The sequence below is a fragment of the Amycolatopsis sp. NPDC057786 genome (assembly GCF_042797905.1).
GTDB lineage: Bacteria > Actinomycetota > Actinomycetes > Mycobacteriales > Pseudonocardiaceae > Amycolatopsis.
This window is the reverse complement of record NZ_JBHVKW010000080.1, coordinates 1-41,285: the sequence shown is the minus strand read 5'-3', so window position 1 is coordinate 41,285 and position 41,285 is coordinate 1. Positions and strand designations below refer to the sequence as shown.

Below are 41,285 nucleotides of genomic sequence, written 5' to 3'. Positions count from 1 at the left end.
TCCTTGCGTCTAGCGCAAGGAAGGGGGCCTTCATGTACTTCAGCGACCGCTCAGCCCGGGTAGAACGGGTCCGCGGCGGTGACGGTGTGCGCGTGCGGCCGCCAGACTTCCCCCAGCTCGGAGGCGACCCACAGCCCGCCCGCGTCCGCGACCAGGTTCTGCCTGCTCGGCGCCGCGGTGACGCCGTGCACCGGCGGGGTGAGGTTCGAGCTGTTGAACGCGTCCATCCGCTGCCCGTCCAGCGGCACCTTCACCACCGGCAGCGAGGTCGACGACGTCGCGGCGATCAGGTGGTCCTGGGTCGCCCAGTCGACGTCAACGACGTCCTTGAGGTCGCGTTCCTGCAGTTTCCGCGGTGCCCGCAGGGCCACCGAGTCCGCCGTCCGCACGATCGAGGCGACCACCAGCTGCCCGTTGACCACGGCGGCCAGCCGCGATCCGTCGCGCGAAAGGCGCAGTTCGGTGATCTGGCCGAGGCCGGTGAGCATGGTCGCGTCGACGCCGGCCTTCACCCAGCGGCCGTCCGCGGCCAGGGTGACCCTGGCGACGGTGTTGTGGTCGACGACCGTCCAGACCTCGCCGGAGACCCCGCCGCCGCGGGCGACCGGCCGCCAGGTGGGACGGCTCAGGCTGCCGCCGAACAGGTCCACCGAGGCGAGGTCGTGCCCGAGATCGCCCACCCGGAGCCACTGCCTGCCGTCGCGTTCTTCGACCACCGCGAGCCGTTTCCCGTCGACGGACTGCGCGGCGCTGACCACCTTGTACCCGCCGTTGCCCGCGGGCCCGCCGACCGGCTGTCCGTCGCCGAGCGACCGGACCCGCCCGTTCACGGTCATCAGTCCCAGCAGTTCCGAGTTGGGCGCGATGTCCACGTTGTAGTTGGGCAGCTCGCTGGCACGCCAGTATTCGCGGTCCGGCACCAGCGCGGTGCCGTCGGCCAGCAGCCGGATCCGGCTCAGCGTCACCGTCTGCAGCGAGAGGACGATCTGCGCGGCGATCAGGTTCCGGTCCGCGGGACTGGCCCCGCCGAGACCCGTCAGGTTGATGTCCAGCGTCCCGTCGTCCGTGCTGCGTACGTTGCTTTCGGTCATGACCTGGTCGCCGAGCAGGTCCTTGACCGCGCCCTTCAGCCCTTCGGACGGTCCCTGCAGCACCAGGTCCATCACCCGGCCGGGCAATCCGGCCTGCGGTTTCGCCGCTACGTAGCGGAGGTCGGGGACGAAGGCGCCGGAGTCGGGCGAGTAGAAGCTGATCGGCACCCGGAAGTAGTTGGTCGCGAAATCCTCGTCGGTGACGGCCAGCTCCTGCGGCGGGTCCACGATCCGCCACTGCCCGTTCGGCTGCTTCCGCAGTTTGAACTGCTGCGAGTACTCCGCCTTCACCGGGATGAACGCGCTGTCGGGGCCCAGGTTGCCGAGTTTGAACCCGCGGACGTTCACCACGGTCTCGTCCGGATTCCCCGAAGACGACGCGGTGTCGTAAACGGTGCCGAAGGTGTCGTCGATGATCGTCAGCCCCTGCGAGGGCTTCCAGTTTCGCCGGGCCTCCTCGTCGAGGTACACCCGCGCGTCGGCGTTCGCCGTGCCCGGTTTCGCGGAGTTGCGGATGAACTGGCGGGTGACGGTCAGCGGGTCGATCCCGGCCGCGGGCTCGGCGACGTCCGCCGGCGCCTGCCCGGATTTGTCCCCGGAGACGACGACGGGCTGGGATTCGAGCGGGATGTTCGCGCAGCCCGCGAGCAGCAGCAACACCGCGAGCAGGGGCAGGAGCCGTTTCACCGGCCGACCTCCTCTGGCTCGGCGAGGATCGCGTCGGGGGCGGGGCGGACTTCGAGCAGCCCGGACGACCCGTGCGTCTCCACCGGAGTGTGATCGGGCGGGGGCAGGACCAGCGGGCTCTCCCCCATCGGAGTGTCCTGTCGCCGCGGCAGCACGAGCCGGAAACAGGCGCCGTGACCGGTCTCGCCCCACGCGTCGAGCACGCCGCCGTGCAACCGGGCGTCCTCCTGGCTGATCGCGAGGCCGAGCCCGGTGCCGCCGGTCCGGCGGTTACGGGACGGGTCGGCTCGCCAGAACCGGTTGAACACCAGTTCGGCTTCGCCCGGCCGCAGGCCGACACCGTGGTCCCGCACGGTGATGGCGACCGCGGTCTCGTTGACCGCGAGGGTCAGCACCACCGGGTTCCCTTCACTGTGGTCCACCGCGTTGGCCAGCAGGTTGCGCAGGATCCGCTCGACGCGGCGCGCGTCGACCTCGGCGTGCGCCTCCTCTTCCGGCAGGACCAGTTCGACCGAGCTGCCCGCGTTGCCCGCGATCACCCGGACCTGCTCGACGGCCCTGGTCGCGATCGGCCGGACGTCGATCAGCTCGGCGGAAAGCTCTTCGACACCCGCGTCGAGCCTGCTGATCTCCAGCAGGTCGCCGAGTAGGGCCTCGAACCGGTCGAGCTCGTCGACCAGCAGTTCGGTGGAGCGCGCGAGCCCGGCCGGGAACTGTTCGCGCGACGCGTGCAGCACGTCGGCGGCCATCCGGACGGTGGTCAGCGGGGTGCGCAGCTCGTGGGAGACGTCGGAGGTGAACCGGCGCTGCAGGCCGCCGAACTCCTCCAGCTGGCGGATCTGCCGCTGGATGCTCGCGGCCATCTCGTTGTAGGACACGGCGAGTTTGGCCAGATCGTCCTCGCCGAGCACGGCGAGGCGCTGGTCGAGGTCCCCGCCCGCGAACTGTTCGGCCGCGGCGGCGGCCTGCCGGACCGGCCGGACCACCTGCCTGGTGACCAGGTTCGTGATCCCGGCCAGCAGGAGCAGCAGCACGAGACCGCCGACGAGCAGCGTGTTCTGCACGGTCGAGACGGTGTTCTGCTCGCTGGTGAGCGGGTACAGCAGGTAGAGCTGGAGCGGGTTGATCATCGTGCTCACCGGCGCGCCGACGATCAGGTACGTCGTCTTGCCGCCGTCGGCCTCGGTGACCGTGTGGATCAGGTGGCTGACCTGCTCGGTCTCCACGAACTGGCGCAGCCGCTCCGGCACCCGGTCGTAGGGACCGGCGAACACCGGCTTGTTCGACTGGTCGCGGCCGCCCGCGGCCAGCACCGGCTCGAAGGTGCCCGCGGCCGATCCGGCGCTGTCCTGCGAAGTCGTCGTGCTGGTGATCTTCTTCAGCGCGTTCTTCATCCGCGCGGTCAGCGCTTCGGGGCTTTCGGTGCCGACGCCGACCAGTTCACCGGCCGCGGTCTCGACGACCGCCCTCGTCTGCGCGATCGCCGCGTTCTGCTTGGTCTCCAGCAGCCGTTCGGTGATCTGGTTCTGCAGCACCATGCCCAGCACGAACACCACGGCCGACGACAGCGCCAGCGTGGACACCGTGACCCGGAACTGCAGCGAATGCCGCCACAGTTCGTTGAACGAGACGGCCTTGCGGCGCACGAAAACCACGATGCGCCGGAAGTGGCGCATCGTGGTCTGGGCAAGCCTGCGAAAGCGTCCGCTCATGGGGTGATCACGGCGGGCCGGCCTTGTACCCGACACCGCGAACGGTCAACACCACCTCGGGGTGTTCCGGATCCTTCTCCACCTTCGAACGCAGCCGCTGGACGTGCACGTTCACCAGCCGGGTGTCGGCGGCGTGGCGATATCCCCACACCTGCTCGAGGAGCACCTCGCGGGTGAACACCTGACGCGGTTTACGCGCGAGCGCGACCAGCAGGTCGAACTCGAGCGGGGTCAGCGGGATGGCCTTGCCCTCGCGCGTCACCTCGTGGCCGGGGACGTCGATCGCGAGGTCGCCGATCGTCAGCGACTCGGCGGGCTCGGCCTCGGTGCGGCGCATCCTGGCGCGGACGCGGGCCACGAGCTCCTTCGGTTTGAAGGGCTTGACCACGTAGTCGTCGGCCCCCGACTCGAGCCCGAGGACGATGTCCACGGTGTCGCTCTTGGCGGTGAGCATCACGATCGGCACGCCGGACTCGGCCCGGATCGCCTTGCAGACGTCGATGCCGTTCATCCCGGGCAGCATGAGGTCGAGGAGGACCAGATCCGGTTTCAGCTCACGAAGGGCGGGCAGCGCCCGTGAGCCGTCGGCCACGACGGCTGTGTCGAACCCCTCCCCACGCAGCACGATGGTGAGCATCTCCGCGAGAGCAGGGTCGTCGTCGACGACCAGAACACGTGCCTTCATAAACCTATGTTCGCACTAGTTTCCCCGCGCGAGCGCGCGACCCGGCGATGTGACCACCAGAAAGATCATCGAATCGGGCAAATTGCTCCATCCGAGTAGGGTCTTCGGGCTCTAGAGCGCACGTCGCGGAGCTGAAGTCGCACCTCCCAAAGCGATCACACGCGTGAACCCGCCCTGGCCGAAGGCCCCGCTGTCGCGGTGACAGGGCGCCTTACCCGTCACCGCGACAGGGATTACCGGACAGCGCCCTGTCGACGTCGATCACGGACGCGGGTTCACCGAAAGAACTCAGCGCACGTCTAAGCCTGGTGAACGGCCTCGGGGAGTCGATCGCGAACACACCGGCCAGGACGTCGCCGCGGTGATAGGTCGCGACGAACCGCTTCGAAGCGACGTCACCTTCGGCGATCCGCACGTCTTCCGTGGCCACTCCCGCGAATTGGAGCCGCCGTCCGTACTGATCGGACCAAAAGTAACCGTGTCGTGCGAAATGCGTGACGGTCGAGCCGGCGAGCAGGTTCGCGACCGCGACGCCCGGCTGGTCCGAGGCCGCCGTCCAATGCTCGGCGCGGACCCGCTCGCCGCGCAGCGGACAGCGGTACCGCGCGACGTCACCCACCGCGATCACTCGGGGATTCACTGTGACACAGCCGGAATCGACCAGCACCCCGTCGTCGACGGCGAGCCCGGAGCCGGTCAGCCATCCGGTGGCCGGCCGCGACCCCACCCCGGCGACGACGAGATCGGCGGGGAGCTCGCGGTCGTCGGCGAGCCGCACGCCGGTGACCCGACGGTCGCCGGCGAACCCGGCGACGGAGACGCCCGTGATCAGCCGGACGTCGTTCTCGGCGTGCAGTTCCCCGCATACCGCGCCCATCCGCGCGCCGAGGACGGAGGCGAGCGGCACGGGCATCGCCTCGACCACGGTCACTTCGTGCCCGAGCAGGCGGCACGCGGACGCGACCTCCGCGCCGATGAATCCCGCGCCGATGACGACGACAGAAGAAGGCCCCGCCGCGAGAGCTCGTTTCAGCGCGACCGCGTCGTCGAGGGTCCGCAAAGTGTGAACTCCGGACAGATTCCTTGCCGCGTCGAGGGTTCTGGCCACCGCCCCGGTCGCGATGACGTAGCCGTCGGCGGCGATCGTGGTGCCGTCGCCGAGCGTCACGCCTTCGCGGCCGAACCTCTCGGCGCGGACACCGAGGTGCCATTCGGCGGCCAGCGCGTCGAGATCGTCCTGCCCGGCGAGCGCGACGTCGTCAGCGGAAACCTTGCCCAGCAAGAAATCCTTCGACAGCGGCGGCCGGTCGTACGGCGGTTCGGCGCCGATCATCACCAGCCGCCCGTCGAAACCCCGCCCGCGCAACTCCTGTGCCGCGCGAAGTCCGGCCAGGGAGGTGCCGACGACGGCGACCGTCCTCAAGCCACTTCCCGGCGCGCCTCGGTGTCCACGTAGATCACGCCGTCCGCGATCACGACCGGGTACGTGCGCACGGGGTTCTTGGCAGGCAGGCAGTCCGGGGCGCCGGTCCGCAGGTCGAAGCGCGCGGCGTGCAGCGGGCATTCGACGTAGCAGCCCTCGATCCAGCCGTCGGCGAGCGACGCGTCCTGATGGCTGCAAGTGTCGTCGAGGGCGTAATAGGCGCCCTCGCTATGGAAGACCGAGACGGGAACAGGGCCCGGCAAGCGGAGGGCTTCGCCTTCGGGCAGTTCGGCGACGGAGCAGGCACGGATCATCGGGGCCTCCGGGGAAAGGACCGACGGTTTGTTGATGTTGCGTATTACGAGACGGGACGTGCTCTGCGCAACAATCACCCCGGAGGGGCCGGTACGTCAAGGGATTCGCCCACTCAGCCGAGCGGATCCGGGCGAAACGGCTACTGTTGCGTCATGCGGAACCAGGACGCGGGGAACGCAACGCCCAGTCAGGTGCAGTCCGTCGACCGTGCGATCAGCGTGCTGGAACTGCTGGCGCGTAACGGGGAAACCGGGATCACCGAGATCGCGGGCGAGCTCGGCGTGCACAAGTCGACGGCGTCGCGCCTGCTGAGCGTCCTGGAGAACCGCGGTCTCGTCGAGCAGCTCGGCGAACGCGGGAAGTACGCGATCGGCTTCGGCGTCGTCCGGCTCGCCGGCGCCGCCACCGGCCGGATGGACCTGGCGAAGATCGGCAGGCGGACCTGCCAGGGCCTGGCGGAGACGCTCGGCGAGACGGTCAACATCGCGATCGCCGACGACGGCGTCGCGATCAACGTCAGCCAGGCCAGGGGCTCGGCCGCGATCAGCACGCAGAACTGGACCGGGCAGCGCACTCCCCTGCACGCGACGTCCAGCGGAAAGGTGCTGCTCGCGTACATGGGCGACACCGAGCGCAAACGTTTGCTCCGCCGGAAGCTCGAACGGTTCACGCCGCGGACCACGGTCGATCCGGAGGAGCTGGCCGCCGAGCTGGAGCGGGTCGCCGAGGACGGGTACGCGGCCTGTTTCGAGGAGCTGGAGCTGGGGATGCACGCGGTCGCGGTGCCGGTGCACGGCCCCGGCGGCGACGTCGTCGCGGCGATGAGCGCTTCCGGCCCGTCGTACCGGCTGTCGAAACAGCGGGTACGGCAGATCGTCCGGCCGCTCACCGAGGCGTCGGCGGATCTTTCGGCGCAGCTGGGGTACTTCACCGAGTGACGCGACCCGCCCGGTCACACCCTCCACACGCGCTATGAAAGGTCCTTTCCTTGCGAAATTTGCCAGGAAAGGACCTTTCATAGCGCGCGCCACGTGAAGAGGCCGACCGCTTCGGGCTCTTGACAGCGCGCCCGCACGTGCCGCACTTTGTTGCTGAAGACGGAACAACGTGCCTCATCCGCAACAGCGCCTGTCACCCCGATGCCCTTGTGTCCTCTGTGGACCTTCCAGGGCAGGCAGGAGGTACCCCTCACCATGCCCCCAGGACCCCGCGTCGTCGTGATCGGCGCCGGCGTCGTCGGCTGCGCCATCGCCGACGAGCTCACCGAACGTGGCTGGACCGACCTCACCGTGCTGGACCAGGGCGACCTGTTCACCACCGGCGGGTCGAGTTCGCACGCACCCGGTCTGGTCTTCCAGACCAACTCCTGCCGCACGATGACCGGGTTCGCGGCGTACACCGTCGCGAAGTACGGCGCGCTCGACCTCGACGGGCACCCGTGTTTCCGGCCCGTCGGCGGGCTGGAGGTGGCCACGACGCCGGAACGGCTCGCCGACCTCAAGCGCCGTCACGGCTGGGCGACCGCGTCCGGCGTCGAAAGCAGGCTCGTCGAGCCGGACGAATGCGCGGCCCTGCATCCGCTGCTCGACCCGGCCAAGGTGCTCGGCGGATTCCACATCCCCTCCGACGGCCTGGCCAAACCCCTGCGCGCCGCCGAGGCGCAGGCACGGCGCGCGATCGCGCGCGGCGCGAAGTTCCTCGCGCGCCAGAAGGTCGTCGGCGTCGAACGGTCGGGCGGCCGGGTCACCGGCGTCACGACCGAGACCGGGAGCTTCCGCGCGGACGTCGTCCTCTCGTGCGCCGGGATGTGGGGGCCGTTGCTCGGCGAACTGGTGGACCTCGCGATCCCGCTGGTCCCGATGGCGCATCAGTACGCGCGCACCAGCCCGCTGCCTTCACTCGCCGGTGTGACCGAGGAGGCCACCCGGCCGATCCTGCGGCACCAGGACGCCGACCTCTACTTCCGCGAGCACGTCGACCGGATCGGCATCGGCGCGTACGGGCACCGGCCGATGCCCTTGCCTCCCCACGAGATCGGCACCGGCGAGGGCATGCCGTCGGAGCTCGCGTTCACCCCCGCGGACTTCGAGCCGTCCTGGGCCGCCGCCGTCGGCCTGCTGCCGTCACTGGGCGAGACCAAGGTCGAGGAAGGCATCAACGGCCTGTTCTCCTTCACCCCGGACGGCATGCCGCTGCTGGGCGAGCATCCGGACCTCGACGGCTTCTGGGTCGCCGAAGCCGTGTGGATCACGCATTCGGCCGGAGTCGCGCACGCCATGGCGCGGTGGCTCGTCGACGGCCAGCCCGGCGTGGATCTGCACGGGTGCGACCTCGCCCGGTTCGAGCGGGTGCAGCTCGCCCCGGATTACGTCATGGCGCGCAGCTGCCAGAGCTTCACCGAGGTCTACGACATCGTCCATCCGTTGCAGCCCATGGAAGAACCGCGGCCGCTGCGCACGAGTCCCTTCCACGAAAGGCAGCAGGAGCTCGGCGCGTTCTTCCTCGAAGCGAGCGGCTGGGAACGTCCGCACTGGTACGAGGCGAACGCGGATCTCCCGGAGGTCGGTCTCGTCCCGGAGCGCACCGGCTGGGCCGCGCGGTACTGGTCGCCGATCGGCGGCGCCGAAGCGCTGGTCGCGCGGCAACGGGTCGCGATGTTCGACATGACGTCGCTGAAACGGGTGGAGGTCACCGGCCCCGGCGCGTTGCCGTTCCTCCAGACGATGACCACGAACCAGCTCGACAAGAAGCCCGGTTCGGTCACCTACACGCTGTTGCTCGACGAGGACGGCGGGGTGCGCAGCGACCTGACCGTCGCCCGGCTCGCTGCCGAGCGGTTCCAGGTCGGGCTCAACAGCCCGATCGACATCGACTGGCTGCGGCGGCATCTCCCCGGCGACGGCGCCGCGCAGATCCACGAGACCACCCCGGGCACTTGCTGCATCGGGCTCTGGGGCCCGCTCGCCAGAGCGGTACTGCAACCACTGTCCACAACGGACTTCTCACACAAGGCGATGGGCTACTTCAAGGCGAAACAGGCGTACGTCGGACAGGTGCCGGTGACGGCGATGCGACTGTCCTATGTGGGCGAGCTCGGCTGGGAGCTGTACACGAGCGCGGACCTCGGCCGCCGGTTGTGGGACACGCTCTGGGAGGCCGGGCAGGCGCACGGGATCATCGCCGCCGGCCGGGACGCCTTCTCCAGCATGCGGCTGGAGAAGGGCTACCGGCTGTGGGGAACGGACGTCACCGCCGAGCACGACCCGTACGAGGCCGGGCTCGGCTTCGCCGTGCGGATGGACAAGGGCTACTTCATCGGACGGGACGCGCTGGCCGGCCGTTCGGAGGAAACGGTGACCAGGAAACTGACCTGTCTCACCGTCGACGATCCGCACTCGGTCGTACTCGGCAAGGAGCCGGTGTTCGCCGACGGGCGTCCCGCCGGGTACGTCACGAGCGCCGCGTACGGCTACACCGTCGGCAAGAACATCGCGTACGCCTGGCTTCCGGTCGAGTTCACCCAGCCCGGCAGGCCGCTGGAGATCGAGTACTTCGGCGAGCGGATCCCCGCCGTCGTCGCGAGTGAACCGCTGTTCGACCCCGGCATGAACCGGATCAGGAGCGCCGCATGAGCCATTACGACGTCATCGTCATCGGCCTCGGCGGGATGGGCAGCGCCGCGGCGTATCGGCTCGCCCGGCGAGGTCGGCGTGTGCTGGGCATCGACCGCTTCGCGCCGGTGCACAACCTCGGGTCCAGCCACGGCGGCTCGCGGATCACCCGGCAGGCGTACTTCGAGGACCCCGCGTACGTCCCGCTCCTGCTGCGGGCGCACGAACTGTGGGACGGGATCGAACGCGACTCCGGCCGGAGGATCTTCACCCGCTGCGGCGGCATCATGCTCGGCGGCCCCGATTCCAGGACGGTGTCGGGAAGCCTGGCCAGCGCCCGGAAATGGGAGCTGCCGCACGAACTGCTGGACGCGGCGGAGATCCGGCGCCGGTTCCCGACGATGAACCCGGACGATCACGAGATCGCACTGTACGAGGAGAACGCCGGGTTCGTGGTGCCGGAAAGCAGTGTGGCCGCGCATCTCCAGCTCGCCGCGCGGGCCGGGGCGGAGCTGCACCACGAAGAGAAGGTCCTTTCGTGGCGGGAGACGTCCACCGGTGTGCGGGTGGGGACGTCGCAGAACTTCTACACGGCGGAGCAGCTGGTGATCTGCCCCGGCGCGTGGGCGCCGGAACTGCTCGCCGAACTCGGCATCGGCTTCACCGTCGAACGCCAGGTCCAGTACTGGTTCGCGCCGTCGGGCGGGGCGGAGCCGTTCCGCGCCGGGCGGCATCCGATCTACGTCTGGGAAGGCGAGAACGGCCGCCAGTTCTACGGTTTCCCCTCACACGACGACGCCGGAAGCGTGAAGGTCGCGTTCTTCCGCGGCGGCCGGACGTGCACGCCGGAGACCATCGACCGGACGGTGCACCCCGAGGAGGCCGGCGAGATCGCGGAGTTCGTCGGCCGGAAGATGCCGTCGCTGCCCGGCACGTTCCTGCGCGGGGCGACCTGCATGTACACGAACACGCCCGACGAGCATTTCGTCATCTCCCGCCATCCCGCGCACGAACGCGTGGTGGTCGCCTGCGGGTTCTCCGGGCACGGCTTCAAGTTCGTCCCGGTGGTCGGCGAGATCCTCGCCGACCTGGTCGTGGACGGTACGACCGGGCATCCGGTCGCCCTGTTCGATCCCGCCCGGTTCGCCGGAGTGCCGAGATGACGAGCCTCATCCCGACGCTGGGCGGCGACTACTACACCGACCCCGCGATCTTCGCGGCCGAGCAGGAAAAGATCTTCGAACGCCAGTGGTTCTGCGCGGTCCGGGCGGCGGATCTGCCGTCGGCGGGCGACTTCCGGACCGTCCAGGTCGGCCGGGAGAGCGTGCTCGTCAGCCGCGGCCGGGACGGCGGGCTGCGGGCGTTCCTCAACGTCTGCCGCCATCGCGGGGCCCGGCTGTGCACCGAGGAGTCTGGCACGGTGAAACGCGCGTTCCAGTGTCCGTACCACGCGTGGACGTACGGGCTCGACGGCAGGCTGATCGCGGCGCCGAATCTGGCGAACCTTCCCGACATCGACCGGTCCGCGTACGGGCTGCACACCGTGAGCCTGCGCGAATGGCTGGGATACGCGTGGGTCTGCCTCGCCGCGGATCCGCCGTCGTTCGAAGCCGACGTCGAAGGCGCGGTGCGGGAACGGCTGGGCGACCTGGAATCGATCGAGCGCTACGGCCTCGACCGGCTCTCGGTCGGGCGCCGGATCACCTACGACGTCAAGGCGAACTGGAAACTGATCGTCGAGAACTTCATGGAGTGCTACCACTGCGCGACCATCCACCCGGAGCTGACCGAGGTGCTGCCGGAGTTCGCCGACGGGTACGCGGCGCAGTACTACGTCGGGCACGGCGCCGAATTCGGCGAGGCGGTGGACGGCTTCACCATCGACGGCACGACGGGCTTCGGCCGGCTCGACGGTGTCGCGACCGAACAGGACAGGCGGTACTACGCGATCACCATCCGGCCGCAGGTGTTCGTGAACCTGGTGCCGGACCACGTGATCTTCCACCGGATGTACCCGCTCGCGCCGGGCCGGACGGTCGTCGAATGCGACTGGCTCTACTCCGGGGAGGTCGTGGCGTCGGGGCGGGACGTGTCACGGTCGGTGGAGTTGTTCCACCGCGTCAACGAGCAGGACTTCGACGCCTGCGAACGCTGCCAGCCCGCGATGGCGTCCCGCGCCTACCGCGGCGGCGGGGTGCTGATGCCGTCCGAGCACCACATCGGCGAGTTCCACACCTGGCTACTCACGCGTTTAGAGGACTGAACGCGGTAGTTGCGCGCGCAAGGACCACATTCAGAGGACTAAACGGTGTCAGGTAAGTCCGCGCGTGCCGGGTCGTGAGTGGCGTTTCGGGTTTTGACCCGAAACGCCAGTCAGGCCCCCGACGACCGGAGGCGAAAGCTCCTTTCACTGCATCACACGCGGCGAAGGGAGCCTTCAGCCCACCGCCGGCCCTCCCGCGAACAGGACTTGCAGGACAGAGGACTAACCGCGGAGGAGGGAGGTGGCGAGAGCCGAGGTGTCGACGCCGGCGACGCCGTCGAGGATGTGCCAGGGCGCGAGCCAGCCCGTCGCGGCGAGCTCGTCGTAGACCACCGAGCACCGCTTCTGGAGCGCGTCGTCGGTCTCGAAGGAATCCCGCGCGCGGTCGGCGTCGCTCTCCGCGCGGCGCTGCGCGCGGTCGGCGGCGACGTCGGCGGCGACCCGGAGCAGCAGATGCGCGACGGGCACCGGCAGGCCGAACCGGTCGATCTCCAGTTCCTTGAGCCAGCGCACGAACTCGCCGTCCGCGCCCTGATGGAGCCGGGCCGCGCCGTACGCCGCGTTCGACGCGACGTACCGGTCGAGCAGCACGACGTCGTGGTCGCCGAGCCGGGCGCGGATCTCGTCGGCCGCGCCCCGCCGGTCGAGCGCGTAGAGCATCGCCATGCCGTAGACGGAGTCGGCGAGGTCGCCGTGGCCGCGGTGCAGCGCTTCCTTCACGAGGTCGGCGTGCACGCTCTCGCCGTACCGCGGGAACGCGATGGACGTGACGCTCGCCCCGGCCGCGTTCAACGCGCCGGTCAGCGCGTCGGCGAGGGTGCGCTTGCCCGCGCCGTCCAGACCTTCGATCACCACGAGTCGTCCCACGGGCTCAGAATATGGCGAGCACCGCGCAGCGGTTCGCTTGAGGGTGGTGGCGGGGGCATGGATGGAATGGCGAGCACCGCGCAGCGGTTCGCTTGAGGGTGGTGGCGGGGGCATGGATGGAATGGCGAGCACCGCGCAGCGGTTCGCTTGAGGGTGGCGGCGGGGGCATGGATGGACAAATCGCCGTGGTTGACCGGCGGGCCAGACGGGGTCAGCTCACGTCCGGCCCACCGGTCCGCTAGGGGACGCGCTTCTTCGAGTGCAGGAAGAAGCCGGCGACACCGATGAGGAGCAAGCCGCCGAAGATCAGCAGCGGCACGAAGCCGGTGTCCTGCGCGTCGGGCGCGGGGCCGCCGTCACCACGGGGCATCACCTGGGCGTTGTAGCCACCGGCCTTGCCCTCCTGCGCGTACGGCGAGTTCGCGAGCATGGCGCCGTACCGGCCGGAGACGGTCTTCTGGTACTCCGCGAGGGTGACCGAAGCGCCGCTCGCGTAGCCGCTGACACCCGAGTCGAGCAGGGTCACCCGCCCGTCGCGCAGCGCGTACCAGGCGTCGACCTGGGGTTCGTGGAGGAGTGTCGCGCCGGCGGGCAGTCTCCTGGCCAGTTCGCTTTCCCGGTCACCCGACGCGATGTTGCCGACGCGCCAGACGCCGTCGTCCCCGCGGACCGACCAGACGGTCGCGGTCCGCCCGTCGGACGCCGTCACCGGCACCGCGACGTAGGCGAGCCGCCCGGCGACCGCGCCGTCACCGGCGACGAAATCCCTCGAAAGCTCGTAAACCGGGAAGGATTCGTCGACGACACTCACCGACGGCGGATGGCCCGAACCACCCGTCTGTGTGAAGAAGCGACCGATCTCGGCACGCAGCGTGGGGTCGTCGGCAGCCGCCTTCGCGGCCGCGAGATCTTCACCGGACAGGTGATCCGCGCGCGCTCCGGGGGCCGAGACCAGCAGTGCGACCGCGACCAGCCCGGCGAGCCCGAGCAGCTTCCGCGCGCTCATCGCCGGATCCCGGTGAGCGTGTGGGTCCAGGTGAAGGATTTGTTCGCCGAGTAGAAGTCGTAGGTCGACCAGTTGTAGCGGTTGCCGGTGGGCAGTGGATCCCCCCACGAGACCCACTTCCGGCCGGCGTCGTGGCCGTAGAGGACGTGCATGTGGCCGCCGCCCGCGGCCCAGCCGACCCGCGTCTGGACCGGCTTGCCGTCACCGGTCTGCGCTTGGACGGCGGCGTAGGGGATGCGGCCCTTCAGGTAGTTCCCCGGGGCTGCGAAGCCGAGCTTGCCGAAGGCGCGCCGGACGTCGCCCAGCGTTCCCGGCTTGTCGGCGCACTCCCGGCGGCGCTCGTCGTGGGCGATCCGGCAGAATTCGTTCTGAGTGACGGTCACACCGTGGTGTGCCGCGATGGTGTTGCCGGAAGCCACCCAGCACCACTGGGACTTCTCCTGCGCCTGCATGGCGATGGGGTTCTGGCGGGAAGACGGCGAGGGCAGCGCGCTCGCCGGGGTCTGGATCGCCAGCCACGCCACGAGACTCGCGGCGCCGGCGGCGCAAAACCTCCTCGAGAACACAGGCACGACGGGCCTCCTGGTCACCATGGCGAACCAATGTGGTCACAACGGTGAACAGCAGGCTCACACAGAGCAAGATGGGCACTCGGCGGAACGGACCGTTCCGGGGCGTTTCCACACCCCGGAACGGTCACTCTTCCGGGGTCAACCACCCCGAACGGGGGACGTAGTGTTCACAGTGCGCTGCTAACGTGAACGTTCCGCGGTGTTCACGCTCAGCGCACACACTGGTCTGGTGAAGGGACGAGCGGTGACACGAGACGGTGCCGATACGTTCTCGGCGGGAACGCATGCCGCGAACGATGACACCCCGACGATCATCGACGGCACGCGCCGTCAGCCGCTCGAAGCCTTGCCCAAAGAACTCGTCGAGGCCCTCCGGAGCGGCGAATTCCACCACGCCCTCCGGCAGGCGATCGCCTACCGCGGCCTGTCCCTCGCCCGGCTCCGCGCCCACCTCGGGCTCCGCGGCGTCCAAATCGGACAGTCGACGTTGAGCTACTGGCAGCGCGGATTGCGGCAGCCGGAGGTGCCCAAGGCGATCCCCGCGGTGCGCGCGCTGGAATCGGTGCTGCAACTGCCCCCGGACGCGCTCGTCGTGCTGATCGGGCCGCGGACGGCGCGGGCGCGCGGACACCAGATGGCCGCGTCGTTCCACGACATCCGGTCCGGCGACATGGGCTCGATCGTCGACCAGCTGCTGGCCGAACTGGGCGCGTACCCGTCGTCCAACCGCTACAACGCCGACCTCGAGATGCTCGCGGTGCACGACACGATCACCTTCGACGCCGCGCACCGGCAGGTCGGCCTCCAGACCCGGCTGGTGTGCCGGGCCCGGCGGCACGGCCCGGACCGGTACGTCACCGTCTACAACGGCGACCCTGGCTGCAACATCGGCGACGTCGAGCTGATCACCGCCGAGGGATGCCGCGTCGGCCGGATCCGGCGCAACGCCGGCGCCGAGACGATGGCCACCGAGCTGCTCTTCGACCGCAAGCTCGCCGAGGGCGAGATCCACGTGTTCTGCTTCGAGGTCCGCGACGACTCCGGCACCGCGTCGCCCGGCTACTTCCGGATGCTGCGCGACCAGTGCTCGAGCTACCTGGTGCAGCTGAAGTTCGCGCTCGGCGCGCTGCCCGCCCGCTGCACCCGGCAGTTCCGGACGCGCGACGACGCCGTGCCCGTCGAGTCCGAGGAGCTGCCCCTCGACATGGGCGGCGTGACCAGCGGTTTCTTCAGCGACGCCGGGCCGGGGCTGGCCGGCATCGAGGTCGAGTGGCGCTAGCGCGTGCCATGAACGGTCCGTTACTGGCAAAATTTGCCAGTAACGGACCGTTCATAGCAGCCGTCAGTACCGGTAGTGGTCGGTCTTGAACGGACCTTCGACGTCCACGTCGATGTACTCGGCCTGCTCCTTGGTCAGCTTCGTGAGCTCACCGCCGAGCGCGTCGAGGTGGATCTTCGCGACCTTCTCGTCGAGCTTCTTCGGGAGGCGGAAGACCTCCTTGTCGTACTCCTCGTGCTTGGTGAACAGCTCGATCTGCGCGATCACCTGGTTGGAGAAGCTGTTCGACATCACGAACGACGGATGCCCGGTCGCGTTGCCCAGGTTCAGCAGGCGGCCCTCGGACAGCACGATGATGCTCTTGCCGTCGGGGAACACCCACTCGTCGACCTGCGGCTTGATGTTGATGCGCCGGATGCCCGGGTAGCGCTGCAGGCCCGCCATGTCGAGCTCGTTGTCGAAGTGGCCGATGTTGCCCAGGATCGCCTGGTGCTTCATCTTCGCCATGTGCTCGACGAGCACGACGTCCTTGTTGCCGGTCGTCGTGATGATCATGTCGGCCTCGCCGAGGACGTTCTCCAGCTTCTTGACCTGGTAACCGTCCATCGCCGCCTGCAGCGCGCAGATCGGGTCGATCTCGGTGACGATCACCCGCGCGCCCTGGCCGCGCAGCGATTCCGCGGCGCCCTTGCCGACGTCGCCGTAACCGCAGACGACCGCGACCTTGCCGCCGATGAGGACGTCGGTGCCGCGGTTGATGCCGTCGATCAGCGAATGCCGGATGCCGTAGCGGTTGTCGAACTTCGACTTGGTCACCGCGTCGTTCACGTTGATCGCCGGGAACAGCAGCTCACCGGCCGCGGCGAGCTGGTAGAGCCGCAGCACGCCGGTGGTGGTCTCCTCGGTGACCCCGCGGATGCCTTCGCCGATCTTGGTCCACTTGCCGGTGTCGGCCGCGACCGAGGCGCTCAGCAGCTGCAGGAACACGCGGAACTCGTCCGAGGTGTCCTCGTCCGGCGCGGGGACGACACCGGCCTTCTCGAACTCGGTTCCCTTGTGCACCAGCATGGTGGCGTCGCCGCCGTCGTCGAGGATCATGTTGGGACCCTCGCCGTCCCACGTGAGCATGCGCTCGGTGCACCACCAGTACTCCTCCAGCGACTCGCCCTTCCAGGCGAACACCGGGACGCCCTTGGGCTCCGCGGGGGTGCCGTGCGGGCCGACGACGACCGCCGCGGCGGCGTGGTCCTGGGTGGAGAAGATGTTGCAGGAGGCCCAGCGCACCTCCGCCCCCAGCGCGACGAGGGTCTCGATCAGGACCGCGGTCTGTACGGTCATGTGCAGCGAGCCCGAAACCCGGGCTCCCCGCAGGGGATAGACCTCGGCGTACTCGCGGCGCAACGCCATCAGGCCCGGCATCTCGTGCTCGGCGAGGCGGATCTCCTTGCGGCCGAACTCGGCGGCCTCGAGATCGGCGACGGCGAACTCGATGCCGTTGCGGGTGTCGTGCCGCTTGGCAACGCTTTCGGGGGTCATATGCGCGCTTCCTCCAAGGTTGGATGACATCGGAACAGTACCGTTGTCGGCTCAAAGCCCACTGGAACGGTTTGGAGGCCTTCACCGTGGTCATGCCGGGTCCCGATACCCGCGTCGTCGAAATACGCGTACCCGGGCTAGTGGGCACGAGCGGTGAAAGCCTGCTGGATTCGACGTCGGTGGTCGACGTCGCGGGCGATGGGATCGGCAGGCTGATCCGGCCGTCGGACCGGCTGCGCCGTCCCGCTCCCGGTCCGGTACTGCCCGCGCTCGGCCGTTCGATCCCGCGCATCCTCGAAGGCTACCTGTGGAGCGGGATGACCTCCGGAGGCGCGGCGAAGGCGACCTGGGCGCTGTTGTTCCCGTTCTCGCTGGCGAACGTCGCGCACTGGATGCTGCCGCCGGTCCCGGAGGGCAAACGGTTCGCGGCGCTGCTCGGCTCGGTGTGCCGAGGCCTGCTGCGGGTGGCATCGCTGCTGCTGACGATGTTGCTGATCAGCCAGCTCGCCGTGGTCTCGCTCGATCTCTTCGCCGCCCAGTGCCTCGCGCCCGGTTCGACCTGTCTCGAAGGGGCGCCGTCGTTCCTGCGGGATTTCGCGCCGCTGCGGACGGCGATCGGGGTCCTGCCGCTGCTCGCGCTGATCGTCGTGCTCGACCGGATCCCGTCGTCGGACTGGCGATCGCGGAACAGGCTGCACCGCGTGCCCAGTTCGAGCCCGCTGCAACCGCAGGACCTGCCGAGGACACCCGGCCTGCGCACCCTCCACACCGTCGCCGCCCTGACCTGCGTCGCGCTTCCGTTGCTCGGCGGGCCGTTCCGGCTGCCGTCCGCGACGTTCGACCTGATCGTCTGGATCTGCGCGCTGGCGCTCGTCCTCGCGACGCTGGTGGCCTCGACGGTCGGTTTCTCGGCCGGGCCGGTGATCCGGGGCGGGCTGATCGGGATCGCCGTCGTCCTGGTCGGCATCGCCGTGGTGCGCCGGACGCCGCTGCCCGCGGGGCTGGCCGGTGGCGGGCTCGGCGGAGCGGACGGGACGGTCGAGGCGCTGGGGGCGGCGATGGTCGCGGTGACCGTGCTGTTCGCGCTGATCCTCGTCCCGGCGGCCCTGCTCGGACGGCCGACGTGGAAACACCTGCCGCACCGGCTGCGGCCGTGGCTCGGCGGCTGGGCGGCGGCGCCGGTCGTCGCGCTGGCCGGTCTGCTCGGCGGCGGCTTCGGCGCGGGGCTCGCGGTCGCGCTGCGGCAACTGGTCGGCGCGAGCGAACTCCGGCTGCCCGATACCTACGCGCTCGTGACCGTGCTGTGGGGCGCCGGTCTCGCGCTGGCCGTCGTGCTCGGTGTGCTGGGCTTCGCGGTCGCCGTCCCGTTGCGACGGCTGCGCCGCGGTATCCCGAAGATCGTCGCGCTGATGGAGATCGACAAGGCACAGGAAGAGGAAGCCGCGACCGCCTGGGCCCGTGCTTCGTGGGAACGCAAGCATCTGCACCATCTCGCGCTCACGGTGGCGCTGGCGATGGCGGCCGGCGGCGGGGCGCTCCTGGTGCTGCGCTTCGGTTTCGGCCCGCTGCCGGGCTGGTTCAAGCATCTCTCCGCGATCGGCGTGTTCGCGCTCGGTGCGATGGCTGCGGGGCTGCTGCGCGTCGTGTTCGCCGCCGCGACGACCCCCAAGCGCAGCCGTCACCTCGGCGCGCTGGCGGATCTCGTGTGCTTTTGGCCGCGTGCCGCCCATCCGACCGTTCCGCCGAGTTACGCGCTCAAGGTCGTCCCGGAACTCGCGGACCGGGTCAAGGAACATCTGGCCGATCCGGGCACCCGGGTCGTGCTCTCCGGATACAACCTCGGCAGCCTGCTGACCGTGCTCGCCGCGGCCCGCGTGATCGCCGATCTCCCGCCGGAGGACCGCGACCGGGTCGGCCTGCTGACCGCCGGGTCACCGCTGCAATGGGGTTACCAGCGCGCGTTCCCCGCGATGCTGCCGCAGGCGCAGCTGGCCGGACTTTTCGAAGGCCTCGACGGCCGCTGGCGCGCGCTGTGCCGCGGTACGGACATCTTCGGCGGCGGCGTCACGACGTGGCGGCATCGCGTGGTGGCCGGGAAACTGCTGGGCGACGGCTACCTGCCCGGCGGCGGGACCGGGCCGCTGGCCGCCGAGGCCGACGAGCAGGGCGTCCTGGTGCTCGGCGGCGACCACTGGCTGCCCGACCCGATGCGCGGGCCGACCGGACGACACCGCTGGGCGCCCGGCGTCCTCAAGCACACGGACTACGTCGTCGACGCCGAATGGGACAACGCCGTCGCGATGGCGGCCGGCCTCGGCAGGCCCCGCCCGAAGAACACTTGGGGCGAGCAGGGATCCCTCTTCGGGGACTTCCCGCAGATGCGCTGAAGGCCCCCTTCGCGAGGAAGAGGGCCTTCAGGTGTCAGCTAGCTTCAGTTGGCCTTGCCGCGACGCACGCGCAGCAGGACGAGAACGCCGGCACCGGCCAGGACCAGCAGGCCACCGGCCCACAGCAGCCAGGCGTTGTCGAAACCGGTGTCCGCGAGGCCGCCGCCGTTGCCACCGTTGCCGTCGACCGCGGGGGCCGGAGCGGTGGTGCTGCTGCTGGGGGCTTCCGACGTCTGGGACGGCTTGTCCGTGGTGGCCGGGGCCGACGTCGGCGGCTTGGCCGTGGTGGTCTTCGTCGGCTCGCCCGGCTTCGTCGGCTCGGACGTCGGCGTCTTCTTCTCACCGCAGACGAACCAGTGGCTGATGGCCGCCTGCTGGTCACCCTTGTTCAGTGGCGAACGCAGCTGCGTCCACGGCGGGTTCTCGGGCAGCCCCTTCTCCCCCGGCACGTAGACGTTGTAGCCGTGGCCGCCCTTGACCACGATCGCCGTGACGGTGACGCCCTTGGCGACCGCGGTGATGTCGAGGTACAGGTCCCCGTTGCCACCGGTGACGGTCAGGTCCGAGGTGGGCAGGAGCTTGCCCGGCACCTTGGCCCCCTCGCAAGTGGTGGCGTTGCTGCCCACGACCTGGGTCGCGCGGTCGTCGCTGCGGGTCGCGAGCGCGGTGCCCGCGGTGCCCAGCAGGGCGGCGGTGGCGAGGGCGACGACGGTGACGGCGGAACGGACACGTCGTCTGGGCTTGATCTGCATTCGGAGCTCTCCTGTACCGATCGGGGGACAAACGAGCGAAGCGTGGCGCCACCTCCGAGGGAACGCGGTCAACTCGCGGTACTTCTGCAGGAGTCGCGTTAACCCATCAGGGGGAAGCAAGGTCCCGGACGGTATCGCACACGGATTTTACGGCGGCAGCGGGACCCCGGCTGTTATCACTCCGAGACCGGACGAAAACGGCCCACCATCCACAAAGGAATGGTGGGCCGTCGAAACGAGAATGATCAGTCCGAAACGGACGTCGGCACCTCGCCCTTGTCCTGTTTGCCGAGCAGGGAACGGCGACGGCTGTAGACGAAGTAGATGACCACGCCCAGCGCCATCCACGCCAGGAAGCGCAGCCAGGTGAGCACGGTCAGGTTCAGCATCAGCCACAGGCAGGCCACGATCGCCAGGATCGGGATCACCGGGACCCACGGCACCCGGAAGGCGCGGGGCAGATCGGGCCGGGTCTTGCGCAGCACCAGCACGCCCGCCGAGACCAGCACGAAGGCGAACAGCGTCCCGACGTTGACCATTTCCTCGAGCTTGTCTGCCGGGAAGAACGTCGCCGCGACCGCGACCAGCCCGCCGACGACGATGGTCGCGCGCTTCGGGGTCCCGCTCGAGCCGGTCTTCGCCAGGCCGCGCGGCATGAGGCCGTCACGCGACATCGCGAAGATGATCCGGATCTGGCCGAGCATCAGCACCATGACGACGGTGGTCAGACCGGCGAGGGCACCGATGGAGATGATGTTGGCCGCCCAGTCGACGCCGTTGGCCGCGAACGCGGACGCGAGCGTCTTCTTGCCGCCGTCACCCGCCGTGGTGGCGAGATCCTTGTAGTTCACCATGCCGACGACCACGAGCGACACGGCGACGTACAGCACCGTGACGATGGCGAGCGAACCGAAGATGCCGCGGGGCACGGCCTTCTGCGGGTTGCGGGTCTCCTCAGCGGTGGTCGCGACGATGTCGAACCCGATGAACGCGAAGAACACCAGCGACGCGGCGGCAAGCAGGCCGAAGACGCCGAACGCGCTGCTGCCGCCACCGGCGATCAGCGAGAACAGCGACTGGTCGACGCCGGTCGACGCCGACTCCGCGGCGGGCTGGGCGTCCGGGATGAACGGGGTGTAGTTCGACCCCTTGATGTAGAAGATGCCCAGCACGATCACGAACAGCACCACCGCGACCTTGATCCCGGTGATCACCATGGAGAACCGCGAAGACAGCTTCGTGCCGACGGCGAGCAGCGTCGCGAGCACCACCACCACGAGCAAGGCGCCCCAGTCGACCGGGATCGGGCCGAGCTCGAACGTCGTCTTCGTGCCCTTGCCGAAGATGTAGGAGAGCACGGTTTCGAGGTACGCGGACCAGCCCTTCGACACCGCGGCCGCGCCGACCGCGAGCTCCAGGATGAGGTCCCAGCCGATGATCCACGCCATGAACTCACCGAACGTGGCGTAGGAGAACGTGTACGCGCTCCCGGCCACCGGAACGGTCGAAGCGAATTCCGCGTAACAGAGGGCGGCCAGCGCGCAGGCGATGGCCGCGAACACGAAGGCGAGCGAGACCGACGGCCCCGCGAAGTCACCGGCCGTGCGCGCGGTGAGGGTGAAGATACCGGCACCGATGACGACGGCGACACCGAAGACGGTCAGGTCCCACGCGCTCAGGTTCCGCCTGAGCTTCGTCCCCGGCTCGTCGGTGTCCGCGATGGATTGCTCGATGGACTTCGTACGCCACAGACCGTTTCCGGGCACCCTTGACCTCCTACACCTGACTGCGGTTCAAGGGACCCTATCGCCCGGTCGTGACGGCAGCGCGGTGGGAGAGCAACGAGGTACCGGGACATCGTGGCGGTGATCGCCGGAGCACGGACGGTTGCTCGAAGGGCTGCGGTCGCGGCCCACGTCCCGCTCGTCCTCTACTCGCCGACGCCATGAAAGGTCCTTTCCTTGCGAAATTTGCAAGGAAAGGACCTTTCATGGCACGTGAAGCGAGCGACCGGCTCAGGCCAGCGCGCGGTCCAGGTCCGGCTCCAGGTAGATCAGCTTCGCCGTCGGCACCTTCGCCCGCACACGCGCTTCGGCGTCGTCGATGGCCTGCGCGATTTCCGCGGTCTCCAGTCCCGGCACCAGCGCGAGCTTCGCGGCCACCAGCATCTCGTCCGGGCCGATGTACAGCGTCCGGATGTGGATGACCCGCTCGACCTTGCCCGCGGCGAGTTCGTCGACGATCACGTCGAGGTCGGCCTCGGAGGCGCCTTCGCCGATCAGCAGGCTCTTCATCTCGATGATCAGGATGATCGCGATGACGCCGAGCAGCACACCGATCGTCACGGTGCCGATGCCGTCCCACACCGGGTTCCCGGTCACGACCGACAGCCCGACACCGGCGAGCGCGAACACCAGGCCGAACAGCGCGCCCGCGTCCTCCAGCAGGACCACCGGCAGTTCGGGCGTCTTGGCCTGGCGGATGAACGCCCACCAGCCCGCGTCGCCCTTGATCTTCTTCGATTCCTGGATCGCGGTGTAGAAGGAGTAGCACTCCAGCCCGATCGCCACCACGAGGATGCCGACCGCCACCAGCGGCGAGGTCAGCGCCTCAGGGTGCGAAATCTTGTGGATGCCCTCGTACAGCGCGAAAACCGAGCCGAGGCTGAACAGCATCAGGGCGACGATGAACGAGTAGAAGTACCGGTCCCGCCCGAAGCCGAACGGGTGGGTACGGGTCGCCTTGCGCTGCGAGGTCTTCTGCCCGAGCAGCAGGAGTCCCTGGTTCGAGGTGTCCGCGAGCGAGTGCACGGACTCGGCCAGCATCGAGGACGATCCCGTGATGAGGAAGCCGGTGAACTTCGCGACCGCGATGCCGGCGTTCGCCACGAGCGCGGCGATGATCGCCTTGGTTCCGCCACCTGCAGACACGTGCAACTCCCCAATGGTGTCCCGATATGCCGGGTTCGAAGGCTAGCAGTGCGGATGTGCCCGTACACGGCGGGCGGGACAGGTCACAGAATTGTCGGGCCTCCTCGCTAGTCTCGCCCCTCTCATGACCCGGGGAGGTGCCCGTGCCGCGATTCGGCGTGCTCGGACCGCTGACGATCGAGAGCCCGGACGGGCGGCGCACGACGCCGCGCGGCGATCACCAGCGCGCCCTGCTGGCCGTCCTGCTGCTGAACGCGAACTCGGCCGTCCCGGTCGACGCCCTGGTCGAGACCCTCTGGCCGGACACACCGCCGAAGTCGTACTCCTCGAATCTGCACACGTACGTCTCCCGCCTGCGTGCCCGGTTCGAGGGGCTGGAGATCGAGCGGGATCCGCACGGCTACCGGCTGGTGGTCGAGCCCGCCGACCTCGACCTGCTGTCCTTCCGCGAAGCCGTCGCGGCGGGAAAGGCGGCGGCGCGGGCGGGCGATCCGGCGGCTCGTGTTTCGGCGCACTACCGCCGGGCGCTGGCGGAATGGCGCGGGCCGGTCCTTTCCGGACTGCACGTCCCCCGGCTCGACGCGGACATCGCCCGCCTCGAGTCGGAGCGGCTCGCCGCCTTCGAAGACTGTGTCGACGCCGAACTGTCCGACGGCAGGCACGGCGAGCTCACCGGTGAACTCCAGGCGATGATCACCGAGCATCCGCTGCGCGAGCGGCTGGCCGCGCAGCTGATGATCGCGCTCCACCGAGCCGGGCGGCAGGCCGATTCCCTGACCGTCCACCGCGATCTGCGCGCCACCCTCGTCGAGGAACTCGGCGTGGAACCCGGCGCCGAGGTCCGCCGGGTGCACGCCGCCGTGTTGCGCGGCGAGGATCCGGTGCCTCCGGCCAAGGCGGCGCCGGTCTTCCCGATCTGCCAGCTGCCGCCGGACATCGCGGATCTCGCCGGCCGCGAAAGCGAGATCGCGAAACTCTCCGCGCTTCTCGGCGAAGGCAAGGGCGTCCCGGTCGTGGTGATCACCGGCGAACCGGGTGCGGGCAAGTCCACGCTCGCGGTCACCACCGCGCACAGGCTCCGCCGGTCCTTTCCGGACGGTCAGCTGTTCGTCCCGCTGGCAGGCGCCTCCGACCCCCGCGAGCTCGCCGACGTCCTCGGCGACCTGCTGCGCGCGCTCGGCGTCACCGGTCCGGCCATCCCGGACGACGTCGAGGCCAGGGCGGCGGTCTATCGCGGCCGCCTCGCCGATCGGCGGGTCCTCGTGGTGCTCGACGACGCCGCGAGCCCCGAGCAGGTTCGCGCGCTGCTGCCGGGAACGCCGGGCAGCGCGGTGCTGATCACCAGCAGGCAGCGGCTTTCCGGGCTCGCGGGGGCGGATCGGCTCCATCTCGCGCCGCTGTCCGGCGCCGAGGCGATGACCCTGCTGGCGCGGCTGGCCGGGCCGGACCGGGTCGGCGCCGAACGCGCGGACGCGGAACGGATCGCCAAGGCCTGTGGCAATCTCCCGCTGGCGTTGCGGATCGCCGGCAGCAGGCTCGCGATGCGGCCCGGTCTGCCGCTCGGGAAGCTCGCCGGGAAACTGGAGGACGAGGTCTCGCGCCTCGACGAACTCCAGGTCAGCGATCTCCAGGTCCGGGGCAGTATCGCGTTGAGCTATCAGGCGCTGAGCCCGGCGGCGCGGCGCGCGTTCCGGCTGATCGGCCGCTGTCGCACCCTCGACCTGCCCGCGTGGGCGGTGTCGACGCTGATCGATGACGAGGGCGCCGACGAGGCCATCGACGAACTCGTCGAGGCCAGCCTGCTCGAAGCCACCGGTCTCGATCCGACGGGCGAGCAGCGGTTCCGTGTCCACGATCTCGTGCGCGTGTTCGCCACAGAACTCGGCCGGGCGCTGGAGACCCACGCCGAGCGGGTGGCGACGGTCGCGAAGGTGTCGGACGCGGCGCTGTGCCTCGCCGACACGGCGGCCCGGCGCCTGCCGAGGACGGTGCCGATGCCGTTGTCGGATCACGACGTGCCCGCGCAGCCGTTGCCGGACGAGCTGGTCGAGCGGCTGCTGCGCGACCCCGGCACCTGGTTCTCCGTGGAGCGCGCCAACCTGGTCGCCGCCGTCTCGTCGCTGTGCGCCGTCGGCTGGCGGCGGAAAGCGTTGCGGATACTGGAAAGGCTGAGCGCGTACCTGTACTTGCACAGTCATTACACCGATATGCGGACGGCGTACGAGACCCTGCGCGACGCCGCCCGTGAGGCCGGGGACCGGCATATCGTGGTCATCGCCGAAGCGAACCTGGCGGTATTGCTGCACGTTCGCGGCGAGTACGAGCTCGCCGCCGAGGGCTACCGCGAGTGTTCGAAGGAATTGGCGGAGCTGGGCGACATTTCCGCGCAGGCTTGGGTCGAGACGAATCTGGCGCGCTGCCTCGTCGGGCTCGGCAGGGCGGGCGAATCCCTGCACGCCGCGACCCAGGCCCGCGAACTGTCCACTGTGGACGAAAGTGGGGCGTACGCGCGGCAGGCGGAGTCCGCGGCGTTGCACCGTCTCGGCAAGATCTCCGAGGCACTGGAGATCGACAGGCGTAGTCTCGCGCACGCGCGCGAACGCGGCGACGAACGGCAGCTCGGTGTTGCCCTGCAAGGACTTTCGTGGTCGCTGATGCTCGACGGCCGCCCGGAGGAGGCACTGGAGACGATCGAGGAATCGGTCCGGGTGTTGCGCCGGACGACGGCGGAATCGGCGCTGGCGAAGTCGTTGCGCACCCAGGGCGCGATCCTCGCCGGCGCCGGACGGCGGGACGACGCGGTGAACGCCTACGAGAACGCGCGACGGCTGGCCGGAGCACTCGAAGAACGGCCGCGAGAGCTTTCCTGCACGCGCGCGATAGCCGCGAGCTGGATCGGCGACGGGCTGGCCGATCGCGCGATTCCCGTGCTGCGCCAATGCCTTGACGAATTCCGCGCCATGGGCGGGAAACCCGCGACGGCCCTCACCCTGCACGTGTTGCGCCGGGCGTACGAGGCCGTCGGGGAAACGAAGGCGGCCGAGGCGGCGGGCGAAGAGGCGAAGCGATTGGAAGTCCCCCACGACGCCAACGCTTCGACCCTCGTCCGGCTGCTGTTGTCGCTCACCGAACCCGCCCCGGCCTGACCGGAGGGTGCCCGACCCCTCAGACGGGCACCATCCGGAAATCTCCATCAGACCGGAATCACACCGCGGTGAGCCGTGGTTCGCGCCGTCCGGCGGAGAACCAGGCCAGCACGATCACCAGCACGCCGTTGGCCGCGGCGTCCCACACCGGCGGCGCGGCGGGCCCGAGCCGCGCGACCGCGAACACGTTGATCAGCCCGGCGACGGTCAGCATCACACGGACGGGCTGGGTGCCGGTCACCACCAGCGCGGCCGTGAGCAGCACCTGCGCGCCGAGCGAGACGAGCACGACCAGCGGAAGGTTCAGCCTGCTCTCCGCGCCGGAGGCGAGGCCGTGCAGGCCGGAGCCCGCGGCCTTGACGGACTCGATCGTTTCGCCTGCCAGCCCCGACAGCACCTGCGCGGAGCCGACCAGGTCCTGGCCGCTCGGCAGCGGGAGTACCAGGTCGACGACCGGGACGAGCACGGTCACCACGGCGGCTCCGAGCGCGGCGAGCAGGACGGTGGGGCGCGCGGAGACCGGCACCCGGTAAGCGCGTCCGCTCGCCGTGTCGGGTTGGGAAGTCACTACTGCTGCTCCTTGGCTATCGACATCCGGGACGAGCCGACGCCAAGCGCCGGGTCACCCCTTCGGGCGATAGTTGCGGAACCCGCCACACGGAACGCACACACTTCGGCCAAGCGCGCACGCGTTTAATCCTCTGAATGCGGTCCTTGCACACGCAAGTACCGCATCGAGAGGACTAAACCGCGAGGGATCAGCAGGTGCCGGCGGTGGCCCGGAACACCTGGGTGCGCTCGCCGGAAAGCGGGCGCACCCGGACCTCCGGGTCGGCGGCCGGGAGCCACACCGACTGGCCGCGGCGGAGTTCGACCTGCTCGCCGTCGTCGGCCGTCACCAGCAGGCCACCGGCGGTGCACAGCAGGATCTGCGGGCCGACGTCGTGGACGGCGACCTCGCCGCCGTCCCCGGCCTCCCATTCGATCCGCGACAGCTCGAACTCGGGCGCGTCGGTGCGGTACACCGACATGCGCTCCTCGCGGTCACCGCTCTGGACCGGCATCTCGCCGCACGCGAAGTCGACGACGCGCAGCAGCTCCGGCACGTCGACGTGCTTCGGGGTCAGCCCGCAGCGCAGGATGTTGTCCGAGTTCGCCAGGATCTCGACGGCGGTGCCGTGCAGGTACAGGTGCAGGTTCCCGGCGGGCAGGTAGATCGCCTCGCCCGCGCTGAGGGTGAGCCGGTTGAGGAGCAGCGCCGCGAGCACCCCCGCGTCACGGGGATGCGACTCGCCGAGCTCCAGGATGGTGCGGCATTCGAGGTCGAATTCGCCGCGTTCCTGGACGTGCTTCACACACGAATCGAGGACCTCGGGCAGCAGTTCGTCGAGTGCCGCCTGCGGCAGGGTGATCCAGGTGGTGAACAGCGCGCGCAGCCCGGCCGGGTCCGGCTGGGCCTCCAGCAGCACCGCGTACTTCGCCAGCCCGGGCGTCTCGATCGCCTTCAGCAGCGAGATCGTGCGCTCCGGGTCGCGGAAGCCGGCCAGCGCGTGGAACTCCGTCAGCGCGCAGACGAGTTCCGGCTTCGCCGTCGGATCCGGGTAGTTGCGATTCGAGGCGTCGCGCGGGATCCCCGCCGACTCCTCGCGCGCGTAGCCCTCCGCCGCCTGCGCGGCCGACGGGTGCGCCTGCATCGAAAGCGGCTCTTCGGCGGCGAGGATCTTCAGCAGGAACGGCAGCCTGCCGCCCCAGCGGTCGGCGCAGGTCGTGCCGAGCTGGCCGACCGGATCGGCTTCGACGAGCTCCAGCAGGCTCCGCTCGGTACCGTCCGGGCCGATGACGTGCGACGGGTCGCCGGGGTGGGCGCCCATCCACAGTTCCGCCTCCGGATGCGGCGCCGGCACCGGGCGCCCCAGCAGCTCGGGGATCGTCGTCCTGGACCCCCACGCGTAGGGCCGCACGGCATTGCGCAGCAGCTCCACTGTCACCTCAACTCCTCGCCGGGCACGGGTGGTGCCGGACCTCATTGCTTAACGTCGCGCTCGGGACTCACGCCGTTGCCGGCGTGTACCTCCCGGCGCCGCCGATGCTGCCGACGGCCAGCCCCAGATAGACCGCGGCCAGCTCGAACCGGAGCGCGAGAACGGCCGCACGCACGATCTCGTCCGTTTCGATCTCTTCGGCCGGGGCGATCACGTCGCCGCCGGGCAGCAGGTCTTCCGCCTGATAGCGGGCCGCCTCGGCGGCGGGCCCCGTGCGAACGGAGAGGAGCAACACCCTCGGCGTCGCGCCGGCCCCCTCTTCCGGGTCCGCGAAGATATCGCGATCCACGCCCCCGGACAACGCCGCCCGCCGCAAAGCGGGCCTGGCCAGCGCCTGGCGATAGTCCTCCACGTCACAGACGAGGGCGGCGTGCGCGGCGAACGCGTGGGCCGCGTGCTCGCCGACGGCGACGGCGACCGGGTCCAGCCCCCACAGCAGCGGCTGGCGCTCGGCCAGCTTCAGCGCCATCGCTTTGGCCGGGTTCGCGAACGAATCCCTGGCCAGGTAGTCCTTCTCGGCCTCCGCGTCGAGGTGGTCCGCGAGCTGCTCCAGATCGGCCACCAGCAGGCCGAGCGCGTTCGCGGTGACCAGGGCGGCGGCGAGCCCACGCGGGAACGCCATCTCCGGCGGGACCGGGATCCTCGGCGCGAGCAGCAGCCCCTTGCCCGCGACGGCGGCCGCGACGGGGCCTTCGTCGGGCGCGGACAGCACGACGGTGGCCCCGAACCGGGCGGCGCGTTCCAAGGAGGCGGCCAGCTCGCGGTCACCGGCGTCGTCGGTGTGCGCGAAGACCACGTCGAGCGCGCCGATCCAGCTCGGCACCACCTCGGCGACGACCACCGGCACCGGGCACGACGGCGTCAGGAGCGCGGCGACCAGCCGGGTCAGCGTCCGGCTGACCCCCGGCCGGTCGATCAGCACGAGCGAGCGCGGGCGCCCGACGTCAAGGCGATCGCTCAGCTCGAGTTCGGCCGCGGCTTCGGCGGTCGCCCGGACCTGGGCGCCCGCCATCGCGGCGGCACGGAGAAGCCCCGCGGTGTCGGCCTCGGCCAGCCTCGCGGGATCGTCGAGCAGGGACTCGTCAGGGACCGTCGGCATGAGCGCCATCCGGGGTCGTCGGCTCGGTGGCTTCGTCCAGCAACAGTACCGGGATTCCATCACGGACCGGATACACGCGACCGCATTCCGTGCAGGTCAGCGCGTCGGCCTCCGGGTCGGCCGTCGTCCCCGGCCGCAGCGGCGCGTGATCGGGGGACGGGCAGGCCAGGATCTCCAGCAACTGTGCGTCGAACGTGACGGCCATGGTTACTCCCTACCTGTGGGACGTCTCGATGTGTGTTTTCACGACACATTCGTTACCCACGGACGATCGCCAATACGTCTTCGGTCAGCGCCCGGACGGCCTCGGCGTCGGCGGCCTCGACGTTCAGGCGGAGCAGCGGCTCGGTGTTGGACGGGCGCAGGTTGAACCAGCCACCGCCGGGAAGCTGCACGGTGAGCCCGTCCAGTTCGTCGATTTCGACGCCGTCGCGGGCGCCGAACGTGTCCTTGACCGCCATCATGCGCGCGACCTGGTCGTCGACGGTGGAGTTGATCTCACCGGAGGCCGAGTAGCGCGAGTACTCCGCCGTCAGTTCGGACAGCGGGCCCGCCTGTTCGCCGAGGGCGGCGAGCACGTGCAGCGCGGCCAGCATGCCGGTGTCGGCACGCCAGAAGTCGCGGAAGTAGTAGTGGGCGGAGTGCTCCCCGCCGAAGATCGCGCCGGTCTTGGCCATCTCGGCCTTGATGAACGAGTGCCCGACCCGGGTGCGCACCGGCTTGCCGCCGTGCTCGGCGACGATCTCCGGGACACCCTTCGACGTGATCAGGTTGTGGATGATGGTGCCGCCCGGCTCCTTCTCCAGCTCACGGATCGCGACCAGCGCGGTGATGGCGCTCGGCGAGACCGGCTCCCCGCGCTCGTCGACGACGAAGCAGCGGTCCGCGTCGCCGTCGAAGGCGAGGCCCGCGTCGGCGCCTTCCTCGCGCACCTTCGCCTGGAGGTCGACGATGTTCTTCGGGTCGAGCGGGTTGGCCTCGTGGTTCGGGAAGTTGCCGTCGAGTTCGAAGTACATCGGGACGACCTCGATGGGCAGGCCCGCGAAAACCGTCGGAACGGTGTAGCCGCCCATGCCGTTGCCCGCGTCGACGACGACCTTCAGCGGGCGGCTGCCCGAGAGGTCGACGAGCTTGCGCAGGTACGCCGCGTAGTCCGCGAGGACGTCCTTCTCGGTCACCGAACCGCGCTGGCCCTCGAAGGCGGGCACGCCCTGCTCGACGGTGTCGCGGATCTCCGCGAGACCGGAGTCCTGGCCGACGGGGGCGGCGCCCGAGCGGCACAGCTTGATGCCGTTGTACTTCGCCGGGTTGTGGCTGGCGGTGAACATGGCGCCCGGCAGGTTGAGCGACCCGGACGCGAAGTACAGCTGGTCGGTGCTGGCGAGGCCGATCGACACGACGTCGAGGCCCTGCGAGGTCACGCCGTCGGCGAACGCGGCGGCCAGCTCGGGCGAGGAATCGCGCATGTCGTGGCCGATCACCACGGAGTCGGACTCCGGCTTGATCAACAGGGCGAACGCCGATCCGAGGTCGCGGACGAGTGCCGCGTCCAGCTGCTCACCGACCACGCCGCGAATGTCGTAGGCCTTCACGATGCCCGAAAGGTCTGGCACGCCTGCTCCCCGCCAATAGTCTCGTTACAACGCCCTCTGGCGCGCTCGAAAGCCTACCGGCGAGCCCTCGCGTCAGGCGCGGCCGGGCAGGACGCGCAGGTGGCCGCGCCTGCCCGAGGGTCCCTCGGGTTCGGGCTCGGGCGCGGGCTTGTCGGACCGGCCCGCCTCGCGCACGGCCTCGGCCAGCGCGGTCAGCTCGTCGGCGGACGGGTCCGGGGCGGCGAAGGCCCCTTCGTGCCGGACGACTTCCCAGCCCTTGGGCACGGTCAGCCGGAGGGCGTGCGCCTCGCAGAGGTCATAGGAGTGCGGCTCGCTCGCGGTGGCCAAGGGGCCCACCACGGCCGTCGAATCGCTGTAGGCATACGTGAGCGTGGCGACAGCGGGTTCGAGACAACCCGTTCGCGAACACTTTCGTACGCTCCGCACGATCGAGAACGATAGCGCGTCGCGCGCCGGGCGTACCGGCGACACGCGCTTTGATTCGCCGAGCGCGTACCCTTCGGTTCGTGGCGACGGCTCGTGATTCCCGACAGCGACGGCGGATGCGCCGGGACCGGCACGGCCGGGGCCTGCGCGGAGCGCTGTATCCGTCGACCCTTCCCGCCGCCGCTAGCAGGGCGGAAAGGTTCGACGCGCTGGTTTTGGACGCGCTCGAACCGATCGAAGCGCGGTGGCGGCACGAGCTGACGAAGCTCGACGTCGCCGTCGACGACGTCCCCGAAGTTCGCTCGGATGGCGCACCGACCGGAGTGGACGGCGTGCTGCACGACGGCGCCGTCCCGCTCTCGCGGCTCGTGCCCGCCGGCGTCGACCGCGCCGGCCTCCCGACGCGGGCCCGCATCGTCCTCTACCGGCGCCCCCTCGAAGCACGCGCGAAGGACCCCGGCGAACTCGCGGAACTCGTCCACGACGTCCTCGTCGAACAGGTGGCCGGCTACCTCGGCGTCGAACCCGACGTCATCGAAGGCGAATAACCCTCACCTCCGCACCCCAGCCCCCGCCCTTCCCCGGGGGGCGTCCCCAGCCCAGTGTATCGCGGTGCATCGATGGGACCTGCGAAAACGCGCCCGGAGCGCTGAGTTGTCCACAAGGGGAAGGGGCTGTGGATAACTCGCGGGGGCTTTGGGCAAGGTGCGAAGGTTCCCAAGGTCGCATTTGAGACGCTGAGCGACCCTGATGGGACGCTCGGGCCTGGAGGCGGGACGTCCCCAAAGCCACGTTGGGGACGTGAGTCCGGGCCCAGCCGATCGCTGGAACGTCCTGAAGGTCCCCTTTGAGACGTTGAAAGTCTCAAAGGGGACCTTCAGGACAGCGAGCCCCGACCGCAGCGGCGGCAGCCCAAGCAAGGACAGCCGAGAAGCTCAGGAAGCCGAAGAACGCCTCCGCGTCGGAACAGCCGTAAGCAGCGTGAACAGCACCGCCGCCACCTGCGCCAGCAGCAGCAGATTCCGCGTGGTCCCCTGATGCTCCACCACGACCTCCGAGGGCGTGGGCGGCACCGAGACCGCCACCTGATGCCCCCAAGCCCGCACGATCGGCACCGCCTTGCCGTCCACGCTCGCCTGCCACCCCGCTTCGAACTCCGCGGCCAGCACGAGCAGCCGCCCGGTCGGACCTTCCGAGACGCGCACCCGCACGTCCGGCAGCCCTGCCTGCACCGGCGCCACCCCTGGCGACGCCCCCGGCGCGCCCTTGCCGGTCACGGCCGCCTGCGCCAGTTCCGGCGAGATCAACGCCACCTGCCCACCGGCGGGCAGCAGCCGCAGCACCGGACGCCCGTCCGAGGTCGGCGCCGCCAAAACCACCAGGTCTCGCGCGAGTTCGACGAAAGCGCCACCATCGGCGCCGCTCGGCAGCACGACATACGACACCCCCGAGGCCAGAGCAGCAGCGAAGGCCTGTTTGACCGCGTCCGGCGAGCCTTGCAGCAGGTCCCGGCGCCACGATGCGAGCCGATCGGCACTGCCCGGCGTCGGCGCGAGTTCGTCGTCGCCGAAACTCGGCAACCGCCCACCTGCCTGCCGGGCGAGGTCACCGATCACCAGCACCGAACGGCCGCTCGAAGCCAGCTCCGCGGAAATCTCCGGAGCCAGTGAGGGACGCTCACCCGCCCGCAACGGCCCTTCCCGGCCGGCGACGACCGCACCGGTCGCCAGCGCCAGCAACACCAGCACCCCCGCCACGGCCGTGACCTTCGCCAGCCATGGCGCGGGATCGACCCCGGAACCGCCCCGCTGCCAGGTCGCCAGCACCGTCCACAACAGACCGGCGCTGATCACCAGCAGCGGCACCCCGGCGTATCCGGTCGCGTGCGCGCCACCCGACATCGGCGTCACCGCCACGAACCGCACCGCCACGAGCCCGAGCACACCCAGCACGACGACCGCGATACCGCCGCCCGCGCCCTTCGACGGCCGGACCACCAGCGCGACGATCGCCGCCGCGACCAGCGCCACCCCGATCGGCCAGGCACCGGGACCGCCAGGGTCCAGTCCGGCGAGGTCGGCCCCGGACGCGGCCGTGGCGCCGCCGCCGAGCCCGTGCAACAGCAGTTCCGGATGCCGCAGCAGCACACTCGGCCACGGCAGCAGCAACGCCAGCGGCAGGAACACCACGATGCCGACCGAAGCGATCCGGCGCGCGAGCCCGGTCGGCGACGGCAGCACCACGAAGCCGATCAGCAGCCCGACGAGCGCGAGCGCGTGCGCCAGCGGGGAGAAGGCGCCGATCAGCGCCAGCCCGATCGCGCTCAGCGCGGAAACGTGCAGCCATCGCGAGTCCGCGCGGACCAGCAGCCCGACGATGCCCGCGATCACCAGGGGCAGCAGCAGATGCACGACGACGACGTCGAGCCGCCCCTGCGCGACCGAAGCGGTGGCCGCGGGGAGCACGCCGTACGCCGCCGCGGCGACGGCCCGAACCCAGCGACGCACGCGAAGGTGCCGAGTGGCGGCGTACGCGCTCAGAGCCGCGAGAGGGATGTCACCGATCAGCAGGATCGCGACCAGTGCCGCCGGCCCGCCGATCGGCGTGAAGATCGCGCCGAGCGTGCCCAGCACCGGCAACGTCGCGGGCGCGGGGCTCGCCGTCCCACCAGCGATCGCGTGCCACGGCGCGAGATACGACGACCAGATCTCACCGAGCCCGCCGACCGGCAGCAGCTTCCCGCCGAAAAGGTCCAGCCCGAGCCGGGAACCGTTGAGCACGAAGGCGAGGGCCGTCAGCACCACGAGCATGATCACCGGCGGGGCGAACACGGTCGCGCCGAGGACGCGTTTCCGGTCCACCTCGACGAACACGAGTTCCGGTTCCGGCCGCCGCGGCACCGGCGACGGTTTCGGCCCCTCCGCCGGAGCCGCGGGCTTTTCGGGGACCGCGACCGCGACGACCCCGCTCGGCCGGCGCAGCCCCGTCCCCCGCGAGCCGACACCGCGCATCGCCCCCGCCGGCAGCGCGCCTGGACCGACCGGGCGATCCTGTCCGGCCTTCACCGCCTCAGGCGGGATCCAGGCCCCTTCCTGATCGACGCTCTCCGGCACCGTCCCGAGGGCGAAATCCCGTTCCACGCCCCGCCGGACGAGACCGACGACACCGGCACGCACCGCGTTGCGCACCCGCGTCATCCGGCCGGTGAACAGCCCGCGGACGTGGCCAGGCCGGTCGGTCTTCCGGCGTTCGGCGCGGGCCGCGCGCAGTCCACCGCGGCCGCGCAACAGGTACCAGGCGGCCGCGAGTTCCGCGCCCGCCTCGCCGGTACGCCGCAGCACCAGGAACGCGAGCGCCCGTAGCACCGCGAACACCGGAATTCGAAAAAGGCCGAACCAAAAGGACAGTGGCGAGCAGTTGACGAGGAACACCCGCAACCCGTGCGCGCGGTTCGCCGTCGCGAGGGGAAGGCCCAGGGCGTCCGGTTCCCGCTGTCCGGTGCTGAGCGCCCGAGCGTGCCGGAGCCGGGCCGCCGGCACCGAAAGCACCCGGCCGCCCGCGGCGTTGGCACGCCAGCCGAAGTCGAGATCCTCGCGCAGCAAGGGAAAGCGGGGGTCGTAGCCGCCGAGTTCGTGCCAGACTTCCCGCCGCACCAGCGATCCCGCGCTCGGCACGGCGAGCACGGCGATGTCGTTCTCATCCGGTGCGATCTGCTGCCGGTGACCGATGGCGTCGGTCGACAACCCGGCTTCGACGATGAGCCGCGGGTCGCTCCAGTCGACCGCGAGCGGGCCGAGCACCGTCGCCTCGGGCTCGTTTTCCGCCGCTGCCAACAGGTTTTCGAGACAGTCGGGTTCCGGCGCGCAGTCGTCGTGCAGCAGCCAGAGCCAGCCACCGGGATCACCCCAGCGTTCGACGGCGTGCTCGACGGCCTCGCCGACGGCGGCACCGAAGCCGACATCACGGGAAAGTGTGAGAATTCCGTCCAAGACCGGCTCTTCGCCGACGGACGCCGCGTCGGCGAGGATCTTCGCCGTCCCGTCGGTGGATCCGGTGTCGACCGCGAGGATGTGCCGCGGCCGGACTCCGCTGCGCCGCAGCGCGGAAAGCGCCAGTGGCAACCAGTTCTCGCCGTTGTGACAGACCACAATGGCCAGAACGGGGACCGTGCGCAACACAGGTGACGCGGCAGTGCGGGACAACGGGCACTCCAGATGTGGCGGCGAAGTCGAGTGCCGCCACCCTACGACGCGACCCTTTCACCCGTTGGTGACCCCACTATGTGGAAGCGGGCGTAAGCGATCTCCGGCGCGCACAGGCCGCCGGAGATCGCCGTCACACAGCTCGCTTTTTCAGTTTCCTACGCTCACGTTCGGAGAGCCCGCCCCAAATACCGAACCGCTCGTCATGCGCGAGGGCGTACTCGAGGCACTCGTCCTTGACCTCGCAACCGAGGCAGATCCGCTTGGCTTCACGGGTGGAGCCGCCCTTCTCGGGGAAGAACGCCTCCGGGTCCGTCTGCGCGCAGAGGGCCCGTTCCTGCCAGTCCTGCTCTTCCGCGGAGGCATCGTCGAAAAGCTCGGTGAGATCGCCCAGTTGCTGCTCCGGGACCTCACCCCAACCCACGACTTGCCCCCATTCCCTTCCATCTGCTTCCAACCGCACGTCCGCCTCCTCGCTGTCCACGCACTCCCCAGGCTGGCGGTGTTGAAACACCATCCGCCGCCCCCTTCCAGCGACGAATGACATCACTGTGATTACACCCGTGTAGTGCGGTCAGGTCAAGCGGAGTAGCGAGTTCGGGGGATACCCGCGCGTAGAAGCGCAAGGGGACACGCCGAGAACTTCACATCGGGCATACGGAAGACTGGAGGGGTGCAGAGATCAGCAGTGCGGCCAAGCCCGATCTTCCTCGGCATCCTCGCGGTCACCGTCCTGGGCGGTGTACTGACGGCTTTCGGCGACACGACGACGATTTCCCGGCAGGAGTACGACCCGCTCATCACCATCGGCGTGATCCTGCTCGTCGCCGGCGGCTGGGTGGCGTCACTGACGCTCCACGAATTCGGCCACGCCGTCGTCGCGTTCCGCGGTGGCGACCACAGCGTCGCCCACAAGGGTTACCTGTCCATGGACGTCCGGAAATACACGGATCCGATCCTGTCCATCGTCCTGCCGTTGGTATTCCTCGTCATCGGCGGCATCCCGCTGCCGGGTGGCGCGGTGTGGATCGAACACGGACGCCTGCGGTCACGCGGGGTCCAGTCGTGGGTTTCCCTCGCCGGGCCGCTGAGCAACCTCGGCGTCGGTGTCGTGTTGACCCTCGTCGTCGCGCTCGTGCCGATGGCGAGCGGACTCGTGATCGGGCTTTCGTTCCTGGCGCTGCTTCAGATCGTCACGTTCCTCCTGAACATCCTGCCGATCCCCGGCCTCGACGGCTGGGGCGCGATCGAGCCGTACCTTTCGCCAGGGGCGCGCGAGTTCGGCGCGAAGGCCCGGCCGTGGGCGCCGCTGGCGCTGTTCGCCGTACTGATCGCCGTCCCCGGAGCCAGCGGCGTGTTCTGGGATGTGTCCTACGCGGTCTTCGACTCTGTCGGCGGCTTCACGCTCGCTGCCCAATACGGACAAGACGCGTTCATGTTCTGGAAGTGAGCTCGCCCTCGGGGTGTTCGGTGAACCACTCGTGCGCCCGCTTCCAGACGCGTTTGAGGCCGGACCGCTCGCCGAGGTAGTCGCCCGCCATGCCGACGACCGGCAGCTTCCCGAGCGCACGGTGGAAAAGACGGCCGCGAGGCCGCTTTTCCAGTTCGTCGACGATGCCGAGCAGACCCCGGCCGAGGCGCCACAACGTGCCGGCGGCCGCCTTCAGGGTGATCTTGCCGTGCTTCTTCTTCGCGTCGTCGAGTTCTTCGGTGAGCTTCGCCGCTTCGTCGTCTTCGGCGGCTTTGTCGTGTTCGGCGTGTTTGCCCGCGGCGATCACCGGATCGATGTCGCGTTCGAAAAGGACCCACGCGATCAGCCGGACCCGGGCGCCGACGTCGGTCACGCCGTACTCCCCCGCGATCGCGCACAGCAACACCCCCTGCGCCGCCGAGCCGAGCGCGTCCTGCACGGGCAGCCGGTCGGCCAGCGCGCCACCGAGACCGGGGATCGCGGTGATCAGCGCGGTGAACCGGCCGACCCGGTTCACCCACCAGTCCGTCCGCTGGTAGTTCGACATCTCGGCCCACGCCGCGGTGCCGGGCACCTTGACCGAGGTGATCCCGTTGAGCAGCTTGTCCTTCAGCCCGGGTTCGACGCCGTCGAGATCCTCGTGGCGGCGCCCTCTCGCCTGCAGGCCGAACGGATCCGCGTCACGCAGCGCGTCGACCATCGGCCCGCAGGCACGGACGAACGGCCGCAGCACCGCCACGACCTGACGGTCCGAAATCGCTTCACCCACTGCTAACTCCCTTCGCCGCCCTGCCAAGACCGCCACCCAGCGCCAGTGCTCCCGGCAGCGCCCCGCCGCCGATCAGCAGCAAGGCCCGCCAGTCCTGTATCAGCACCAGATCACCACCGGGACCGGTCACGCCCATCACGAGTACGACTAGTACCCAGACGAGCAGCGGAATCACCGAAAAGGAGGGCCTCACCACTTTCGCGGTCGTCCGCACCAGCAGCGGGGTGGTGATCACCGCGAGCACCACGGTCACCGGCATGGGCGCGTCCCCGAGCTTCGGCAGCACGATCCCGTCGAGCCGGAGCGGCAGGAAGAACAGTTCGAGCAGCCCGAGCAGGAACGCGTCGAACGTCAGCAAGGCCAGCAGCAGACGCTGCGTCGACGTGAGCGGCGGGTTCACCTCGCGAGGCCCCCGAACAGATCGGCCGCGGCGCCTTCGGCCGGTCCGTGCGCGAGCACGAAGTACTCGTTCGGGGTGATCGGCTGCGCGATGTCGTTGCTCAACGCGAAGTGGTCCGCGAGATGCGGCGGAGCGGGCACGCTGACCTGGGTCTCGTGCGCCCGCAGCGCGGCCGCCTTCGCCGGGATGTGCGCGCCGACGTCGAGAACGGTCGTGATGGTCTCGTCCGGCGTCACCGGGAGTTCGCCGTCTTCCGGGACCCGGAACGGAGAGCGCCCGCGCAGCGCCTCGAGGCCCGCCGCGACGGCGTCGCGGGACGAAACCGTGTGGAAGACCCGCTCGACCGACGCGGCCTTCGGCGCCGCGGCCATGGTGACCTCGTGCGCGCGGACGTGGTCGGGGTGTCCGTAACCCCCGAAGGCGTCATACGTGACGACGACCTGGGGCCGGAACTCGTCGAGGATCTCGGCGAGCTGAGCCGCCTGCTCGCCGAGGTCGCCGCCGGAGAACGCGCGCGGATGGGCCGCGGACGGCGTCCCGGCCATACCCGAGTCACGCCAGCGGCCGATGCCGCCGAGATACCGGTGCCGCGTGACGCCCAGCGCCGCGCAGGCCGACGCGAGCTCACCCGCGCGGTAGCCGCCGAGCTGGTCCGAAGCCCACGAACCGAGACCGTCGAGGGACGGCGGGATGATCTCGCCTTCCTCACCGAGAGTGCACGTGACAACGGTCACTTCGGCGCCTTCGGCGGCGTAACGCGCGATGGTGCCACCGGTGGTGATGCTCTCGTCGTCCGGATGGGCGTGCACGAGCAGCAATTTGGGCAGATCGGAGATCACGGCTTGAAGACTAATTCGAACACGGCGCGCTTTCCTTTATAGGGTGTCGGGAACGGAAGCCCCGAGCACCGACCTTAGTCGGGCGACTCTCGGTTATCCTCGCGCGAGTCACGGGCATTGCGCCGTGACCATATGTACCCCCACGAAGGGCATCTTGGTGAGCACTGAAGCAGCATCGTCGGACCTCGGCGGCGTGTCGGGTTCGGTTCTGTCCATCTCCGACCTGAGCGTTTCGTTCCCGACCGACGAAGGCGTGGTCGACGCCGTCAAGGGCATCGGATTCGACGTCAAACCGGGTGAGATCGTCGCGGTGGTCGGCGAGTCCGGTTCCGGCAAGTCGGTGACCTCGATGTCGGTGCTCGGGCTGCTCCCGAAGACGAGCCGGATCGCGGGCGAGCTCCGCCTCGGCGACCGCAACCTCGCCGATCTCAAGGAGAAGGACCTCCAGAAGATCCGCGGCAACCAGGTCGCGATGATCTTCCAGGAGCCGATGACCGCGCTGAACCCGGTCTACACCGTCGGCTGGCAGCTGCGCGAGGCGCTCCGCTCGCACCAGGACATCTCGAAGGAAGCCGCCGACAAGCGCGCCATCGAGCTGCTGGAGATGGTCGGCATCCCGAACCCGCCGCTGCGCTTCAAGCAGTACCCGCACCAGCTCTCCGGTGGTCTGCGGCAGCGGGTCGTCATCGCGATGGCGATCTCGTGCGACCCGAAGGTCATCATCGCCGACGAGCCGACCACGGCGCTCGACGTCACCGTGCAGGCGGAGATCCTCGGCCTGCTGCGCAAGCTGCGTGACACGCTCAACACCGCGATCGTGCTGATCACGCACGACATGGGTGTCGTCGCCGACCTCGCCGACCGCGTGGTCGTGATGTACCAGGGCAACATCGTCGAAGAGGCGCCGGTGCGCGAACTGTTCGCGTCGCCGTCGCAGGAGTACACCCGCAAGCTGCTCGCCGCGGTGCCCGTGCTCGGCCAGCGTCCGGAAGGCCGCCGCCTGCTCGAGGAGGGCATCTCCGCCGACAGCGACGAGGCCACGAAGATCGCCGAGGAGATCCGTCTCGAGGACTCCGAGCTCGCCGCGGTCATCGAGGAGAACGCGCCCGCGCTCGAGATCAAGAACCTCGTGCTGGAGTACCCCGGCCGTCGCGGCCAGGCGAAGAACCGCGCGGTGGACGACGTCTCGCTGAGCATCGCCAAGGGCGAGATCGTCGGCCTGGTCGGCGAGTCCGGTTCCGGCAAGTCGACCGTGGGCCGCTGCGCGATCCGCCTGCTGACCCCGACCGCGGGCACCGTGTCGATCGCGGGCAAGGACATCACGAACATGTCGAACAAGGACCTGCGCCCGCTGCGCCGGTACTTCTCGATCGTGTTCCAGGACCCGGCGTCCACACTGGACCCGAAGATGACCATCGGCGAATCGATCGCCGAGCCGATGGTGCTGCACAAGTTCCTGCAGGGCAAGGCCCTGAACGAGCGCGTGGCGTCCCTTTTGGACAAGGTCGAGCTCGGCGGCCACTACCGCAACCGGTACCCGCACGAGCTGTCCGGCGGCCAGCGCCAGCGTGTCGCCATCGCGCGGGCGCTGTCGCTCGACCCGGCGCTGCTGATCGCGGACGAACCGACCTCGGCGCTGGACGTGTCGGTGCAGGCGCGGGTGCTGGACCTGTTCCTGGACCTGCAGCGCTCGCTGCAGTTCGCCTGCCTGTTCATCAGCCACGACCTCGCCGTCGTCGACCTGCTGGCCGACCGCGTCGCGGTGATGCAGCACGGCAAGCTGGTCGAGGTCGGCACGCGTGACCAGGTGCTGCACTCGCCGCGCGAGGACTACACCCGTCGTCTGCTGTCGGCCGCCCCGGTCGCGGACCCGGTGCTGCAGGCCGAGCGGCGTGCGGCCTGGGAGGCGGGCAAGCTGGCCCCGGTGGCCGACTGACCCTCAGAGATACGCGAAGGCCCCCTTCACCGCGCTGGACGCGGTAAGGGGGCCTTTGTGTATCTAGACGACACTCGCGTGTTTGGAGCCGTAACTCGCGTGTCTGGAGGCGTAACTCGCGTGTCTCCGGACGGATGTGAGAGTTACGCCTTCAAGCACGCGAGTTACGCCTCCCGTGCCCTGAAGCGCGTGAAGGCCCCCTTCCCTCGGCTGAGCCGAGGGAAGG

Annotated in this window: 33 protein-coding genes; 10 read left to right on the top strand and 23 right to left on the bottom strand. The window is 69.9% G+C overall.

All coding sequences use genetic code 11. The annotated features are described in order from the left end of the window. Positions 1-50: 50 nt before the first annotated feature. The 5 genes from ACFVM3_RS31085 to ACFVM3_RS31065 all read right to left on the bottom strand — a co-directional run bounded on the left by ACFVM3_RS31085 (position 51) and on the right by ACFVM3_RS31065 (position 5,912). Entirely contained in the window at positions 51-1,778 is a 1,728-nt protein-coding gene (locus ACFVM3_RS31085) for an LpqB family beta-propeller domain-containing protein (protein ID WP_378443493.1), read from the bottom strand. After that, positions 1,775-3,490 (bottom strand): MtrAB system histidine kinase MtrB, encoded by a 1,716-nt coding sequence (gene mtrB / locus ACFVM3_RS31080; protein WP_378443492.1) that lies wholly within the window; start codon positions 3,488-3,490, stop codon positions 1,775-1,777. Before mtrB ends, ACFVM3_RS31085 begins: the two co-directional genes overlap by 4 nt. A 7-nt stretch (positions 3,491-3,497) precedes the next feature. Further along, positions 3,498-4,175, bottom strand: coding sequence for an MtrAB system response regulator MtrA (mtrA, locus tag ACFVM3_RS31075; protein ID WP_005150760.1), 678 nt, complete (start codon positions 4,173-4,175; stop codon positions 3,498-3,500). Between the two features lie 211 nt (positions 4,176-4,386). Next, positions 4,387-5,598, bottom strand: coding sequence for an NAD(P)/FAD-dependent oxidoreductase (locus ACFVM3_RS31070; RefSeq protein WP_378443491.1), 1,212 nt, complete (start codon positions 5,596-5,598; stop codon positions 4,387-4,389). Next, positions 5,595-5,912 carry a bifunctional 3-phenylpropionate/cinnamic acid dioxygenase ferredoxin subunit gene (locus tag ACFVM3_RS31065; RefSeq protein ID WP_378443490.1) on the bottom strand — a complete coding sequence of 106 codons (318 nt, stop codon included), beginning with the start codon at positions 5,910-5,912 and terminating at the stop codon, positions 5,595-5,597. The genes ACFVM3_RS31070 and ACFVM3_RS31065 overlap by 4 nt, the downstream gene beginning before the upstream one ends. 153 nt (positions 5,913-6,065) lie before the next feature. On the opposite strand from ACFVM3_RS31065, the gene ACFVM3_RS31060 reads away from it, so the two are divergent. The 4 genes from ACFVM3_RS31060 to ACFVM3_RS31045 all read left to right on the top strand — a co-directional run bounded on the left by ACFVM3_RS31060 (position 6,066) and on the right by ACFVM3_RS31045 (position 11,787). Next, the gene (locus tag ACFVM3_RS31060) at positions 6,066-6,851 is read left to right on the top strand and encodes an IclR family transcriptional regulator (RefSeq protein ID WP_378443489.1); all 786 of its coding nucleotides are present in this window, start codon (positions 6,066-6,068) and stop codon (positions 6,849-6,851) included. Positions 6,852-7,106: 255 nt separating this feature from the next. Beyond that, positions 7,107-9,545 carry an FAD-dependent oxidoreductase gene (locus tag ACFVM3_RS31055; RefSeq protein WP_378443488.1) on the top strand — a complete coding sequence of 813 codons (2,439 nt, stop codon included), beginning with the start codon at positions 7,107-7,109 and terminating at the stop codon, positions 9,543-9,545. Beyond that, entirely contained in the window at positions 9,542-10,687 is a 1,146-nt protein-coding gene (gene solA, locus ACFVM3_RS31050; RefSeq protein WP_378443487.1) for an N-methyl-L-tryptophan oxidase, read from the top strand. Before ACFVM3_RS31055 ends, solA begins: the two co-directional genes overlap by 4 nt. Beyond that, positions 10,684-11,787, top strand: a complete 1,104-nt coding sequence (locus tag ACFVM3_RS31045) for an aromatic ring-hydroxylating dioxygenase subunit alpha (RefSeq protein WP_378443486.1) — start codon at positions 10,684-10,686, stop codon at positions 11,785-11,787. The genes solA and ACFVM3_RS31045 overlap by 4 nt, the downstream gene beginning before the upstream one ends. A 222-nt stretch (positions 11,788-12,009) precedes the next feature. On the opposite strand, the gene ACFVM3_RS31040 is transcribed toward ACFVM3_RS31045, so the two are convergent. From ACFVM3_RS31040 to ACFVM3_RS31030, 3 genes are all read right to left on the bottom strand, one after another. Next, on the bottom strand, positions 12,010-12,642 hold the full coding sequence (locus ACFVM3_RS31040) for a dTMP kinase (protein WP_378443498.1): 633 nt from the start codon (positions 12,640-12,642) through the stop codon (positions 12,010-12,012). A 250-nt stretch (positions 12,643-12,892) separates the two neighbouring features. Beyond that, the gene (locus tag ACFVM3_RS31035) at positions 12,893-13,660 is read right to left on the bottom strand and encodes a hypothetical protein (RefSeq protein WP_378443485.1); all 768 of its coding nucleotides are present in this window, start codon (positions 13,658-13,660) and stop codon (positions 12,893-12,895) included. Further along, positions 13,657-14,226 (bottom strand): papain-like cysteine protease family protein, encoded by a 570-nt coding sequence (locus ACFVM3_RS31030; RefSeq protein WP_378443497.1) that lies wholly within the window; start codon positions 14,224-14,226, stop codon positions 13,657-13,659. Before ACFVM3_RS31030 ends, ACFVM3_RS31035 begins: the two co-directional genes overlap by 4 nt. A gap of 250 nt (positions 14,227-14,476) precedes the next feature. On the opposite strand from ACFVM3_RS31030, the gene ACFVM3_RS31025 reads away from it, so the two are divergent. Further along, positions 14,477-15,511 (top strand): hypothetical protein, encoded by a 1,035-nt coding sequence (locus tag ACFVM3_RS31025; protein ID WP_378443484.1) that lies wholly within the window; start codon positions 14,477-14,479, stop codon positions 15,509-15,511. 63 nt (positions 15,512-15,574) lie between these two features. Here the strand turns inward: ACFVM3_RS31025 and ahcY are convergent, their stop codons facing one another. Further along, the gene (gene ahcY / locus ACFVM3_RS31020) at positions 15,575-17,047 is read right to left on the bottom strand and encodes an adenosylhomocysteinase (protein ID WP_378443483.1); all 1,473 of its coding nucleotides are present in this window, start codon (positions 17,045-17,047) and stop codon (positions 15,575-15,577) included. A gap of 92 nt (positions 17,048-17,139) precedes the next feature. Between ahcY and ACFVM3_RS31015 the strand changes: the two genes are divergently transcribed. Then, entirely contained in the window at positions 17,140-19,434 is a 2,295-nt protein-coding gene (locus ACFVM3_RS31015; protein WP_378443496.1) for a hypothetical protein, read from the top strand. A 44-nt stretch (positions 19,435-19,478) separates the two neighbouring features. Here the strand turns inward: ACFVM3_RS31015 and ACFVM3_RS31010 are convergent, their stop codons facing one another. The 3 genes from ACFVM3_RS31010 to ACFVM3_RS31000 form a co-directional block, all read right to left on the bottom strand. Further along, entirely contained in the window at positions 19,479-20,186 is a 708-nt protein-coding gene (locus ACFVM3_RS31010) for an LPXTG cell wall anchor domain-containing protein (protein ID WP_378443482.1), read from the bottom strand. Between the two features lie 245 nt (positions 20,187-20,431). Then, the gene (locus tag ACFVM3_RS31005) at positions 20,432-21,952 is read right to left on the bottom strand and encodes an amino acid permease (protein ID WP_378443481.1); all 1,521 of its coding nucleotides are present in this window, start codon (positions 21,950-21,952) and stop codon (positions 20,432-20,434) included. A gap of 249 nt (positions 21,953-22,201) precedes the next feature. After that, the gene (locus ACFVM3_RS31000) at positions 22,202-23,116 is read right to left on the bottom strand and encodes a cation diffusion facilitator family transporter (RefSeq protein WP_378443480.1); all 915 of its coding nucleotides are present in this window, start codon (positions 23,114-23,116) and stop codon (positions 22,202-22,204) included. 143 nt (positions 23,117-23,259) lie between these two features. Between ACFVM3_RS31000 and ACFVM3_RS30995 the strand changes: the two genes are divergently transcribed. Beyond that, complete coding sequence (locus ACFVM3_RS30995; RefSeq protein WP_378443479.1) at positions 23,260-26,262, top strand: BTAD domain-containing putative transcriptional regulator; 3,003 nt, start codon at positions 23,260-23,262, stop codon at positions 26,260-26,262. A 58-nt stretch (positions 26,263-26,320) separates the two neighbouring features. On the opposite strand, the gene ACFVM3_RS30990 is transcribed toward ACFVM3_RS30995, so the two are convergent. The 6 genes from ACFVM3_RS30990 to ACFVM3_RS30965 all read right to left on the bottom strand — a co-directional run bounded on the left by ACFVM3_RS30990 (position 26,321) and on the right by ACFVM3_RS30965 (position 31,442). After that, on the bottom strand, positions 26,321-26,830 hold the full coding sequence (locus tag ACFVM3_RS30990; protein ID WP_378443478.1) for a hypothetical protein: 510 nt from the start codon (positions 26,828-26,830) through the stop codon (positions 26,321-26,323). 190 nt (positions 26,831-27,020) lie between these two features. Further along, complete coding sequence (manA, locus tag ACFVM3_RS30985) at positions 27,021-28,244, bottom strand: mannose-6-phosphate isomerase, class I (protein WP_378443495.1); 1,224 nt, start codon at positions 28,242-28,244, stop codon at positions 27,021-27,023. Positions 28,245-28,311: 67 nt separating this feature from the next. Next, the gene (locus tag ACFVM3_RS30980) at positions 28,312-29,403 is read right to left on the bottom strand and encodes a hypothetical protein (protein WP_378443477.1); all 1,092 of its coding nucleotides are present in this window, start codon (positions 29,401-29,403) and stop codon (positions 28,312-28,314) included. Further along, positions 29,387-29,608: a Trm112 family protein gene (locus ACFVM3_RS30975; protein ID WP_240599820.1), complete on the bottom strand. Its 222-nt coding sequence runs from the start codon at positions 29,606-29,608 to the stop codon at positions 29,387-29,389. The genes ACFVM3_RS30980 and ACFVM3_RS30975 overlap by 17 nt, the downstream gene beginning before the upstream one ends. Positions 29,609-29,660: 52 nt before the next feature. Beyond that, entirely contained in the window at positions 29,661-31,016 is a 1,356-nt protein-coding gene (locus ACFVM3_RS30970) for a phosphomannomutase/phosphoglucomutase (RefSeq protein ID WP_378443476.1), read from the bottom strand. A 72-nt stretch (positions 31,017-31,088) separates the two neighbouring features. Beyond that, positions 31,089-31,442 carry a DUF3499 domain-containing protein gene (locus tag ACFVM3_RS30965; protein WP_073848429.1) on the bottom strand — a complete coding sequence of 118 codons (354 nt, stop codon included), beginning with the start codon at positions 31,440-31,442 and terminating at the stop codon, positions 31,089-31,091. Positions 31,443-31,558: 116 nt separating this feature from the next. Here ACFVM3_RS30965 and ACFVM3_RS30960 point away from each other — a divergent pair, with 116 nt between their 5' ends. Next, positions 31,559-31,990: a metallopeptidase family protein gene (locus ACFVM3_RS30960; protein WP_007028954.1), complete on the top strand. Its 432-nt coding sequence runs from the start codon at positions 31,559-31,561 to the stop codon at positions 31,988-31,990. Between the two features lie 387 nt (positions 31,991-32,377). Here the strand turns inward: ACFVM3_RS30960 and ACFVM3_RS30955 are convergent, their stop codons facing one another. Continuing rightward, the gene (locus ACFVM3_RS30955) at positions 32,378-35,644 is read right to left on the bottom strand and encodes a glycosyltransferase (RefSeq protein ID WP_378443475.1); all 3,267 of its coding nucleotides are present in this window, start codon (positions 35,642-35,644) and stop codon (positions 32,378-32,380) included. A gap of 133 nt (positions 35,645-35,777) precedes the next feature. Then, complete coding sequence (locus ACFVM3_RS30950; protein ID WP_007028952.1) at positions 35,778-36,161, bottom strand: WhiB family transcriptional regulator; 384 nt, start codon at positions 36,159-36,161, stop codon at positions 35,778-35,780. Positions 36,162-36,332: 171 nt separating this feature from the next. Between ACFVM3_RS30950 and ACFVM3_RS30945 the strand changes: the two genes are divergently transcribed. Beyond that, a complete protein-coding gene (locus ACFVM3_RS30945) occupies positions 36,333-37,094 on the top strand; it encodes a site-2 protease family protein (protein WP_378443494.1) in 762 nt (253 codons plus the stop codon). On the opposite strand, the gene ACFVM3_RS30940 is transcribed toward ACFVM3_RS30945, so the two are convergent. Genes ACFVM3_RS30940 through mshB form a run of 3 tightly spaced genes read right to left on the bottom strand, consistent with a single transcriptional unit; the run spans position 37,078 to position 39,123 of the window. Beyond that, positions 37,078-37,884, bottom strand: coding sequence for a hypothetical protein (locus tag ACFVM3_RS30940; RefSeq protein WP_378443474.1), 807 nt, complete (start codon positions 37,882-37,884; stop codon positions 37,078-37,080). The genes ACFVM3_RS30945 and ACFVM3_RS30940 overlap by 17 nt on opposite strands. Continuing rightward, positions 37,877-38,284 (bottom strand): hypothetical protein, encoded by a 408-nt coding sequence (locus ACFVM3_RS30935; protein WP_378443473.1) that lies wholly within the window; start codon positions 38,282-38,284, stop codon positions 37,877-37,879. Before ACFVM3_RS30935 ends, ACFVM3_RS30940 begins: the two co-directional genes overlap by 8 nt. Continuing rightward, the gene (gene mshB, locus ACFVM3_RS30930) at positions 38,281-39,123 is read right to left on the bottom strand and encodes an N-acetyl-1-D-myo-inositol-2-amino-2-deoxy-alpha-D-glucopyranoside deacetylase (RefSeq protein WP_378443472.1); all 843 of its coding nucleotides are present in this window, start codon (positions 39,121-39,123) and stop codon (positions 38,281-38,283) included. Before mshB ends, ACFVM3_RS30935 begins: the two co-directional genes overlap by 4 nt. Positions 39,124-39,280: 157 nt before the next feature. Here mshB and ACFVM3_RS30925 point away from each other — a divergent pair, with 157 nt between their 5' ends. Then, positions 39,281-41,059: an ABC transporter ATP-binding protein gene (locus ACFVM3_RS30925; protein ID WP_185927416.1), complete on the top strand. Its 1,779-nt coding sequence runs from the start codon at positions 39,281-39,283 to the stop codon at positions 41,057-41,059. Positions 41,060-41,285: the final 226 nt, after the last annotated feature.

Bases quoted from the DNA above. Each gene is read 5' to 3' on its own strand.
- ACFVM3_RS31015 (WP_378443496.1), top strand. From the start codon at position 17,140: ATGCCGGGTCCCGATACCCGCGTCGTCGAAATACGCGTACCCGGGCTA.
- ACFVM3_RS30950 (WP_007028952.1), bottom strand. From the start codon at position 36,161: ATGGTGTTTCAACACCGCCAGCCTGGGGAGTGCGTGGACAGCGAGGAG.
- solA (WP_378443487.1), top strand. From the start codon at position 9,542: ATGAGCCATTACGACGTCATCGTCATCGGCCTCGGCGGGATGGGCAGC.
- mtrB (WP_378443492.1), bottom strand. From the start codon at position 3,490: ATGAGCGGACGCTTTCGCAGGCTTGCCCAGACCACGATGCGCCACTTC.
- ACFVM3_RS31060 (WP_378443489.1), top strand. From the start codon at position 6,066: ATGCGGAACCAGGACGCGGGGAACGCAACGCCCAGTCAGGTGCAGTCC.
- ACFVM3_RS31010 (WP_378443482.1), bottom strand. From the start codon at position 20,186: ATGCAGATCAAGCCCAGACGACGTGTCCGTTCCGCCGTCACCGTCGTC.
- ACFVM3_RS31065 (WP_378443490.1), bottom strand. From the start codon at position 5,912: ATGATCCGTGCCTGCTCCGTCGCCGAACTGCCCGAAGGCGAAGCCCTC.
- mtrA (WP_005150760.1), bottom strand. From the start codon at position 4,175: ATGAAGGCACGTGTTCTGGTCGTCGACGACGACCCTGCTCTCGCGGAG.
- ACFVM3_RS30960 (WP_007028954.1), top strand. From the start codon at position 31,559: ATGCGCCGGGACCGGCACGGCCGGGGCCTGCGCGGAGCGCTGTATCCG.
- ACFVM3_RS30980 (WP_378443477.1), bottom strand. From the start codon at position 29,403: ATGCCGACGGTCCCTGACGAGTCCCTGCTCGACGATCCCGCGAGGCTG.
- ACFVM3_RS31055 (WP_378443488.1), top strand. From the start codon at position 7,107: ATGCCCCCAGGACCCCGCGTCGTCGTGATCGGCGCCGGCGTCGTCGGC.
- ACFVM3_RS30975 (WP_240599820.1), bottom strand. From the start codon at position 29,608: ATGGCCGTCACGTTCGACGCACAGTTGCTGGAGATCCTGGCCTGCCCG.
- ACFVM3_RS31045 (WP_378443486.1), top strand. From the start codon at position 10,684: ATGACGAGCCTCATCCCGACGCTGGGCGGCGACTACTACACCGACCCC.
- ACFVM3_RS31035 (WP_378443485.1), bottom strand. From the start codon at position 13,660: ATGAGCGCGCGGAAGCTGCTCGGGCTCGCCGGGCTGGTCGCGGTCGCA.
- ahcY (WP_378443483.1), bottom strand. From the start codon at position 17,047: ATGACCCCCGAAAGCGTTGCCAAGCGGCACGACACCCGCAACGGCATC.